This window comes from Pseudomonas sp. FW305-7, from assembly GCF_058786735.1.
Genome location: NZ_JBYSZA010000006.1, coordinates 1 through 57093, shown reverse-complemented (window position 1 = coordinate 57093; position 57093 = coordinate 1). Strand labels below are relative to the sequence as shown.

At 59.1% G+C, this 57093-nt stretch carries 58 protein-coding genes (1 of these 58 only partly in view); 8 read left to right on the top strand and 50 right to left on the bottom strand.

The features are described 5' to 3' along the window. The 10 genes from AC3WMT_RS10175 to AC3WMT_RS10130 form a co-directional block, all read right to left on the bottom strand. A protein-coding gene (locus AC3WMT_RS10175) for an LTA synthase family protein (protein ID WP_103305646.1) crosses the window boundary here: on the bottom strand, positions 1-1552 show its 5' portion. The gene continues 542 nt to the left of window position 1, outside the view; only the first 1552 of its 2094 coding nucleotides appear in the window; it begins with the start codon at positions 1550-1552; its stop codon lies off the left edge, out of view. 316 nt (positions 1553-1868) lie between these two features. Continuing rightward, a complete protein-coding gene (locus AC3WMT_RS10170; RefSeq protein ID WP_103305645.1) occupies positions 1869-2474 on the bottom strand; it encodes an START domain-containing protein in 606 nt (201 codons plus the stop codon). Between the two features lie 41 nt (positions 2475-2515). Further along, complete coding sequence (locus tag AC3WMT_RS10165) at positions 2516-2770, bottom strand: YkgJ family cysteine cluster protein (RefSeq protein ID WP_007908349.1); 255 nt, start codon at positions 2768-2770, stop codon at positions 2516-2518. Positions 2771-2936: 166 nt separating this feature from the next. Beyond that, positions 2937-3407, bottom strand: a complete 471-nt coding sequence (locus AC3WMT_RS10160; protein ID WP_103305644.1) for a translation initiation factor 2 — start codon at positions 3405-3407, stop codon at positions 2937-2939. A gap of 78 nt (positions 3408-3485) precedes the next feature. Then, the gene (locus AC3WMT_RS10155) at positions 3486-4925 is read right to left on the bottom strand and encodes an aminotransferase-like domain-containing protein (protein ID WP_103305643.1); all 1440 of its coding nucleotides are present in this window, start codon (positions 4923-4925) and stop codon (positions 3486-3488) included. A gap of 201 nt (positions 4926-5126) precedes the next feature. After that, positions 5127-5939: an OmpA family protein gene (locus AC3WMT_RS10150; protein WP_103305642.1), complete on the bottom strand. Its 813-nt coding sequence runs from the start codon at positions 5937-5939 to the stop codon at positions 5127-5129. Beyond that, positions 5936-6292: a DUF4398 domain-containing protein gene (locus AC3WMT_RS10145; RefSeq protein ID WP_103305641.1), complete on the bottom strand. Its 357-nt coding sequence runs from the start codon at positions 6290-6292 to the stop codon at positions 5936-5938. Before AC3WMT_RS10145 ends, AC3WMT_RS10150 begins: the two co-directional genes overlap by 4 nt. 9 nt (positions 6293-6301) lie before the next feature. Further along, a complete protein-coding gene (locus tag AC3WMT_RS10140; protein WP_103305640.1) occupies positions 6302-7123 on the bottom strand; it encodes a substrate-binding periplasmic protein in 822 nt (273 codons plus the stop codon). 80 nt (positions 7124-7203) lie between these two features. After that, positions 7204-8133, bottom strand: coding sequence for an electron transfer flavoprotein subunit alpha/FixB family protein (locus AC3WMT_RS10135; RefSeq protein ID WP_492577763.1), 930 nt, complete (start codon positions 8131-8133; stop codon positions 7204-7206). A gap of 2 nt (positions 8134-8135) precedes the next feature. Then, positions 8136-8885, bottom strand: coding sequence for an electron transfer flavoprotein subunit beta/FixA family protein (locus AC3WMT_RS10130; protein WP_007908338.1), 750 nt, complete (start codon positions 8883-8885; stop codon positions 8136-8138). 550 nt (positions 8886-9435) lie between these two features. Here AC3WMT_RS10130 and AC3WMT_RS10125 point away from each other — a divergent pair. Next, complete coding sequence (locus AC3WMT_RS10125) at positions 9436-11100, top strand: electron transfer flavoprotein-ubiquinone oxidoreductase (protein ID WP_103306674.1); 1665 nt, start codon at positions 9436-9438, stop codon at positions 11098-11100. A gap of 183 nt (positions 11101-11283) precedes the next feature. Here the strand turns inward: AC3WMT_RS10125 and AC3WMT_RS10120 are convergent, their stop codons facing one another. Then, a complete protein-coding gene (locus AC3WMT_RS10120; RefSeq protein WP_103306711.1) occupies positions 11284-12174 on the bottom strand; it encodes an AraC family transcriptional regulator in 891 nt (296 codons plus the stop codon). A gap of 190 nt (positions 12175-12364) precedes the next feature. On the opposite strand from AC3WMT_RS10120, the gene AC3WMT_RS10115 reads away from it, so the two are divergent. Beyond that, positions 12365-13417: an NAD(P)-dependent alcohol dehydrogenase gene (locus AC3WMT_RS10115; protein ID WP_103306675.1), complete on the top strand. Its 1053-nt coding sequence runs from the start codon at positions 12365-12367 to the stop codon at positions 13415-13417. On the opposite strand, the gene AC3WMT_RS10110 is transcribed toward AC3WMT_RS10115, so the two are convergent. From AC3WMT_RS10110 to AC3WMT_RS10070, 9 genes are all read right to left on the bottom strand, one after another. After that, positions 13414-14217: an IclR family transcriptional regulator gene (locus AC3WMT_RS10110; protein ID WP_103306676.1), complete on the bottom strand. Its 804-nt coding sequence runs from the start codon at positions 14215-14217 to the stop codon at positions 13414-13416. The two genes, AC3WMT_RS10115 and AC3WMT_RS10110, sit on opposite strands and share 4 nt — an antisense overlap. A 60-nt stretch (positions 14218-14277) precedes the next feature. Next, on the bottom strand, positions 14278-15588 hold the full coding sequence (locus tag AC3WMT_RS10105) for an MFS transporter (protein ID WP_103306677.1): 1311 nt from the start codon (positions 15586-15588) through the stop codon (positions 14278-14280). Positions 15589-15764: 176 nt separating this feature from the next. Then, positions 15765-16913: a galactonate dehydratase gene (dgoD, locus tag AC3WMT_RS10100; protein WP_007908327.1), complete on the bottom strand. Its 1149-nt coding sequence runs from the start codon at positions 16911-16913 to the stop codon at positions 15765-15767. A gap of 49 nt (positions 16914-16962) precedes the next feature. Further along, a complete protein-coding gene (locus tag AC3WMT_RS10095) occupies positions 16963-17583 on the bottom strand; it encodes a 2-dehydro-3-deoxy-6-phosphogalactonate aldolase (RefSeq protein ID WP_103306678.1) in 621 nt (206 codons plus the stop codon). A gap of 19 nt (positions 17584-17602) precedes the next feature. Continuing rightward, on the bottom strand, positions 17603-18592 hold the full coding sequence (locus AC3WMT_RS10090; protein WP_103306679.1) for a 2-dehydro-3-deoxygalactonokinase: 990 nt from the start codon (positions 18590-18592) through the stop codon (positions 17603-17605). Positions 18593-18681: 89 nt separating this feature from the next. After that, positions 18682-19608: a hypothetical protein gene (locus AC3WMT_RS10085; RefSeq protein ID WP_103306680.1), complete on the bottom strand. Its 927-nt coding sequence runs from the start codon at positions 19606-19608 to the stop codon at positions 18682-18684. Further along, entirely contained in the window at positions 19605-20132 is a 528-nt protein-coding gene (locus tag AC3WMT_RS10080) for a hypothetical protein (protein WP_103306681.1), read from the bottom strand. Before AC3WMT_RS10080 ends, AC3WMT_RS10085 begins: the two co-directional genes overlap by 4 nt. Before the next feature lie 75 nt (positions 20133-20207). Continuing rightward, positions 20208-20741: a hypothetical protein gene (locus tag AC3WMT_RS10075; protein ID WP_256583595.1), complete on the bottom strand. Its 534-nt coding sequence runs from the start codon at positions 20739-20741 to the stop codon at positions 20208-20210. A 188-nt stretch (positions 20742-20929) separates the two neighbouring features. Further along, on the bottom strand, positions 20930-21409 hold the full coding sequence (locus tag AC3WMT_RS10070; RefSeq protein WP_103306682.1) for a GNAT family N-acetyltransferase: 480 nt from the start codon (positions 21407-21409) through the stop codon (positions 20930-20932). 214 nt (positions 21410-21623) lie between these two features. Between AC3WMT_RS10070 and AC3WMT_RS10065 the strand changes: the two genes are divergently transcribed. The 4 genes from AC3WMT_RS10065 (at position 21624) to AC3WMT_RS10050 (ending at position 24309) form a co-directional block, all read left to right on the top strand. Next, a complete protein-coding gene (locus tag AC3WMT_RS10065) occupies positions 21624-22277 on the top strand; it encodes an HD domain-containing protein (protein WP_103306684.1) in 654 nt (217 codons plus the stop codon). A gap of 110 nt (positions 22278-22387) precedes the next feature. Further along, positions 22388-23602, top strand: coding sequence for an MFS transporter (locus AC3WMT_RS10060; protein WP_103306685.1), 1215 nt, complete (start codon positions 22388-22390; stop codon positions 23600-23602). Positions 23603-23666: 64 nt separating this feature from the next. Next, on the top strand, positions 23667-24008 hold the full coding sequence (locus AC3WMT_RS10055; RefSeq protein ID WP_103306686.1) for a hypothetical protein: 342 nt from the start codon (positions 23667-23669) through the stop codon (positions 24006-24008). A 43-nt stretch (positions 24009-24051) separates the two neighbouring features. Further along, positions 24052-24309, top strand: coding sequence for a hypothetical protein (locus AC3WMT_RS10050; protein ID WP_016986009.1), 258 nt, complete (start codon positions 24052-24054; stop codon positions 24307-24309). Between the two features lie 191 nt (positions 24310-24500). Here AC3WMT_RS10050 and AC3WMT_RS10045 read toward each other — a convergent pair whose 3' ends face one another. The 27 genes from AC3WMT_RS10045 to AC3WMT_RS09915 all read right to left on the bottom strand — a co-directional run bounded on the left by AC3WMT_RS10045 (position 24501) and on the right by AC3WMT_RS09915 (position 49588). After that, positions 24501-25430 (bottom strand): PfkB family carbohydrate kinase, encoded by a 930-nt coding sequence (locus tag AC3WMT_RS10045; protein ID WP_103306687.1) that lies wholly within the window; start codon positions 25428-25430, stop codon positions 24501-24503. After that, positions 25423-26889, bottom strand: a complete 1467-nt coding sequence (locus tag AC3WMT_RS10040) for a purine-cytosine permease family protein (RefSeq protein ID WP_103306688.1) — start codon at positions 26887-26889, stop codon at positions 25423-25425. The genes AC3WMT_RS10045 and AC3WMT_RS10040 overlap by 8 nt, the downstream gene beginning before the upstream one ends. A gap of 222 nt (positions 26890-27111) precedes the next feature. Beyond that, complete coding sequence (locus AC3WMT_RS10035; protein ID WP_103306689.1) at positions 27112-28110, bottom strand: ADP-ribosylglycohydrolase family protein; 999 nt, start codon at positions 28108-28110, stop codon at positions 27112-27114. Further along, positions 28107-28820 (bottom strand): GntR family transcriptional regulator, encoded by a 714-nt coding sequence (locus AC3WMT_RS10030; RefSeq protein WP_103306690.1) that lies wholly within the window; start codon positions 28818-28820, stop codon positions 28107-28109. Before AC3WMT_RS10030 ends, AC3WMT_RS10035 begins: the two co-directional genes overlap by 4 nt. A 344-nt stretch (positions 28821-29164) precedes the next feature. Beyond that, positions 29165-30133 carry an L-arabinose ABC transporter permease AraH gene (gene araH, locus AC3WMT_RS10025; RefSeq protein ID WP_103306713.1) on the bottom strand — a complete coding sequence of 323 codons (969 nt, stop codon included), beginning with the start codon at positions 30131-30133 and terminating at the stop codon, positions 29165-29167. Positions 30134-30145: 12 nt separating this feature from the next. Further along, a complete protein-coding gene (araG, locus tag AC3WMT_RS10020) occupies positions 30146-31687 on the bottom strand; it encodes an L-arabinose ABC transporter ATP-binding protein AraG (RefSeq protein WP_103306691.1) in 1542 nt (513 codons plus the stop codon). A gap of 54 nt (positions 31688-31741) precedes the next feature. After that, on the bottom strand, positions 31742-32746 hold the full coding sequence (locus AC3WMT_RS10015; protein ID WP_103306692.1) for a substrate-binding domain-containing protein: 1005 nt from the start codon (positions 32744-32746) through the stop codon (positions 31742-31744). Positions 32747-32882: 136 nt separating this feature from the next. Next, entirely contained in the window at positions 32883-33701 is an 819-nt protein-coding gene (locus tag AC3WMT_RS10010) for an SDR family oxidoreductase (RefSeq protein ID WP_103306693.1), read from the bottom strand. Positions 33702-33971: 270 nt separating this feature from the next. Then, a complete protein-coding gene (locus tag AC3WMT_RS10005) occupies positions 33972-34847 on the bottom strand; it encodes an SMP-30/gluconolactonase/LRE family protein (protein ID WP_103306694.1) in 876 nt (291 codons plus the stop codon). A 130-nt stretch (positions 34848-34977) separates the two neighbouring features. Continuing rightward, a complete protein-coding gene (locus AC3WMT_RS10000) occupies positions 34978-35694 on the bottom strand; it encodes a FadR/GntR family transcriptional regulator (RefSeq protein WP_103306695.1) in 717 nt (238 codons plus the stop codon). Between the two features lie 198 nt (positions 35695-35892). After that, complete coding sequence (locus tag AC3WMT_RS09995; RefSeq protein WP_103306696.1) at positions 35893-36453, bottom strand: DUF1285 domain-containing protein; 561 nt, start codon at positions 36451-36453, stop codon at positions 35893-35895. A 15-nt stretch (positions 36454-36468) separates the two neighbouring features. Then, entirely contained in the window at positions 36469-37074 is a 606-nt protein-coding gene (locus AC3WMT_RS09990; protein ID WP_093435410.1) for a DUF4823 domain-containing protein, read from the bottom strand. A 262-nt stretch (positions 37075-37336) separates the two neighbouring features. Beyond that, positions 37337-38305 (bottom strand): GTP 3',8-cyclase MoaA, encoded by a 969-nt coding sequence (locus tag AC3WMT_RS09985; RefSeq protein ID WP_103306697.1) that lies wholly within the window; start codon positions 38303-38305, stop codon positions 37337-37339. A gap of 137 nt (positions 38306-38442) precedes the next feature. Then, positions 38443-39081 (bottom strand): TetR/AcrR family transcriptional regulator, encoded by a 639-nt coding sequence (locus tag AC3WMT_RS09980; protein WP_007908276.1) that lies wholly within the window; start codon positions 39079-39081, stop codon positions 38443-38445. A 340-nt stretch (positions 39082-39421) separates the two neighbouring features. Beyond that, positions 39422-40207, bottom strand: a complete 786-nt coding sequence (locus tag AC3WMT_RS09975) for a TatD family hydrolase (protein WP_103306698.1) — start codon at positions 40205-40207, stop codon at positions 39422-39424. Positions 40208-40222: 15 nt separating this feature from the next. Beyond that, a complete protein-coding gene (locus AC3WMT_RS09970; RefSeq protein ID WP_103306699.1) occupies positions 40223-40579 on the bottom strand; it encodes a PilZ domain-containing protein in 357 nt (118 codons plus the stop codon). Between the two features lie 42 nt (positions 40580-40621). Next, positions 40622-41605, bottom strand: a complete 984-nt coding sequence (locus AC3WMT_RS09965; protein ID WP_103306700.1) for a DNA polymerase III subunit delta' — start codon at positions 41603-41605, stop codon at positions 40622-40624. Continuing rightward, positions 41598-42230, bottom strand: coding sequence for a dTMP kinase (tmk, locus tag AC3WMT_RS09960; RefSeq protein ID WP_103306701.1), 633 nt, complete (start codon positions 42228-42230; stop codon positions 41598-41600). Before tmk ends, AC3WMT_RS09965 begins: the two co-directional genes overlap by 8 nt. Positions 42231-42250: 20 nt before the next feature. Continuing rightward, positions 42251-43426 carry an endolytic transglycosylase MltG gene (mltG, locus tag AC3WMT_RS09955; protein ID WP_103306702.1) on the bottom strand — a complete coding sequence of 392 codons (1176 nt, stop codon included), beginning with the start codon at positions 43424-43426 and terminating at the stop codon, positions 42251-42253. 3 nt (positions 43427-43429) lie between these two features. Beyond that, a complete protein-coding gene (pabC, locus tag AC3WMT_RS09950) occupies positions 43430-44245 on the bottom strand; it encodes an aminodeoxychorismate lyase (protein ID WP_103306703.1) in 816 nt (271 codons plus the stop codon). Further along, the gene (gene fabF / locus AC3WMT_RS09945) at positions 44245-45489 is read right to left on the bottom strand and encodes a beta-ketoacyl-ACP synthase II (protein WP_064120373.1); all 1245 of its coding nucleotides are present in this window, start codon (positions 45487-45489) and stop codon (positions 44245-44247) included. Before fabF ends, pabC begins: the two co-directional genes overlap by 1 nt. Before the next feature lie 108 nt (positions 45490-45597). Beyond that, the gene (gene acpP / locus AC3WMT_RS09940; protein WP_003175607.1) at positions 45598-45834 is read right to left on the bottom strand and encodes an acyl carrier protein; all 237 of its coding nucleotides are present in this window, start codon (positions 45832-45834) and stop codon (positions 45598-45600) included. A 196-nt stretch (positions 45835-46030) separates the two neighbouring features. Continuing rightward, the gene (gene fabG, locus AC3WMT_RS09935; RefSeq protein ID WP_025113014.1) at positions 46031-46771 is read right to left on the bottom strand and encodes a 3-oxoacyl-ACP reductase FabG; all 741 of its coding nucleotides are present in this window, start codon (positions 46769-46771) and stop codon (positions 46031-46033) included. Between the two features lie 16 nt (positions 46772-46787). Then, complete coding sequence (gene fabD / locus AC3WMT_RS09930; RefSeq protein WP_103306704.1) at positions 46788-47726, bottom strand: ACP S-malonyltransferase; 939 nt, start codon at positions 47724-47726, stop codon at positions 46788-46790. Positions 47727-47849: 123 nt separating this feature from the next. Continuing rightward, on the bottom strand, positions 47850-48860 hold the full coding sequence (gene plsX, locus AC3WMT_RS09925; RefSeq protein ID WP_103306705.1) for a phosphate acyltransferase PlsX: 1011 nt from the start codon (positions 48858-48860) through the stop codon (positions 47850-47852). Between the two features lie 4 nt (positions 48861-48864). Further along, on the bottom strand, positions 48865-49047 hold the full coding sequence (rpmF, locus tag AC3WMT_RS09920; RefSeq protein WP_003179396.1) for a 50S ribosomal protein L32: 183 nt from the start codon (positions 49045-49047) through the stop codon (positions 48865-48867). A 13-nt stretch (positions 49048-49060) separates the two neighbouring features. Continuing rightward, the gene (locus tag AC3WMT_RS09915) at positions 49061-49588 is read right to left on the bottom strand and encodes a YceD family protein (protein ID WP_038364482.1); all 528 of its coding nucleotides are present in this window, start codon (positions 49586-49588) and stop codon (positions 49061-49063) included. A 105-nt stretch (positions 49589-49693) separates the two neighbouring features. Between AC3WMT_RS09915 and AC3WMT_RS09910 the strand changes: the two genes are divergently transcribed. After that, positions 49694-50272: a Maf family protein gene (locus tag AC3WMT_RS09910; RefSeq protein ID WP_103306706.1), complete on the top strand. Its 579-nt coding sequence runs from the start codon at positions 49694-49696 to the stop codon at positions 50270-50272. Positions 50273-50320: 48 nt separating this feature from the next. Here AC3WMT_RS09910 and sppA read toward each other — a convergent pair whose 3' ends face one another. Genes sppA through rluC form a run of 3 tightly spaced genes read right to left on the bottom strand, consistent with a single transcriptional unit; the run spans position 50321 to position 52943 of the window. Further along, positions 50321-51310, bottom strand: coding sequence for a signal peptide peptidase SppA (sppA, locus tag AC3WMT_RS09905; protein ID WP_103306707.1), 990 nt, complete (start codon positions 51308-51310; stop codon positions 50321-50323). 24 nt (positions 51311-51334) lie between these two features. After that, on the bottom strand, positions 51335-51997 hold the full coding sequence (locus AC3WMT_RS09900) for an HAD-IA family hydrolase (protein WP_103306708.1): 663 nt from the start codon (positions 51995-51997) through the stop codon (positions 51335-51337). Next, positions 51984-52943: a 23S rRNA pseudouridine(955/2504/2580) synthase RluC gene (gene rluC, locus AC3WMT_RS09895; protein WP_103306709.1), complete on the bottom strand. Its 960-nt coding sequence runs from the start codon at positions 52941-52943 to the stop codon at positions 51984-51986. Before rluC ends, AC3WMT_RS09900 begins: the two co-directional genes overlap by 14 nt. Positions 52944-53641: 698 nt before the next feature. On the opposite strand from rluC, the gene rne reads away from it, so the two are divergent. Beyond that, complete coding sequence (rne, locus tag AC3WMT_RS09890) at positions 53642-56905, top strand: ribonuclease E (RefSeq protein ID WP_103306710.1); 3264 nt, start codon at positions 53642-53644, stop codon at positions 56903-56905. Positions 56906-57093: the final 188 nt, after the last annotated feature.

Here is a 57093-nt window from a genome sequence, read left to right as displayed (position 1 = left end):
AGAACTGACCCAGTGCCCAGTCGGCGTAACGCATGGCGGTCAAGTGTTCGTTGAGCGAACCGCGATCAGTTACGCGCTCGACCGGCAATGGCGTCGGCAGCGCATATGGCGTGTGGTTGGACAGGGTTTGCAGCAATGCGTAGAACGGCTTGCCGTTTTCCCGCGCCTTCAGTTCGACCAGACCACGGTCGAACATGTCCTGGTCGGACACGCCCCACGTCGGGTCGGAGAACACCGGGTTGACGAAGTCGTTACGGCCAACGAAGTTGGTCATGCCCTGGTTGCTGAAGAAACCCGACTGGTTGTCCCAGGCGAAGTCACCGTTGTAGACGTACACGTCGTCGTAGTCACGGGCACTGAGCAACTGCGGCAGACCGGACAGTTTGTGGCTGCCTTCCGGGGTCTGCATCAGGTATTCGAAACCTGGCAGGTTGGGGAAGCAGGCCATGGTCGCGAACATACCCTGGTGGGTGTGCGTACCGTTGGAGAAGAAGCGGTCGAACAGCAGGCCTTCCTTCGACAACTTGTCCAGATACGGCGTGATGTTGCCCGGTGCCCCCAATGCGCCGACCGAATGACCGGCCATGCTTTCCATCAGGATCACCACGACGTTCTTGATCGGCAGGGTCTTGTCGGCCGGCGGCGTGTACTCGCGGCGCACGGCGGCGATGTCGGCATCGACCAGTTTGTCGTCCGGCATCAGTAGCATGTCGCGCACGACTTTCTGCGCTTGTTCTTGCGGCAGCGTGGCTTTCCAGATGTTGTCGCGATCTTCGCCCATGCGGTCCTTGGCGGCGGCGATCAGCGACAGCGTACCGTTGAGGCCGAGCTGGTTGGCGAAGTTCGAGTCGGTGGTGTAGACGTCGCCCCAGCGCATTGGCGGGCCTTGGCGCAGAGTGCCACGGGCCGCGACCACGCAGATCAGCAGGCAGACCACGAATACCGCAAGGCGTGTGTACCACGGCGCCACCTGACGGGTGCTAACGCTGCCACCGCTGAACGGCCCGCGCGGGCGCGTGGCACGGTCGGCACCTTTGAATGCCAGAGTCAGAATAACGGTGCCAATCACCCAGGCCAGCAGATAGCGAACCACCGGAAAACCGTACCAGAGCATGCTCATCACGGTTTTCGGGTCTTCTTTCACGTACTGGAACACCAAGCCGTTGAGGCGCTGGTGGAACTCGCGATAGAAGTCCATCTCCATCAGGCCGAGGAACAGCGCGATGCTCGAGGCGATCGTCAGCCACAGACGGAAGAAACCACGTGCGGCCATCGCCCGGGCGCTGAACAGGGCCAACACCAGCGGAATGCAGACGTAGACCACCAGGCGCAGGTCGAAACGCAGGCCATTGGCGAAAGCTTCGAGGAAGGTCGAGGCCGGGGTGTCGAGGATCATCTCGCGGTTGTAGACCAGCAGCGCGAGGCGCAGCACGGAAAACATCACCATCATGACCAATGCACACAGCAGCGTGTAGGCCAGATGCGATTTGACGGTCGGTTGCAGCAGGCGAGCAGAAGATCGCTGCTGATTCAGGGCGTCCGGGTTTGCCATGTCGTTTTAGGACCCATTGGAAGTTGAAGTTGCAAAAATACAGCGGCGCCATGCCCTCTGTTGGTCATTCCAGACCCCGGGGCGTGCGCGGTGCGCAAATGTTGCACGATCACTCGCACCATTGCCATTGATTACTGCCCCGCCATCCGACACTTTCATTTAAAGCGGCGGCAGACCGGAACAGCGTGCAAACAGCGCGGGCGAATTGTCTTGAACAGGTTGTGAAAATTTCGTGCAACGCATATCTGGAAACACAATATAGATACAAAGCAAAACGCCCCGACTTGATCGGGGCGTTTTGCTGTCTGCGCGACGATTACTTTTCCGCGCGTTCTTTCAGGGCTTTCAGTGTGTTGAACGGCGCATCAACCACAAACTTGTTGGCGACCATCGCCGGGACGCTGCCGCCTGGCTCGGTGTGCACTTGATAGGTCACTTCGACCTGATCGCCTTTCGGTACGAACTTCCAGAAGCCTTTGACCTGAGTGACACGGACGAAACCTTTCTCTTCCGGAATGTACTTCGGCAGACCTTCGAGGTTACGAGTGAGACTGCCATCAGCACCTTCAACCGTGGTGATGTGCAGCACCGAATCACGCGAGGTCACTGGCCACGGCGTGTTGAACTGAGTGTAGGTCCAGCTTTGATCGCCTTCGTGCTTGAGCAGCTTCTGCGACTTGCATTCGTAGATCCAGGCGCAGGCGCCGGAGACGTCTTCCTGCAAGGCGCGCAGTTTGGCAATGGTGGTCTTCATCAGGGTTACACCCTGGTAGGACTTGTAATCAGAACCCGGCACTTCGGCCAGCGAGACCTTGATGCCATCCTGCTCCTTGGCGACCTTCCAGTCCTCAGCCTGAGCGACGGACGTCGCCAGCACAGCAGTCAAACCACACAACACAGCGATACGATGCAGCGAACCCATAGTCTTATTCCTTATTGTTGAAGTTCCGTTCGTTTGACACATCACGCCGCCGTCATTTGCTCCCACCAGCCGATCAATCTGATCGCTTCTTCCGAACTGCTGCCACAGACTTCGACATCAGCAGCGAAGCCGGAACAGACTGCCGGGCGCTCCGGGCGGCCGAAAATGCTGCACAGGTTTTCGACCGAGAGTTGCACGCAACGTTCGCCGGCAGGTTTGCCATCAGGCATGCCGGGAATCGGCGAGCTGATGGAAGGGGCAATGCAGCAAGCGCCACAGCCTTCACGGCATTTCATGACGAACAATTCCTCGCGACGGGCGATGTGTAAAAGGCACGCGGAACAGAGTAACCGCTAAAACGGTTGTTTAAAATTCCCTGAACCGGGGTTTTTACGGATAAGTGAATGTGACTGACCAGTCTCCGACAAAGCGTCTGGTTCGCGGGTCACAGATGCATGGCATTTACTGCTTGAATTCAAAATCCAACGCCGCACCTTCCACTTCCCGGCGCTCTTCGTTGCGCAGTTGCAACTGCATTTCGTTGCTGAGCAAACGGCCGTTGAGCTGGAACCCACTGTTTTTCTCGCCAAAAAACTGCGGCAGGATCGGCTCGCGTTTGGGCAGGACGACGGTACCAGGCGGTTTCAGCTCCTGGACCATGTCCTTGGGCAGGCTCAAGTCCAGTTTGGCTGGCGGCAATTTGGTTTTCACCACTTCGCTGGCAGGTTTCGACTTGGAGGCAATCGGGGTGCGTTTTTTAACGGCTTTTTGCTGCGACTTCTTCGCAGGCGCAGCCTTTTCAACTGCCGCCGATTTTTTTGCTGTGGTCGTCGCTGCCGGTTTTTCCTGAGCCGCAGCCGCCATGACACCAGGCGCATGACTGATCATCAGCAAACAGAACAAAACCCCAGCGGCAGAAAAAATCGCTTTCATGGACCCAACGACACTAACGGCAGAGGGCCATATGCTCGCTTGTTGGACGCCACAAGACAAGCATGTCCGACCGCTCGTTCAGAATCCGCCGGCCGTTTCCTGACACAGTTGGGTCGCCAGCAGGCCCAGCGTCATCAACGCCCGCTCCGCCTCACGGTTCCACGGAATGCCGCAGTTCAGGCGGATACAGTGGTTGAATTGCTCGGTGTTACTGAAAATCAGTCCCGGTGCGATGCTGATACCCTGCTGCAACGCGCGGACATGCAATTCTTGCGTATTGACTCGCCCCGGCAGACTCACCCAAAGGATGAAACCGCCCGTGGGCCGGGTCATTTGCGTACCTTCGGGGAAGTACTGCTGCACCGCCAACTGGAAGGCACTGAGGTTTTTCCGGTATTCCTGGCGGATGTACCGTAAATGCCGGTCATAACCACCGTTTTCCAGATAGGCGGCAATCGCCATCTGCGTAACGCTACACGCCGAATGCGTGCTGAAGGTCTGCAAACGCTGAATTTCCTGCTGATACTTGCCGGCAATCATCCAGCCGATGCGCACACCGGGCGACAGGGTTTTCGAGAAACTCGAGCAGTAGATCACCCGGTCCAGCCGATCGTAGGCCTTGAGCGCTTTGGTGCGCCCCTGTTCGAACATCAACTCACCATAGATGTCGTCCTCGACGATCTGGATATCGAAATCCGAGGCCAGGCGCAGCAGTTGTTTCTGACGCTCTTCGGGCATGGTGCCGCCCAGCGGATTGCTCAGGCGCGTGGTGAGCACCAGCGCTTTGATCGACCATTGATTGGCCGCCAGTTGCAGGGCTTCGAGGCTCATACCGGTGGCAGGATCGCTGGGGATTTCGATGACTTTCAGGCCCAACAGGTCGGCCAGTTGCAGCAGACCGTAATAGGTCGGTGATTCGGCGGCGATCAGATCGCCCGGACGGGTCAGCACTCGCAACGACATCTGCAAGGCATCGACGCAGCCGTGGGTGATCACCACTTCCGAGGGATCAACCACCACTCCGGCGTCGCGCATGCGGATCGCCACTTGTCGACGTAGCGGTTCGAAACCCGGGCTGAACATGTAGCTGAACGCACGCGGACTGTGGAAGCGCGTGACTTTGGCCAATTGCTGATGCAATGCCCGCACCGGCAAGTAATCAACACTCGGTACGGCGGCGCCCAACGGGAAGACACCTTCGCGGCGCGACTCGACCAGCACCTGTTGAATGATGCTGCTGCGCGTAACCAGCCCGGGGCGCTCGACCCGGGCGATATCCGGCGTCGGTGCCGTCAGCGCAGGCGTCTGGTGCACGTAATAACCTGATTGCGGCCGCGCACGAATCAGCCCCTGATCCTCGAGGTTGGCGTATGCCTGCAAAACCGTCGCATGGCTGACGTTGAGCTGCGAACTCATCTTGCGCACCGAAGGCACGCGCTCCCCTGGCTGATAGACACCACGGCGAATGTCTTCGGCCAGTTGCTGAGCAATACGTTGGTAGAGCAAGAGATTGGTCATGACGCAGCACTCGATTTCACGGGCATTTTATTCTTGTGTGAAACAATACCGGAACAGTTTAGAAGTGTACTGGGACAGTTGTCACTCTAGTCGACCATACAGTGCAGTGTCTGCCACAACTGTATCGATTTGCGAGCTATTCGACAGACGTAAAAAAGCCCGGTACTGCATGACAGCCCGGGCTTTCCAGAGACGCAACCCTCAGCGGGCGGCGCCGAGCTGGCCTTTTTCGTCGGAGAAAACAATTTCAACGCGACGGTTCTGTGCGCGTCCACGCTCGGAAGCGTTGGCGTCCACCGGGTATTCGTCGCCGTAACCTTCGACTTGAATGCGTTTGTCGTCGATGCCCAGATCCATCAGCACATCGGCCACCGATTGCGCGCGGTCGCGGGACAGTTTGAGGTTTTCCTGTTTGCCGCCGGTGCTGTCGGTATAGCCCTCGATGCGTACCACACGCTTCGGGTTCAACTGCAGGAACTGCACGATCTTCAGGACGACACGATTGGCCGAGTTTTTCAGCTCCGCCTCACCCGTGTCGAACAACACATCACCGAGGGTCATCACCAGACCACGATCGGTCTGCGTGGTGGCCAGCGCGACGATTTGTTCTTCGAGCCATTTGCCCTGTTGCTGCACGCTTAGCAGTTTCGATTCACGCAGGGCCAGTTGCAGACGCTGACGCTCCAGTTCGAGCTTGGCAGCGCGCTCCTCGTTAAGCACCTGATTAGTATGCTCGCGGGCGATTTCGCTGTAGCGCTGGCTCAGGTAGGCGTAATGCACCACGTCCGAACCACTGCCCCAGTAAGTGGACAGGCGATCGGCACGGGCCAGGGACTCACCAGCGCGAATCACGTCTTTCGGCGCAATACGCAGCACGTTGGAGTCTTCCTTGACCTTCTGGAAATCGGCGCCGGCTTCTTGCAAAGCGGATTCGCTGTGTTGCCCGGCGCAGCCGTAAAGGCTGGCGCAACCGGCGAGGATCAGACCACCGAGAATTCTGGGCTTGAGGCTCATTGGGCGTCTCCCAACTGCTTGCGCAAACGGGCGATGCGGGTGTTGAGCACATTCACCTGCTCTTCGCTCTTTTGCGTCAGCACTTTGGCTTCGGCCAGACGCGCATCCAGTTCGGCCTGTTCCGCGCGCATGCGCGCATTGCGGTAGGACTCGTCGGCCATGTTGCCTTTGGCGCGGTTGTATTTGGTTTCGGCCAGTTTCATTTCCGGCACGTCATCAGCGGTGGCGCCTACGGCCTTGGCCTGGGCAATGGTCTGTTCGGTCAGGCGCATTTGTTCAACGGGTGCCGGATCGGTCGCGCAACCGGCCAAGGCCAGAACGGCCACAGCCGCGAAAAGAGGTCGAATACTCACTAAGAATCCCTACTGTTTTGGGGCACTGACAGGTTGTTGCGGCTGTTGCTGCTGCGCCTTCCAGCGCTCGATATTGCGTTGCAGCGCGGCTTCCGTCAGTCCGGACGCGGGCAATTCTGTCATCTTTTTGGCCAACTGTCCGCGCAACCACGGATCGTTGCACGCCGAGTTATGGGAAACCGCGAGGAACAGCCCCGGCCGATCGATGGGTTGCTCAAACGCCAGCAGGTCATTGGCCATACCCAGCGCCTGCGCGGCGGCCATGCCGGAGTAGCGGCCAGCGAGTACATATTCCACTTCACCCAACAGCAATTTCTGAAAGGCCTGAGTGAGGTTTGCTGTCCGGGTCAGGGTCAGATTCTGCTCGGCGAAAGTGCCGAATGCCTGGGTCATACGAGACTTTTCCGACAAGCCACCCGTATGACCGTGCAGGTCGCGGGCTTCACTGTAAGCCAGCGTCGAGCCCTTGCGGGTCCACACCAGATAGTCGTTTTCCAGCAGTGGCGGATGGATGTAGTCGAGATTTTCCAGCTCGGTGAAGGCCAGCGGCGCATCAGCCAGCATGTCCATGCGCCCGCTGCGCACTTCGTCGAGGGCTTGCGAGCGTTTGCCGGCGTAAAGCAACTCGACCTTTATGCCGAGGTCTTTGGCGACTTGTTGCAACAGGTCGGCGCTCGCACCGATCAGTTGTTTGGGGTTCTGCGGATCCTGCCACAGGTACGGCGGCGCGTCCGGGCTGCCGGTGACGACGAGGCGCTCGCACTTGCCGGCAGCCGCAGCCATCCCCGGCAAGAGGATCAATCCTAATAACAACCTGCGGCGCAGATCCATGGCAAAACGCTCCCGCTCAAATCCGAGTCAAAAAAAAGCCCGACCAAAAGGTCGGGCTCTTTATAAGTGAAGCCGCTGGATTAGACCAGCTTCTCCAGCTCAGGTACCGCTTCGAACAGATCAGCCACGAGACCGTAATCGGCCACCTGGAAGATCGGCGCTTCTTCGTCCTTGTTGATCGCAACGATCACTTTGGAGTCTTTCATGCCGGCCAGGTGCTGGATCGCGCCGGAGATACCGACGGCGATGTACAGCTGTGGCGCAACGATCTTGCCGGTCTGACCGACCTGCATGTCGTTCGGTACGAAACCTGCGTCGACCGCGGCGCGCGAAGCACCCACGGCAGCGCCCAGCTTGTCGGCCAGAGCGTACAGGTGTTTGAAGTTGTCGCCGTTCTGCATGCCGCGGCCGCCGGAAACGACGATCTTGGCAGCGGTCAGTTCCGGACGATCGGACTTGGCCAGTTCTTCGCCGACGAAGCTGGAGATACCAGCGTCGTGCGCAGCAGCGACTGCTTCAACGGCAGCCGAACCACCTTCAGCAGCCACCGGGTCGAAACCGGTGGCACGCACGGTGATCACTTTGATCGCAGCGGTCGATTGCACGGTAGCAATGGCGTTACCGGCGTAGATCGGGCGCTTGAAGGTGTCAGCGCTTTCGACCGAGATGATCTCGGAGATCTGGTCAACGTCCAACGCAGCGGCAACGCGCGGCAGGATGTTTTTGCCGTTAGAGGTCGCGGCAGCCAGGATGTGGCTGTAGCCCTTGCCCAACTCAGCAACCAGAGGAGCAACGTTTTCCGGCAACTGATGCGCGTAAGCGGCATTGTCAGCGTTCAGGACTTTGCTCACACCAGCGATTTTCGCAGCAGCTTCAGCCACGGCGCCAGCGCCAAGACCTGCAACCAGAACGTGGATGTCGCCGCCGATTTTGGCAGCAGCAGCCACGGTGTTCAGTGTGGCCGGAGCCAGCACCTTGTTGTCGTGTTCAGCGATTACCAAGATAGTCATGATCAGATTACCTTCGCTTCGTTTTTCAGTTTCTCGACCAGTTCAGCCACCGACTTGACCTTGATACCTGCGCTGCGTGCAGCCGGCGCTTCGACTTTCAGGGTCTTGTTGGTGGAGGCGGTGGAAACGCCCAAAGCGTCTGGAGTCAGCACTTCGAGAGGCTTCTTCTTGGCTTTCATGATGTTTGGCAGAGACGCGTAGCGCGGCTCGTTCAAACGCAGGTCGGTGGTGACGATCGCTGGCAGTTTCAGCGAAACAGTCTGCGCGCCGCCGTCGATTTCGCGGGTCACGGCAACGCTGTCGCCCGAGACTTCGACTTTCGAAGCGAACGTGCCCTGACCGTAGCCGCTCAGTGCAGCGAGCATCTGGCCGGTCTGGTTGTTGTCGCTGTCGATGGCCTGTTTACCAAGGATCACCAGCTGAGGCTGTTCCTTGTCGACCACAGCCTTGAGCAGCTTGGCCACGGCGAGCGAGGTCAGATCTTCAGCGGATTCGACGAGGATGGCACGGTCGGCACCCAGAGCCAGTGCGGTACGCAGCTGCTCCTGAGCGGTGGTCGGGCCGATGGAGACGACGACGATTTCAGTCGCAACACCTTTCTCTTTCAGGCGTACGGCTTCTTCCACTGCGATTTCGCAGAACGGGTTCATCGACATCTTGACGTTGGCGAGATCGACGCCGGAATTGTCCGCCTTGACGCGAACCTTGACGTTGTAATCCACAACGCGTTTGACAGCTACAAGAACCTTCATGGATTCCTCGTTACTCTCCGGTGAAAAGAAAGTCGCCTAGGCGAACCTGGCGGTTGATGCTCATCAGGCTAAAAGGGCACCTCTAAAAACGCCGACATGGGTGCGGGGTGATTCACGGTGAGAGGAGCTGTGACCGTTCGTCAGTGGTGACTGACAAGTCATGGATCTTCACGCTGTGTAAACTGCGCGCCGGACCTGCGCTGCGCATCACCTTCTACTGCCTGTGCCCTGTCTTTAGAGGTGCTCTTGAAACCGCCAGTCTGCCTACGACGAGCGCAAAACCGCCCGTATCTTGACCGGAACGCCTATTCCGGTCAATACGGCAAAATGGTCGTTCATAAGCCGCGCTTCTTTGATTTCTCTGGGCTGGAGCCAATTCAAACAAACGTTTGTATTGGACGCTCGGAGTGGTGTAGATATAATGCGCCCCCTAGAGAGAAAGGTGGCTTCTCCTTTATCCCCCTTGACGTTAACGTAAAGGCATAACGGATGCGACATCAAACCTCCAAATTAGAAAAAAAACTGTTGAGCCTTGAGTAGGAGATAGCCTGTGGAACGCGAATACATGGAATTCGACGTGGTCATCGTCGGTGCCGGCCCCGCTGGCCTGTCCGCCGCCTGCCGTCTGAAGCAGAAGGCCGCCGAAGCCGGTAAGGAAATCAGCGTCTGCGTGGTCGAAAAAGGCTCCGAAGTCGGCGCACACATCCTGTCCGGTGCTGTATTCGAACCTCGTGCCCTGAACGAGTTGTTCCCGGACTGGAAAGAACTCGGCGCCCCGCTGAACACCCCGGTCACCCGCGACGACATTTTCGTGCTGAAAAACGCCGACAGTGCGCAAAAGATTCCTGACTTCTTTGTGCCCAAGACCATGCACAACGAAGGCAACTACATTATTTCCCTCGGCAACCTGTGCCGCTGGCTGGCCCAGCAGGCCGAGAACCTCGGCGTGGAAATCTACCCGGGCTTCGCCGCTCAGGAAGCATTGATCGACGAAAGCGGCATCGTGCGCGGGATCATCACCGGTGATCTGGGCGTCGACCGTGAAGGTAATCCGAAAGAAGGCCTGTACACCCCGGGCATGGAACTGCGTGGCAAATACACGCTGTTCGCCGAAGGCTGCCGTGGCCACATCGGCAAACAACTGATCAAGCGCTTCAACCTCGACAGCGATGCCGACGCTCAGCACTACGGCATCGGCCTGAAAGAAATCTGGGAAATCGACCCGGCCAAACATCAGCCAGGTCTGGTAGTACACACCGCCGGCTGGCCGCTGGACATCATGGGCACTGAAAATACCGGCGGCTCGTTCCTCTATCACCTGGAAAACAATCAGGTGGTGGTTGGTCTGATCGTTGACCTGTCCTACAGCAACACCTACCTGTCGCCATTCGACGAATTCCAGCGTCTCAAGCATCACCCGGTGCTGGCTCAGTACCTGGAAGGCGGCAAGCGCGTCAGCTACGGCGCCCGCGCGATCTGCAAGGGTGGCCTGAACTCGCTGCCGAAAATGGTCTTCAAGGGCGGTGCGCTGATCGGTTGCGACCTCGGCACTCTGAACTTCGCCAAGATCAAAGGCAGCCACACCGCAATGAAGTCGGGCATGCTCGCCGCAGAATCTGTGGCCGACGCGCTGTTCGCCGAGAAGGATGGCACCGAAGAGCTGACCACTTACGTCGACGCCTTCAAAAAGAGCTGGCTCTACGACGAACTGTTCGCCAGCCGCAACTTCGGCCCGGCGATCCACAAGTTCGGCGCCATCGTCGGCGGTGGTTTCAACTGGCTGGACCAGAACATCTTCGGCGGTAAACTGCCGTTCACCCTGCATGACACCAAGCCGGACTACGCTTGCCTGAAGCTGGCAGCCGACTGCAAAAAGATCGACTACCCGAAACCCGACGGCAAACTCAGCTTCGACAAACTCAGCTCGGTGTTCATCTCCGGTACCAACCACGAAGAAGAACAGCCCTGCCACCTGAAGCTGACCGATCCGAGCATCCCGATCAGCAAGAACCTGCCGCTGTACGACGAACCGGCGCAGCGCTACTGCCCGGCCGGCGTCTACGAAGTGATCACCAAGGAAGATGGCGAGAAACGCTTCCAGATCAACGCCCAGAACTGCGTGCACTGCAAGACCTGTGACATCAAGGACCCTTCGCAGAACATCACCTGGGTCACGCCGGAAGGCGCCGGCGGCCCGACTTATCCAAACATGTAAGTCGAAGCGCTGAACATCAAGGCTCCCGAAATGGGGGCCTTTTTGTTGCCTGCGGTTCAGTGCATCACATCAACACCTGTGGGAGCTGGCTTGCCAGCGATGGCGGTGGATCAAGCGACATCTATGTTGAATGTGCCGACCTCATCGCTGGCAAGCCAGCTCCCACACGGACTGTGTAAATCCTCAAGCAGCGCGCTCATCACCCGGACTGCGCTCGAAATAGCGCTTGTACTCGCGACTGAACTGCGACGTACTCTGATACCCCACACGGTGCGCCACCTGCGCCACACCGAGTCCTTCCGCTACCAACAACGTCTGCGCTTTCAACAACCGCAAACGCTTCAGATACTGCACCGGCGACAACAACGTGCTGCGTTTGAAATGCTCATGAAACGTCGAAATACTCATGTTCGCGCAACCGGCCAGGGTCTCGACGTTCAACGGCTCGGTGTAATGCGCATGCAGATGACTGATCGACGCTGCGACCCGCGCAAACTGCCCCTGCTGCTCGACCAGCGCACGCAACACATCGGCCTGCGGCCCACGCAATGCCGTAAACAGCAACTCACGGACTCGCGCCGGCCCAAGAATCTGGCATTCCAGCGGATCGTGCAGACAACTCAGCAAGCGCTCGACACAGCCGCGCATGTCATCGTCGAGCACCACCGAAGTCATCGACTCCGGCGTTTGCGCCGGGATGTGTCGCCCCGGCGCCAGCCCCATCGCCAGCACCAGTTCGCCCAGCAAGACGCGATCAATCGCCACAGAGACGCCGAGTAATGGCGCATCCGGCAAGGCAAAGGTTTCGCACTCGAACGGCACCGGCAGCGCCTGAATCAGATAATGCCCGGCACCGTACTCCATCGTCCGAGGCCCGAGAAACGCCAGTTTGCTGCCCTGGGCGATGATCATCAGGCTCGGCTCGTAAATGTGCGGGCCACGGGCAACGTCGCAACTGGCACGCAGCACCTGCACTCCCGGCAACCCGGTCTGGCTGTAACCATCGCGCAGCGCCAGCGGTTCGATCAGCGAAACCAGCGTGGCATTGGCATCAAGGTGACGGGTCAATTGCATCGACATGTTCTTCACAAAAATCACGAAAAAAGGGATGAAAGCATCATCGCAGATCCTTTTGCCAATGCGACCGAGCAAACCCGCATGCCGGAGGATTAGGCATGAGACCCGGAGGAATCGTCATGGCCGGACCGTCAGTCGGCGCCCAGAATGCGCCGCCTCACTTGTCACTGCTTTTGCGAGGTTCCACATGTACACCGCCATCGGCTATGCCGCCCAATCGGCCACCACGCCCCTCGCCCCGATGAAGTTCGAACGCCGCAGCCCACGGGCCGACGACGTCGCCATCGAAATCCTCTACTGCGGCGTCTGCCATTCCGACATCCACCAGGCGCGCAACGAATGGGGCATCGCCGTTTACCCGTTGATGCCAGGCCATGAGATCGTCGGAAAAGTCACCGCGATCGGTGCGAATGTCACACAACACAAGGTAGGCGATCTGGTCGGCGTTGGCTGCATGGTCGACTCCTGCCGCACCTGCGAAGCCTGCCAATCGAACCTTGAGCAATACTGCCTCGAAGGTCCGACCATGACTTACGCCACCCCGGATCGGGTCGATGGCAGCAACACCATGGGCGGCTACTCCGACAGCATCGTGGTCAGCGAGCACTTCGTCGTGCGCATTCCGGAAAAACTGGCTTTGGCCAGCGCCGCACCGATTCTCTGCGCCGGCATCACTACCTACTCGCCGCTCAAGCACTACGGCGTCAAGGCCGGCGACAAGGTCGGGATTCTCGGCATGGGCGGCCTCGGCCACATGGGCATCAAGTTCGCCAAAGCCATGGGCGCCGAAGTCACGCTGTTCACCCGTTCAGCGAGCAAGGCTGAAGAAGGTCGCCGTCAGGGTGCCGATCATGTGATCGTCTCCACCGATGCCGAGCAAATGAAAGCCGCTGCCGGTTACTTCGACTTCCTGCTCGATACCATCCCGGTACAGCACGATCTCAACCCGTACCTCGACACCCTGCGTTTCGACGGCGTGCACATTCTGGTCGGCCTGATCGAGCCGGTTGATCCGCCGGTACACGCTGGCAAACTGGTGATGAGCCGCCGCGTGCTGGCAGGTTCCTTGATCGGCGGCATCGCAGAAACCCAGGAAGTGCTGGATTTCTGCGCTGAACACAACATCACCTGCGACATCGAAATGCTCGACATCCGCCAGATCAACGAGGCTTACGCCCGAATGATCGCCGGTGACGTGAAGTACCGTTTCGTGATCGACATGGCGACGCTCAAGGTTTAAATCTTCAGACCGAGTTCCGCCGAGAGCCGGGCTGTGACCCCTTTGATCAGGGGGATCAGCTCGGCCATTTTTTCCAGCGGCATGTACGGCACGGTGCTGGCGATACTGATCGCCGCCACGATGCCCTTGCTCGCATCCCGAATCGGCGCCGCCACGCAGCGGATCGACGGTTCGTTGTCCTCCAGATCGAACGCGTAGCCACCCGCGACGTACTCGATCATGCGCTGCTCAAGCTGTTCCCACGACTGCTGGGGATGCTGCGGCCAGAACTGACTTTTCCCACCCGCCGGCAGGCTGATGTCGTACAGACGCTGCCAATCTTTCGGCGAGTCATCGAGCATCAACGCCTTACCGATACCGGTCCGTGCCAGCGGCATGCGATGGCCGACCCGCGAACGCATTTCCGGGCCGTTGCGTCCCGGGTTCTTCAGCAGATACAGCACTTCGTCGCCTTCACGAATGCCCAAGTGCACCGTGTCGCCGGTCAACGCCGACAACTCGTCCAGATACGGCCCGGCCAGACTCACCAGCGGCAACTCTTCGCGCGCCTGGAAACCCAGCTCGATCAGCTTCGGCCCGAGCAGATAACCGACTTGCGGCACCACGCGCAGGTAGCGCTCGTCGACCAGGCAACTGGCCAGACGATGGGTGGTGCTGCGCGTGGTGCCGATCAGTCGGGCAATCTCTTTGAGATCACGGGCGCCACTCGCCACTGCCTGCACCACACCCAAGCCGCGCAATAGCGTCTGGGTGCCGGTGGGCGCGGCGTCCTTGGTTTTTTCCGGGGCGTCTTCCTGCATATCCAGCCTTTACCGTTGAGCGAGGGAACGGGCGGCATTATGGTCGCCCGATGCTGACCACTACAACTCGATACGTTCGACCTTGCCCACCAGCAGCACGTAGGACAAAGCGCCAATCAGTGCGAGAACCGCGATGTAGGTGATCGCCGGAGCAAAGGAATCACCACTGGCGAGGAAACCGATCACGATCGGCGTGGCAATCGCCGACAGGTTGCCGATGAAGTTAAACACCCCACCGGTCAAGCCGAGCAGACGCGCCGGCGCGAGGGTCGAAACCAGCGACCAGGTGATCGACGCCAGACCGTTGCCGAAAAACGCCAGGGCCAGAAACGCAATCACCAGCGGCGTTGACTCAACGAAGTTGGCGCCAATGATCGAAGTGGAAATCAGCAGCCCGCCAATGATCGGCAACTTGCGTGCGAAACCGACGGTATAACCACGACGGATCAAAAAGTCGGAAAAGAACCCCGAACACAACACGCCGATAAACGCGGCAAGAAATGGCAGCGACGCCAACAGGCCAGACTTAATGAAGTCCATGCCGCGATATTTCACCAGGTAGGTCGGGAACCACGTCAGAAAAAACCACAGCGTCGAGTTGAGGCAGAACTGGCCGAGATAGATGCCCCACAACTTGCGTTTAGTGAGGACGATGCCGAGGTCGGTCCAGCTGAATTTGGCTTTTACCTTGGCGGTCTCAGCCTGGATATCCACCAGGCCGCCTCCCTCGCGGATCAGATCGATTTCTGCATCGTTGGCGCCCTTGAAATCCCGCGGCTCGCGATACACCGCGTACCAGATCACCGCCCAGATAATGCCCACCGCGCCAGTGGCGACGAAGACCATGTGCCAGCCAAATTCATGTTGCAGCCAAGCCAGCACCGGGGTGAGAAACGCCAGACCGACAAATTGCCCCGACGTGTAAAAACCAATCGCCGTGGCGCGTTCACGCTCAGGAAACCACGTCGTCACCACGCGGCTGTTGATCGGATACGCCGGTGCTTCCAGCGCCCCGACCGCCATGCGCAGCACAAACAGCGCGATGAAACTGGCAGCAAAACCGAGCATCACGGTGGCCAGCGACCACAGCAACAACGCGACACTGTAAAGAATGCGCGGCGGCACCCGGTCGACCAGCCAGCCGCCGGGGATCTGCATGGCCGCGTAAGTCCAGCCGAACGCGGAAAAGATCAGGCCGACATGGATCGGATCGATACCCAGCTCACTGGTCAGGGCCGGCGCGGCAATCGACAGGTTGCTGCGGTCGAGGTAGTTGATGACCACGGTGATAAACAGCAACACCATGATGAAAAACCGCTTGCGGCTGGGCGTGACTAAAGACGCCTGCCCGGTGAGGGTTTGCGGTTGCATGAGAGATGCCTCTTCTTATGTTTATTTGAGGTCATGACGCAAATCACCCATCCATGGAGATCAAACTGTGGGAGCTGGCTTGCCAGCGATGGCGATGTAACTGTCACATCAATGCTGGATGCCGTCATCGCTGGCAAGCCAGCTCCCACAAAGACTTTCGGTGTATCAGGGCAGACTCACCACTCGGCAAAGCTGCCATCGGCATGGCGCCAGATCGGGTTGCGCCAGCGGTGGCCGACCGCCGCGCGCTCGATCACGTATTCCTCGTTGATCTCGATGCCCAGGCCCGGGCCGTTCGGGATCTTCACGAAGCCTTTGTCGTAATCGAACACGCGCGGATCCTTCACGTAGTCGAGCAAGTCGTTGCTCTCGTTGTAATGGATGCCCAGGCTTTGCTCCTGGATAAACGCGTTGTAACAAGCCGCGTCCAGCTGCAAACACGCTGCCAGCGCAATCGGCCCCAGCGGGCAATGCAACGCCAGCGCGACGTCGTAGGCTTCGGCCATGTTGGCGATCTTGCGGGTTTCGGTAATGCCGCCCGCGTGGGAAGCGTCCGGCTGGATGATGTCAACGTAGCCTTCGCTCAACACGCGTTTAAAGTCCCAACGCGAGAACAGCCGCTCGCCGAGGGCAATCGGTGTGCTGGTCAACGGTGCCAGCTCTTTCAGCGCTTCGTAGTTTTCGCTGAGCACAGGCTCTTCGATGAACATCAGTTTGTACGGGTCGAGTTCCTTCATCAGCACTTTGGCCATCGGCTTGTGCACTCGACCATGGAAATCGACACCGATGCCGACGTTCGGCCCCACCGCGTCGCGCACGGCGGCGACGTTGGCCAAGGCGAGGTCGACTTTTTCGAAGGTGTCGAGGAACTGCAGTTCTTCAGTGCCGTTCATTTTCACCGCAGTGAAACCACGGCTCACCGCCTCTTTCGCCGCACGTGCGGTGTCGGCCGGGCGGTCACCACCGATCCATGAATACACGCGGATCTTGTCGCGCACCTGACCACCGAGCAGATCACTGACCGAGACACCGAGGGCCTTGCCCTTGATATCCCACAGCGCCTGGTCGATACCGGCCAGCGCGCTCATGTGGATGGCGCCGCCACGGTAGAAGCCGCCGCGATACAACACCGTCCAGATGTCTTCGATGTTGCGTGGGTCTTTGCCGATCAGGTAGTCGGACAATTCCTCGACGGCGGCAGCAACGGTGTGTGCGCGACCTTCAACCACGGGCTCGCCCCAACCGGTCACGCCCTCGTCGGTTTCGACCTTGAGGAAGCACCAGCGCGGCGGCACGATGAAAGTGGTGAGTTTGGTGATTTTCATCTGCTTGTCTCTCTTATTTGGATGCAGCGCACGCAGCGCCAAAAAAGTCTTAGCGAAGAGCCTTCCACGCAGCCACGTACGCCTTGGCATTGACCGCAACCTGCTCCGGCGTCATGCCCGGTTTGAACAGCCCGGAACCCAGTCCGAAGCCTTTCACCCCGGCGTCGATAAACGCCTGCATGTTGTCCGGTGTGATCCCGCCGACCGGCGCCAGCACCGTTCCGGACGGCAACACCGCGAGCCAGGCTTTGACGACCGCCGGGCCCATCTGCTCGGCCGGGAACAACTTGAGAATGTCCGCGCCCTCCTCCAGCGCCGCGAACGCCTCCGTCGGCGTGGCAACACCCGGCGACAGGTACAAGCCCGCCGCTTTCGCCGCGCGCAAGACCTTGGCATCGCTGTGCGGCATGACGATTACCTGGCCGCCGGCCTCTTTCACTTGCTCGACCTGTTGCGCGGTCAACACCGTGCCGGCACCGATCAGGCAATCGGCGGGCAAGGTCTTGCGCAGGATGCGGATACTTTCGTACGGCGAAGGGGAATTGAGCGGTACTTCGATGACGCGAAATCCGGCTGCGTAAAGGACTTCTCCGACAGCGGCGGCTTCCTGCGGGTGCAGGCCACGCAAGATCGCGATCAGACCGTTTTGTGCCAGTGCTTGCTTGAGCATGTCAGGCCTCCAGTCAGGGTTAACGGGATGAGGAATCGATCAGTCCGGCGGCCAGCGCCAGTTGCCACAGTCCACGCTCGGTGGCCTGCTCGGCCAGCGTCACCTTGGCGAAACCGCAAGCATCAAGGGCACGGCTATAGCGCGCGCAGAGTTGCGCGTTACCGATGAGGATGATCGAAGGAAGATGCACGCTGTTGCGTCGATGCCGCTGAACCGTGGCGAGTGCCGCCAGTTCATGACCAATCATGAGGCCGGACAGGTAATCCGCTTGCGCCGTCGGGCTGAGTTCACCGGTCAGGCCCAGCGTTCGCGCACTGAATAAATTCGAGAGCACGCCGAGTTCACCGTCCGCCGACAGCGCAACCTGCACGCCCCGGTCAAACGCCTGACCATCGAACGTCGCGCCTTGCTGTTGGGTACGGCCGAGAATGCTGTGTTCGCTGAGCACGGCGAACACTTCGCCGGTCATGAAGGTGTCGAAATGCGTGATGCGGCCATCGACCACTTCCACCCATTTCGAATGGCTGCCCGGCAGGCCGATCAACAGATCACTACCCGCCGAGACCGGCAGATTTTGCAGGACACCGAGGACCTGGGTTTCTTCACCGCGCATCACATTGGGCAAACGCGAACGCTGAATCACACCCGGCACGATGTGCACGCGGGTGCCGCGCAGACTGACCACGGTTTGTAGGGAGTTTCCGAGATTGGCGACGTTTGCCGGCGTCTCGCAGTAGGCCGCTTCACGCCAGCCCTGCGCGCTGCCGACCATGCCGCAAGCGATCACCGGCAGATCCGGCTGCGCATCGAGCCAGTCGCCACACACCTCATCAAAGGCCAGTTCAAAACCGTCGGTGCACTCGCGACCGTTGATGACTCGCGGGGTCTTCGGCAACTGCATGATCCCGGACGAGAGCGCGCGCTGTTCCAGCACCAAGCCGTCCGCCGCGAGTTTGTAAGCACGTAATGAGGTCGTCCCCCAATCGAGCGCGATCAATTGCGCCAGCATCGCTTCACCTGTTTTGTTTTTGGCAGTGAGTGCGACGGACTATAGACCTCTTAAGCGTGAAATCTCAATATGTAATTTTGCATCCCACATTATGGGACCGAATCAGTCCAGGGAGTCCATCGCTCAACAACGTCGAGATTCTTGTTGATGATGACCCTCAACGTTTCGTTCTCAATGGATCCAACCTCATGCGTACGGCCTTTCTCGTCAGTTATTCCGGGCTCCAGACGTCCGTCACCGCGGATGATGGTGTATGCCGCAAAGGGTGCCGGGGTTTCCTCTGAACCTGAAACAATCCGCAACTTCGTCTTGCTCGGCGCAAACGAGGCCAGCATGCCGGCGTAGGGCACATCACTGCAGAGCCCGAGACTGTCGATCTGGTCATATCCCAGCGCCAGTTCATAGCGCCAGCGCACGATGCACACGGAAGCAGAAGGCAGCAACGACCTCGGTTGATCAGACTGTTTGAGGGAAATACGCGGTGGTGCCACACGGGGATTTTCTATTGCAGCAATGAACCGCGACGCAGGCATGTACATGACTTTCGAGTAATAGGCCACGAACGGAAAAGCCGTGATCGCCACCTTGCACGGAATGTATTCCTGCGGCTTGAGGATCTGCACCAACTCGACCGGTCTGATGTAGTTGCGGCCGTCATTGATGGCGTGATTCTCGACGCTGATATTGGCGAACATCTCGTACCGACGATCGCCCTCGATCAGGCGCATGCCACTGACGATTCCCGACGCTTCCAAAACGATTTCATGTTCGACGGAAAAGTCTGGATCACCATTCAAGGAGCATTTAATCCAGGTGCCGATCTGCCCTCGTCGGCCATGATCCTCATACAAATCAATCAGGTTTCGGTCTGAGGTGAAACGCAGGTCATAGGAGGAATAATTCTCGTGATTGATCGAGACAAACTCAAGCCTGGCGGGGGGGACATTGAGGTGCAGGCACGATGAACACAATAAAAAACCACCCATCAACAGCCACTTCGCGATACGCAAATTCAATGTTTGACCCTCTGTTCCATAACACGCGCAAACTCGGAACTTGCAATACCGACAGGATGGGATTGGTAAGACTCGGAAAAATACCCCGAGGCACTGAACCGGCAGGCCAAGGCATTGCGCTCTCGTAAAAAAGCCAAGAGCTGTTCCTGTGAAAGAAACGTATTCGAGCCGTCCTCATGATCGCTGTGCACCGATGCCAGACGGGCCGAATATTGATGTTTGCCAAGTGCACCCTGGCGATCCAGTTCATCCACGGCACCGATTAGAAAGTTCGACTGACCGTGTCTCTCATGAAAATCGAGTCTTGCATCCAGATAACACGTCAACGTGTTGTCGTCCTGAATCGTCCTCGAATCACCCTTGAGGATATTCATCAAGTCCGCCTCTGAAGCAAATCGAACTTCAATGGTGCCATTCCCGGGCACATACGCCATGGCAACAAACTCGATGTCGGATCGCGCAATCTCTGGTCTTTCGGCGCAGGCACTGCAAAGCAAAAAACAAATCCCTAAATACCTTTTCAACCCAACATCCTGTCAATTAAATGAACACCTGAAATACCTGACTACGACGATTGCAGATAAGCGCGCAGTAATTACTCACTCGGCTCCATCAGCCTTCAAAACAGACAATATTTCTGCCACCGGCATAAACAACGACCGTGTGTAATACGCTTTGTAACCGGTTGCCATAACGACCACCTTGCAAGGGATACTTTGTTTGCCTTGCAACAACCCTTTCAAGGCACTCTTACTCAGATACTCTGAACTGCGGTATCTGTCGGTATGACTTCTGAAAGAAACACGCGCCAGATAATCAAAGCCGGATCCTGGCGTTGATTGCCGGTTTTCTTCGATCAATCCCATCGCCGCTTGAGCCATCGTGTGTCCAACGGAAAAATCCGTATCATCGGCCAGTGCACAAACAAATACCTGGTCGAAACTGCGGGCATTCTTTTCGCGGGCGAACAGTTCAAGCAGTTCCGTATCCGAATGAAAGCGCACAAGGTAGTAACCACTGATGGTGTGGCCGCTACTGATCGAGTCGAACGCTAACACCGCCGGCCGAATATCATGGGATCGGGCGCAGGACACGCAGAACAGGCACACAACGCTCACCAGTAACCACTTCATGGCATCACTCCCTGTATGTCCGCACATCGCCGGTCACTCATTGACCCAGCGAAGGCTCCACGGGCGTGTAGAAAGGGTTCCAGAAGCATTGCAGGTGTCGTCCGTGAGCGCGCAAAAATGCGCGCGTAGAATGCCGGACCAGAGCACTGGCGACAATCGAATCAATAGCGGATTGCCATTGAGGCACTTTAGCCCTCGGCAAACTCGCGCAGCACTTTGCCATCCATGCGATAGCGCACCCACTCTTCCTGCGGCTGCGCGCCAAGGGATTTGTAGAAATCGATGGCAGGGGTGTTCCACTCCAGCACGCTCCACTCGAAGCGCCCGCAGTCGTTGTCGCAGGCGATTTTCGCCAGGTGCCGCAGCAGGGTTTTACCGGCGCCGCCACCGCGTTGCTCGGGGGTGATGTAGAGGTCTTCCAGGTACAGGCAATTGCTGCCCAACCAAGTCGAATAGCTGAAGAAAAATACGGCGAAGCCGATCGGCAGACCGTCGCGCAGGCAGATCAGGCCGTGGGCGGTGGCGCCTTCGCCGAACAGGCTGCGTTCGATGTCGGCGACGCTGGCGATGACTTCGTGACGGGCCTTTTCGAAATCCGCAAGTTCAGTGATGAAGGCGAGGATTTGCGGTGCATCGCTGGGGGTCGCCGGGCGGATTTCGATCGTCATGGACGGGCCTTGTCGGAAAAGGAAAACGCCATACTAAGGCCGCATTGCTTTTGTGGCGAGGGAGCTTGCTCGCGCTTGGCTGCGAAGCAGGCATAATCCAGGAAATGCGATCTGCCTGATCCTCCACATCGATGGGATTCGGGGCCGCTACGCAACCCAGCGGGAGCAAGCTCCCTCGCCACCGGGTTTTACTCAGACGATAAACAGGATGTCTATGTCAGCTACAGCTTTTGCGCCTTTGATGGATCTCGCCGCCGAATTGCTGCCCCACGCTCTGGAACCCTCAGACGACGGCGCTCACGACCTCGCACATCTCCAGCGTGTTTGGCACAACGTGCGTACTTTGCACGCTGAGGAAGGCGGCGACCTGGAGGTGTTGCTGGCGGCCGTGCTGCTCCACGATTGCGTCGCCGTAGAAAAGAACTCGCCGCTGCGTTCACAAGCCTCACGTCTGGCGGCAGAAAAAGCTGCGGCGGTATTGGCAGAAATGAACTGGCCGGAAGAAAAAATCGCCACCGTCGCCCACGCCATCGAAGCCCACAGTTTCTCCGCCAACATCACCCCGTTGACCCTCGAAGCAAAAATCGTCCAGGACGCCGACCGTCTCGACTCGCTGGGCATGCTCGGCGTTGCCCGCACGTTCTACGTCGCCGGGCGCATGGGTTCTGCGCTTTACGACCCCGTGGATCCTGAAGCGAATCTACGCGACTACGATGACAAGCGTTTTTGCCTCGATCATTTCCAGACCAAACTGCTGCACCTCGCCGATGGTTTCCAGACGGTCGCCGGCCAGCGCCTGGCGCAAGAACGGCATCAACGCCTGAAAGGTTTCATGGAGCAGTTCAAGGAAGAGATCGGCATCGTCTAACGCGTTACTCCGGCGCACGACGATCCTGACTTCAGCAACCTCGGACCTAAGCCCTGCGCCTGACGTGTTATCTAGATGACGCTGAATTTTGCCGCTCAAGGAACCGCGTCATGTCGCCAGCCACACCTCAGGTCTCAGGCAAGCTGTTCGGCCTGTTCTGTCTCGCCAGTTATCTGTTGTCGCTGTCCTACGGCTCGACGTTTTTGCTGTCGTTGTTGATCAGCTCTCGCGGCGGTAACGAGCACGACGCCGGCAGTGTGATTTCGGCGGCGATGCTCAGCACGTTTGTGGCGGTGCTGGTGTCCGGACATTTGTCGGATCTGCTCGGTGCGGCGCGTTCGATTGCGTTGTTTGGCGTGCTGTTGGTGGCGGCCAGTCTGGGCTTTGCGCTGACGCCGGGGTTTGGCCAGCTGTTGTTGTTTTTCGGCTTGCTGCTGGGCCTGGGCTGGGGCGTGTTTTACACCTTGGGACCGATCATTGTCGCGAGTCTGGTGAGTCCGGCGCAGCGGGCCAGATATTTCGCTTTGCTGTCGGGCAGCATGATGACCGGCATCGGTAGCGGCCCGTTGCTCGGACGTGCGGCCAGTGCCATGGGGCTGCCGGTGACATCAGCGTTTTATCTGGCCGCGTTGGCGAGTCTGATTGGCGTGCTGCTGTTCTGGCTGCTCGGGTCGAGATTGCATAGTACCCAAGCCAGCAGCGCGGCAAAAATCACCTGGCGCGCAACCACGCAAGTGCTCGGGTCACGCGCGCTGTTCCCGATCATCATGGTGGGCCTGGGTGGCTGCGTGTTCGGTGGTCTGTCGAGTTTCCAGACCAGTTACGCCGCCGCCCGCTCGCTCGATTATTCGCTGTTCTTCCTCGGGTTCATGAGCGCGGCGATCAGCAGCCGGATGCTGATCGCAGGCTTCGTGGTCAAGCGTGATCCGCTACGTGCATCGTGCCTGTTGTCGGGGTTGATGCTGGCATCGATTGTGCTGTTCGCTTTTGGCGTACACAGCGGTTTCAGTTATCTGCTGGCAGCGCTGATGCTCGGCGTCGGTTACGGCCTCACCTATTCAGTGATCAATGGCCTCGCCGCCAACGAAGCGCCAACCGGCACCACGTCGCAGGCCTTGCTGCTGTTCAGTCTGTCGTACTTCATCGGCGTGTTCGGCTTTCCCTTGCTGGCGGGGAAAATCATTGTTGAACATGGCATGCCGACGTTGCTGTTGACCGTGCTGCTGGTTGCGCTGGCGAACTGGCTGATCACCGTCGGGCGTTTGTTCTGGCGGCGGATCAACGTCAAAACCGTGGCAGCGAGTCAGACCGTTCGTCGTTCATGAGGCACCAATCCATAACGAGAGCAGACCAACGGAGGGTAAGGATTCCAATCACTGGAGAAGCCCTATGATCCCGTCAAGGTTGACCGCTTTCGTATTCAGCGCCCTGCTCTGCCCCGCAGTTTTCGCCGCCACCACGACGGCAGCGGGCACCGGCCCTACCGACCCGACCCCGCCACGAGCCCCCGCCATCAACAGTGCCCCCGGCATGAACACCGATGGCTCGGGCGTGCCATTGATCAACCAGCCCCCCGCCACCGGTACCGATCCGCGCACGCAAGGCAGCGACCCGGGTCGCCAGGGCGGCATGAACACCCCTGATTCCCCTGCAGCACCGGATAACGCCGGTCCCGGCATCGGCTCGAAAACCACCACGGGTGGCTCGGGTTCCGAAGGGTCCGGTCAGTAGTTCGCCGACGCGAGCGTCCTATTCAATCCATGAAGAGGTAACCATGAACGTCGATAAAAACCTGGAAAAAGAAGTCCTCACTCGTCTGCTGCACGCCCACCCGAGCGGCTTGGGCAAGGAGGTGCTGGACAATTATCGGGGCGAGAAAGTCGTGGCCAGTGCCCTCGCCGCCTTACAGGATCGCGGACTGATTCATCACGGACACGTGACCTGCAACGAAGCCGGCGAACATTCGTTGAACCTGCCGATCAAGCTCAGCGCCGCCGGCGTTGAAGCGGCGCGCAAACTCGATCTGCAGTAGTACCCGGGCCGTTCGCCGCGCGTGCGGCGGACGGCCAGATCTTTAGGCAGGGCTGGCCAGATCAGAATTTTGCAGTGCCGCTGTCGGCCCCATCGCTGGCAAGCCAGCTCCCACTGGGAGTACGGCTGTACACAAATACTGAGTTCACCACAAAAACCTGTGGGAGCTGGCTTGCCAGCGATAGCGGCTGTTCAGTCGCCGAAAGTCTTGCTGATTAACGCATCAACCTCAGCGCTCCCCGGCGAAGTCGCCGGCCCCCAACGCGTTACCGCCAAAGCCGCCGCCGCATTCGCCCGACGCGCCGCTTCAAGGGCGGACAAACCCTGCGCCAGCCCAGCGACAAACACCCCGGCATGCGCATCCCCGGCACCATTGCTGTCTACTGCTTTTACGGCAAATCCCGGTACATGCTGGCGCTCGCCGGCCTGGTGAATCCAGCAGCCCTGCGGGCCGTCGCGCACCACCATCAGCACATCGGCGGGCAGATGTTCGGCGAGACGATCCAGCGCCGCACCGATATCCTCAGTCCCGGTAAAGCGCAACGCCTCGACACTGTTGCTGGTCCACACATCAATGCGCGGCAGCAATTCCTGCATCATTGGCGAATCCGGCGATTCCACCAGCGGGCCCGGATCGAACACCACGTTGATCGAGTCCGGCAGCGCCAGCGTCCAGTCAAGCAGCGCCTGCGCCTTGCCCTCATGCAACAGGCTGTAGCCGCTGAGATAAACGTAATCGCCAGCTTCGGCCGCGACGCTGTTCAGATCCGCCTCAGTCACCTCACCTTCGGCGCCGATGTAAGAAATGAAACTGCGCTCGGCCGATGCATCGGTCAGCGCCACGCACAAACCGGTGTCGCGCTGCGCAGGCTCAGCGATGCCGATGTGAATGCCCTCAGCGTTCATCGCCTGCCGCGCCAGATCACCGAAACGGCCGCTGCCGTGACGGCCCAGGTAGACGACAGGCAAACCATTACGCACAGCCGCCGCCATCACGTTGAAGCCGCCGCCGGCCTCGAAACCGGCGGATTGCGCCAGCACATCACCGCCGATCTGCGGCAGTTTTTCCACGGCCATGACCAGGTCGATGATGACCTGGCCGGTGTGCAACATCTTAGGCATGGGCATTCTCGACTTGCGCGGCACGGCGATCTTTCGCCCCGCCGAGGACTAGATAAATGCCACCGGCGACCACGAACGTCACGATCCAGCCGAGGCCGTTGTGGCCCAGCCACGAGTCGGACAGAAAGCCCTTGAACCAGACGTTTTCAGCGGTGGTGCCAATGGTGGTGAAGCTGAAACCGAGCACGATGGCAATCGCCCACGCGCCGAACGCGCGCCATTCGATACCGCCGCGATACCAGTAAGCGCTGCTCGGGCTGACATCTAGAAGGTCTTTGGGGCTGTAGTAGTGACGATGAATCAGGTCGACGACGAAGATCCCGACCCACGCAGTGATAGGCACCGCCAGCAGGGAAATGAAGGTGATGAACGGGCCGTAGAAGCTGTCGGCGATCAGCATGAAGTAGATCGAACCGGCGAAGATCGCGACGATGTCGACCACCACGGCGTAGACGCGTTTGACCTTCAGACCGAGGGTCAGCGTGGTCAAACCGGCGGAGTAAACCGACAGGTTATTCGACAGCAGCAAACCACCGAACGCGGTGATCAGGTACGGCACGGCCATCCACGTTGGCAGCATGTCGCGGATCGCCACGATCGGGTCAGTCGCCGATGCCAGATCATTGTTGCCGACCGACAGCAAGCCACCGAGGGTGATCAGCAGCACCAGCGGGATGCCCGCACCGAACGCGGCGGAAGCGACCAGACGCACGGCTTTGACGCTGCGGTGTTGATAGCGCGACATGTCGGCACCGGCGTTGGCCCAGCCGATCCCGGTGCCAGCGGCCATGGTGCCGATGCCGATGATCATCGCGCTCATCGGTGCGGGCGTGGCGTTGAACACCGCGCTCCAGTCGATGGTCGCGCAGAGGAAACCGCCGACCAGAATATTCAGCGCGCCGAACACGTAGGTCGCCCACTTCTGGATCACCAGCAACGTGGCGTGGCCAAGGCCGGAAACCGCCAAGGTCAGCAGAACAAAAATCGCGATGAAGATCAGCGTCAGCAGCGGCGCACTTTTCGCCTCGACCGGCGAGCCGAACAGGATTGAGCACAGCGATAGCAGCACGAACGCGGCGGTGGTGGTGTTGACGGTTTCCCAGCCCAGTCGCGACATCAGCGAGACCAGCGTCGGGCCGATATTGCCGCGCACGCCGAAGATCGCGCGCGACAGCGTCAGACTCGGCGCCCGACCGCGACGACCGGCAATCGAGATGATCCCGACCACGGCGAACGAACCGGCGGCGCCGATGATCGCAACGATGATCGCCTGCCAGATCGCCAGCCCGCGAAACGCGACCAGCGTGGCGCCCAGCGGCAAACCGAGAATGGAAATGTTGGCAGCGAACCAGACCCAGAACAGTTGCAGCGGATGCCCGTTGCACTCGGCTTCCGGCACCGGTTCGATGCCGCGGGTTTCCAGTTGCCCGGCGCTTTGCCCGGCGTTTGATGAACTCATGAAAAATGCTCCTGTTTGCCTTTTTTGTGGTTGTGGCAATGACGCATGACGACAAGACATCCCGGCCGTCCTGGGCCTGTCTGCGCGATCCATTGCGGGTTGGAAAAATCAAATTTGCGGTGCACCTATCGCTGGCAAGCCAGCTCCCACAGGTCCAGAGTGAACCTTAAGGTATGCACTATCCCTGTGGGAGCTGGCTTGCCAGCGATGGCGTCAGTTCAATCAGCGCAAAGCGAGCAGCCCCTGCACCAACGGTTCAAGCTCCAGATGATTGACCGCTTTCACCGTTTCAATCATCGGCGCAGGCCAACTCTCAAGGCCCAGGCAGGCCCCGAGCATTGCCCCGAGAATCGCCGCGATGGTGTCGGTGTCGCCACCCAGACTCGCCGCCATGCACAACGCTTCGAACGCGGTCATCTCACCGACCGCCACTTGCTGCGCCAGCGCAAACGAGACCACCACCGACTCCTGCGACGCGACCGAAGTGCCGATCACGTCGTAGAGCAGATCCGCCAGCAGCGCTTTGTCGCTGTCGACGCTGATGGTGCGCGCCCAACTGATGCGCGAAGCAATACGTCCACCCGCCACCCAGTGCCCGTACGCTTCCGCTTGCTGGGCGATTTGCTGACCGAGGTTCAACGCCTCGCCCAGATCCACGCCATTGATCCCGGCAGAGACCACCGCCGCCACTGCCGCCGCACTGGAAATCCCCAGCGTGGTGTTGTGGGTTACCTGACAGGCCTGCACCACCGCCGCAATAAAGCGCTCGGGATCAGCCACATCTGCCGCGATTCCCACCGGAGTAATGCGCATCGCCGCGCCGTTGGTGGTGCCGTAACGCCCGGCCTCTTCCGGCGAATGACCGGCGAGGATCATTTCGATGGCACGTTTGGTCGACGGCCCGAGCAAGTCCTGCGAGCCCTTGGCCTGCATCGCCGCTTCCCATTCGATCAAGCGTTGCGCAAGGATTGCCGGTTCGATACGGCCCTTGCCTTCGACCAGCAACTCGCCGACCAGGATTGCCTGCTCGGTGTCGTCGGTAATCGAGCCTTTGGGCATGTTCGCGGCAATCGGTTGCAGCGGGCCGGCGTCCTGCAGATCAGTAATCTGGCCGAAGCGGGTCTTGATCGTTTCGCGGTTCAGCGATTGCGTCGGCATGCCCAGCGCATCACCGAGGGCCAGGCCATAAAACGCACCGAGGGCACGGTTGAGCGCGGTCATTTCGATTCTCCAAATTGCAGGTGCAGACGGAAGTGCACCGGGTCGAGCAGGCTTTCCACCTGTTCCATGAAGCGGTTCTGTCGGTCGTAAGTGGTGCGCAGAGCCTTGAGGAACACGGTGCCGAGCGGGCGGCCAAGCAGTTCAGCGTCTTCGGCATTGAGCGGTTCAGCGCCGATCCACTGATCGCCGCGCTCGCCGATGTAGCCGTAGGCGGCCAGGGTGATGGTCAGGGAGTTGTCGATCAGACCGACGCGCGGCAGGCTTTCCAGGCCGCCGGTGGCCGGCATCAATGAGCGTTCGAGGGACACCAGCGTGCCGTCATTGGCACGGCGGCGACGGTCGAGGGTAATGAATTTCTCAGTGCCGAAAACGGCCAGCAGATCGGGCCGGGTCACGGCTTCCAGACGCAGCACTTCGGTGTTGATCAGCGCCCCACTGTCGGCCAGCGCCTGCGCCCAGCCGCTACGCTGGTCGAGTACCACACCGTCGAACGTGACGATGGAACCGACACCGCTTTGCGTGGCGATGTAATTGCGCCGCTTCAATTCGGCCAGCGCTTCGCGCAGCGTGCCGCGGCTGACCTTGAATTCCTGAGCCAACTGATGCTCGCCGGGCAATAGAAAGCCGTCCTCCATGAGGCCGCTTTCGATGCGCCGGACGAGTTCGTCGACCACCCGTTGTTTCTTGTCAAATCGTACCTGTCTAATCATGTACAAAGTGATAACCGAAACGGGCCAGGGCGGGCAAGGAATATTTGGGGAAGGTGACAAAAGGCGGGACTTGATGCGATTCCCTGTGGGAGCGAGCCTGCTCGTGATGACGTCGGCACTTTCAGCATCGATGTGACTGAAAGAACGCTATCGCGAGCAGGCTCACTCCTACAAAGGTTATGCGTCGAACCGTAAATTCTGCTTTAACCGCAAATCCCTGTGGGAGCTGGCTTGCCAGCGATAGCGGCGGCACATTCAGAACTGATGTTGAATGACCCGCCCCAATCGCTGGCAAGCCAGCTCCCACAGGTTTAAGTGCTGAAGCCAACTCGGAGAGAATGAATCTAGCGTTGTTTGAGACGATCGATAACGACGGCCAACAGCAAAATCGAACCCCGAATCACATACTGATAAAACGTGTCGATGTTCTTCAGGTTCATCGCATTCTCGATAATCGCCAGAATCAACACCCCGGCAATCACATGCCGAATCATCCCGATCCCGCCGCTCAGCGACACCCCGCCCAACACGCAAGCCGAAATCACCGTCAGCTCGAAACCCTGGCCGATCATCGGCTGCCCCGACGTCATCCGCGACGCCAGAATCACCCCGGCCAGCGCACCAATCACACCGTGCACGGCAAAGATGATGATCTTGGTGCGATCGACGTTAACGCCCGCCAGCAGCGCCGCTTCCTGGTTGCCACCAATGGCCATGGTGTTGCGCCCGTAGGTGGTGTAATTCAGCAGCCAGCCGAAAAACAGGAAGCAGACGATAGTAATCAGAATCGGCACCGGCACACCAAACAACTGACCATTACCGAAGACGAAGAACGATTCCTGCGACACGCCCACCGCTTTGCCGTTGGCAAAAATGTACGCCAGGCCACGAACAATCTGCATGGTCGCCAACGTAGTGATCAACGCATTGACCCGCAATTTGGCAATCACAATCCCGTTGATCAGCCCGACAATCAGACCCATCACCAACGCTGCGCTGACGCCGAGAAACACGCTGTTGGTGTCACGCATCACCACCGCCGCGACCACGCCGGCGCAAGCAATCACCGAGCCCACCGAAAGGTCAAAATGCCCCGACGCCAGGCAGTACAACATCGTGCACGCGGCAATCCCGGTGGTGGAAATCGCCAGGCCCAAACCACGCATGTTCAACGGCGAAAGGAAGTTGTCGATCAGCAGCGTGCAGGCCACGAAGATACCGACGGCTGCCAACAGCATGACCCAGTCATCGAGGAAGCGCCGCATATCCAAAGGTTTGCGCTCGGTCGGCAGGGTTTCTTTCTGGGTTGTCATCATAGTCACCTCTCAGTTCGCCACGCCGTCAGCGCGGTGGCGCGGCAAAGCCAGTTGCAGCAAGTTGGATTCATTGGCCTGGTCACGGCTGACTTCGCCGCGCAGGGCGCCTTCGCAGAGCACCAGAATGCGGTCGGAAATGCCCATCACTTCCATCAGGTCGCTGGACACCACGATCACCGAAATACCCTCGGCGGCGAGGTTATGGATGATCTGGTAGATCTCCGCTTTGGCGCCGATGTCGATGCCACGGGTCGGTTCGTCGAGCAGCAGGACTTTCATCGGCATGGATAACCAGCGGCCAAGAATGGCCTTCTGCTGATTGCCGCCGGAGAGGAATTTGATCTGCTGGCCGGCATGCGGGGTTTTCACTTTCAACGCCTTGATTTGCTTGTCGGCGTTGCCCTTTTCCCACAGCCCGCGAATCAGGCAGCCGAGGCCAGAGTTGGCACCACGCGCACTGATGTTGATGTTCTCGGCGACACTGGCGAGCGGAATGATCCCTTCCTTTTTACGGTCCTCGGGGCACAGCAGAATCCCGGCGGCAATCGCATCGCGCGGTGAGCGCAGCTTCAGTTCATGACCGCGCAATTCAAGGCGTCCGGCAGTGTTGCGCTCCAGACCACTGAGCAGACGAAACAACTCGGTGCGCCCTGCCCCGACCAATCCGAACAGGCCGAGAATCTCGCCTTTGTGCGCTTCGAAACTGATCGGTTCGCGCAGGCCCGGGCCGAGCAATCCGTCGACCTTCAACGCGACGGCGCCGCGTGGGCGATGGCGGTAATCGTAGATGTCCTGAATGTCACGGCCGACCATGCAGGTCACCAGTTGATCGTGGGTCAACTGGCTCATGTCGTCGAAGGTGCGTACGAATCGGCCGTCCTTGAACACCGTCACCGCATCACAGATACGGAACACTTCTTCCATGCGATGGGAAACGTAAAGCACCACTTTGCCTTCGTCACGCAAGCGCCCGATGATCGCCATCAACCGATCGATTTCGCGGGCCGAGAGGCTGCTGGTCGGTTCGTCGAAGGCAATCACATGCGCGCCACGCGACAACGCCTTGGCGATTTCCACCAGTTGTCGCTGGCCGAGCGACAAGCGTCCTACCTTGGTCTGCGGATCGATTTCATCGGCCAGGCCTTTGAGGCAGTTCAACGCTTGCTGGCGCAACGTACCGCGATTGATAAGGCCGAAGCTGGCCGGCAAGTGACCGAGAAACAGATTCTCGGCCACGGTCATTTCCGGCACCAGATGCAGCTCTTGGTGAATCACCGCGACGCCGCTGCCGATGCTGTCGGCGGTGGACTTGAAGGCCATCGTTCGCTCGCCGATCTGCAACTCGCCGCTGCTCGGAATGTAGGCGCCGCCGAGGATTTTCAGCAGGGTCGATTTGCCGGCGCCGTTTTCGCCCATCAGCGCATGGACTTGTCCTGGATGGGCGACGAAGCTGATGCCGTCCAGCGCCTTCACACCTGGGAAGGTTTTGCCGATCCCGTTGAAGCGCAGGCTGCCGCCGCTGTTGTCATTTGTCTGTACTTGCGCGTGCATTTGAACCACCTCTTCACACGATCAGACGGCCCGGCTGTCCGGGCCGCTGCGACGTCAGTTCCACAAGCCGATTTTTTCCAGCTCTTGCTTGAAGTTCTCGCGGGTGATCAGGGTGACGTCGTCCATGGCCGTGTACTTCGGCGGTTCTTTGCCGGTGGTGACCCACTCGTACATCATCTCGGCGGTCTTGTAGCCTTCGATGTGCGGGCTCGGCAGCATCGAGCCAAAGAAACCGCTGTTAGGCTTCTTCAGTTCACCGATGGCGTCAGTGCCATTGATGCCGATGCCGATCACGTTGGTCGCGGCAAACCCGGCGGCTTCGGTGGCACGGACGCCGCCGAGCACGGTGTTGTCGTTCATGCCGCCGATGATCAGGTTCTTCGCCGCACTCGGCAGTTTCACCAGCGCCGAGTTGGTCGCGTCCATACTGCCCGGCACGTCGAGGGTTTTCAGTGCGGCGAACAGAATGTGGTCTTTCGGCATGCCGGCGTCTTCGAGGGATTTCACCGAGCCGTCGGTGCGCTTCTTGCCGGTGTCGAGTTCGTTGTAGGTATTGACCACCGCATAGGTGTCTTTCCAGTCCCAGTTACGCTTCTTGGCTTCGGCGACCATCGCGTTGCCCTGCTTCTGGCCGACTTCGAACGCGGCCATGCCGAGGTACGGCACGTCTTCCATGAACTTGCCGTTGGCGTCGACGAAACGGTCATCGACGGCGATGACTTTGAGGTCATTGAGCTTGGCTTTGGCCATGATGGCCGGGCCGAGCGACACGTCCGGCGGGCAGATCACGAAGCCCTTGGCACCGTTGGCCGCGAGGCTGTCGATGGCCGAGAGGGTTTTCTCGCCGTCCGGTACAGCGATCTTGATCAGTTCAAAGCCCTTGTCCTTGGCGGCTTTCTCGGCGAAAGCCCATTCGGTCTGGAACCACGGCTCTTCCGCCTGCTTGACCAGAAAACCGATTTTCACGGTATCGGCAGCGAGCAGCGCACTGCTCAGGCTGAACGCGGTGACCGCCAGGGCGGCACTGCACAGGGTACGAATCCCGAAACGACGTTTCATAAGCTGACTCCTTGTTATTTTTTTTGAGCAATGTTTGAAAAGCGTTAAAGCAAGGTTCTGCAAAGCCTGTTGAAAATAGTCATATCGTATGATGATTGGATTTCAAGCGGATTTATCCGCATGGAAGCCGCAGTGTTCAGTCGTGGTACATCACCGAACGACCACCATCGATGGTGATACATGAAGCATTGATAAACGGCGCTTCGTCGCTAGCCAGAAACACTGCCGTCATCGCCACTTCCAGCGGCTGACCGATGCGTTTTGGCGGATGCAGATCAAAGGCGCGTTGGCGTTCGGCGAGCGGGTCGGCAAAGCCGTTCCAGTAATCGACGTTCAGTTGCGTTTCGATGTAGCCCGGGGCGATGGCGTTGACGCGAATGCCCTTGGCCGCATATTCGATGCCGAGTGCGCGGGTCAGTCCAAGCAAGCCGTGCTTGGCCACCGGATACGGGAAGCAACCGGGGATGATGTGGCTGGAATGGGTCGAGGCAATGTTGATGATGCTGCCGACGCCCTGCTCGATCATCTGCGGCAGCACCGCTTTGCAGCCGTACCAGGCGCCGTCGAGGTCAATGGCGAAGCAGCGATGCCAGTCGTCTTCGGTCATTTGCAGTGGATCACGGAACACATTGACCCCGGCGCAGTTGACCAGCACGTCGATGCGGCCATGCAGTTCGACTGCACGTCTGGCCATGGCGTGAAGATCCTGCTGACGTGACACATCAGTCTTGAGTGCCTGCACGTCAAAGCCCTGTTCGCGCCATTGGGCGGCGACTTTCTCGACCTTTTCCGCCTGAATATCGCTGATCACCAGTTTGGCTTGTTGCGAGGCGAAGGCTGCAACGATGGCTTCACCGATGCCTTGGGCAGCACCGGTCAACAGCACGACCTTGTTTTGCAGACGCTCACCCTTCGGCGGTGCGGGCACCCGCGGCAGGGAAAGAGGTTCAGCCATGGATCAGGACTCCTGTTCGCAAGCGCAAAAAAACCGGGCATCTGCCGATGTCCGGTCTGGAAGGCGTTTGAAACAAAACAGGCAGGCGTCGCTGACGGCATCGAACCGTTGCGAGACGCGGACTCCATTGGGGAGTGCGATAGACATTCGCTGCATCACTTCACCTGTTTTGTTCTTTTTAAGTGTGAGTGCGTGTTACTGCTGGAGCCGACTATAAACCCGACCGCCAAATAATCTCAATATATAATTTTGCATCCCATATTTTGGGATTTATCCAGCGAATCGCGTACAGAGTTTTCCAGCAATATCCACGCGCATCGACAACACCGCGCCATCCAGTGGATGGTTGTGCGGACTCTTGGCACTGGTGATGTACAGGGTTTTCAGGTCTTCACCGCCGAACACGCAACTGGTCGGGCGGCTGACTGGCAGATCGATCCTGCGGTCGACCTTGCCTTCAGGCGTCAGGCGCAGCAGGCAACTGCCGTCCCAACGGGCATTCCACACATAGCCCTCCGCATCCAGCGCCGAACCGTCCGGGCCGCCCTGCTGATCCGGGCCGTACCAGACTTGTGCGGCATCGAGATTGCCGTCGGCGTGAATGAAGTAGCGATGGAGCGTGCCGTCGAGGCTGTCACCGAAAAGCAGCGTGGTGCCGTCGTCGCTCCACAGCAGCGTGTTGGGAATGCCCAGACCGCGCAGCAACGGCGTGACACGTTTATCGGGGTCGACACGGAACAATCCACCGGAACGGCGTGTGATCGGCAGATCTTCGCCCTGCTCGCCGATGTTGTTTTGCATGGTGCCCAGCCATAACCGGCCTTGCGCGTCGCAGCGAGCTTCGTTGGGACGATTGCCCGGTTGCGGATCGGCGACGCAGAACAGGGTCAGGCGCGGTTCGAGTCCAGGGGAGTCGAGATCGAGGCGGTAAACGCCACTGCTCAGGGTCACCAGCGCATCGCCACCGTTGCATGGAATGAACGCGGAAACGTGCTCGGGCATTTGCCAGATCTGCACGTTCTGGCCGATCAGGCGCAGGGCCTGTTTACCGGCGATATCGACCCAGTACAGCGCTTGGGTTGGTGCGTCCCAGAATGGGCCTTCGCCAAGTTGGGCGCGGTGCTGGGTGACGGCGGTCCACGGCATATAACTGTCTCCATTTTTCTTGTTTTTACTGTAGGAGTGAGCCTGCTCGCGATCGCGGCGGATCAGTCGAAGCAGCTTTGCCTGATACGACGCTATCGCGAGCAGGCTCACTCCCACAGGCGAATTTGCATTAACTGGCTTTTTTATCGGCCATGACTTTCGGGTAAAAACGTTTGATCGCCAGGTCGGCATTGTCGATCAAGGTCATGCAGGCCCACACGCCTCGCGCGGCATCCCGGGCGGCGATTGCATCGGCCATGTCTTTGTGGATCGGCAGGGTGCGGCGCAGTTCATCGGGATCGGCGGCAGAAACTTCGAACGATACTGCGAGCAACGCCCCCAGGGCCGGAACCATTTGTTCGATGAACTGGTTATGGCTGGCGGCAAGAATGCATTCGTGGAAGGCCTGATCGGCGCGGTTGTAATCGATGCCGCTGTCGACGGCGCGCTCAAGGGCGTTGTAAGCCAGTTGCACCGCTTCAATCTGTTCCAGCGTCGCGCGCTCACAAGCCCAGCGCACGGCCATCGGTTCAATGGTGCGACGCAGGTCGAGCAAGTCATCGACAAAATTTTCCGGTAAGCCATTACGTGACAGCCAACCGACGACTTGCGGATCGAACAGGTTCCAGCGCCGCACCGGCAACACGCGGGTGCCGACCTTCGGCCCGACTTCGAGCATGCCTTTGGCAACGAGAGTTTTGATCGCTTCGCGAATGACCGTGCGGCTGACGCCAAGCTGCTCGCCCAGATCGGCCTCGACCTTGATGGTCTGGCCCGCTTTGACCTGCCCGGCGGCAATCCAGCTGCCGAGCCAGTCGACCGTTGAGGCATGAAAGCTGCTGGACATGGATACCTCAAAGCTGTTTGCGATGGGTCATCAAGCTAATCATCATACGAATAACAGTCAATCGGGATTTTCAGCTGAAACACAAACCCCCTGTAGGAGTGAGCCTGCTCGCGATAGCGGTAGATCAGTCGGTATTTATGGTGACTGATACACCGCTATCGCGAGCAGGCTCACTCCTACAGGGGGGTTGTGCGTTTGTCAGGGCTCAAGGCCGATGCGGAAGAACTCGCCGCCACTCCACACCCCGAGCCAGCGCAGGCCATCGATTTCACGGCTCACCGCCAGTTCCACCAGTTGATAGAACACATTGCGGTGAATCAGCGCTTCGAGGTTAGTGCGTACATGCACGTAAGGCGCCGGCTCTTGCGTCGTCGGATCAATCTCTACCCGGATCGGGTGCTCGGGCCCGGCCTCGGCAGTTTCATCAACGTTGGTGGTGAAGCGCAAAAGCTGCGCCTCACCCTCGCCTTCAACCTCGACGGCAATGGCCACAAACGGCGCATCGTCGACTTTGATCCCGACCTTCTCGACCGGGGTGATCAGGAAGTAATCATCGCCATCGCGGCGAATGATCGTCGAGAACAGCTTGACCATCGGCTTGCGCCCGATCGGCGTGCCCAGGTAATACCAGGTGCCGTCGCGGGCGATGCGCATGTCGATGTCGCCGCAGAATTCCGGGTTCCACAAGTGCACCGGCGGCAGGCCTTTGGTTTTGGGGATCTGTCCCAACAGGTCATTGGCTTTTTGCGGGCCACTCATGGCGTACTCCTTGAATTATTGGTCACCGACTCCCAGAAGGCTGCGCGCGTATTGAGCCAGCGGCGGGCCGATCAGGTCTTCGGGCTTGTTGTCGTGGAACGTCAGTAAACCGCCACGACTCTTGATCCGTGCAGTATCAATCAAATACTGGGTGCTGGTCTCGATCAACATGATCTGAATCACGCCGCCATCGATTCCGAGGCGATCCACAGCTTCCTCGTCGAGCCACTCATCGGAGTTGCCGATGCGGTCGTCAGCCTTGGCGAAACGCGTGTACAGCAGGTAGTGCGCACCGGCATCGCGAGCTTCGCCCATGGCCTGATCAAGGCCTTCCGGCGCACGAGCGCGGCGGACCATCGGGAAGTATTCGACGAAGCCCTTGAAGGCCTCTTCAGCCACCACGTTCGGTCGCGGATACGAACCACCCGGCGGTGCGAACGCGCCTTGGGCGATGTAGATAAACGAATCCGGTTGAATGCGGAAGTTGTTCACGCGGCGACTGTCGCTATGATCGAGCAGCCCCGCATCGCTCATCTGATAGCGAGTGCCTTCGGCCATATCGCTGACAGTCATACAGCCGCCAAGCGCCAAAACGGCCAGCAGCAAAACCAGGCTACGCATCCTATTCCTCCAGTGGCCGGTGACGGAAAACCGGCGAATGGCCGTTGGATGCAGCTTTTGCGCCAGTCCTTGAAAATGTGCAGGTATCGAATTTGAAATGACGCCCCAAAGGCCTGAAATGAAGCCATTGTGGCGAGGGAGCTTGCTCCCGCTCGGCGGCGCAGCCGTCGTGATTTCGGTATCTATGGTGAGCCAGACAGAATCAGGAGGATGGTTTTGGGGTCGCTCCGCAACCCATCGGGGATAAATCCCCTCACCACAATCAGCCGCCGATGATCTTCATGACAGTCGCGCCGCCAGAGAACGCCACTTCCTGCTTGTCGCCCAAGGCTTTGACCAGCAGACGCTGGAGCGCCGGCAAAGCCTGATGACGCGGCTTGTCCAGCAGATCCCCGACATAGTGACGGTTGCTCGACGACAGGCAGCCATGCAGCCAACCGGTCGACGAAAGACGCAGTCGCGAGCAGGTCCGGCAGAACGGCACACTTTCGTTGGCGATCACACCGAAGTTGCCCAACCCGGGAATGGCGTAACGCACGGCGGTGGCGTCCACCGGTGCGTCGGTTTGCGCGTACTCATAGCGCTCGCCGATCAGCTCCAGCAATTGTTGCAGGCTGACGAACTGTTGCAGGAAAGCATTGGAGTCCTTAGCCAGATGGCCCATGCGCATCAGCTCGATGAAACGCAGCTCATAGCCACGCGCCAGACAGTAATCAAGCAGCGGCATCACCTGATCGAGGTTCTGCCCGCGCAACGGCACCATGTTGACCTTGATCTTCATCCCCGCCGCTGCCGCCTGGTCCATGCCATCGAGCACGGTGGCCAGATCGCCGCCACGAGCGATGCTGCGAAACGCATTGGCGTCGAGGGTATCGAGGGACACGTTGATCCGGCGCAAACCGGCATCCACCAGCAGCGGCAGTTTTTTCGCGAGGAGTTGACCGTTGGTGGTCAGGCTGATGTCGTCCAGACCCATCTTGCCGACGGCGGTCATGAACGATTCGAGTTTGGGGCTGACCAGTGGCTCGCCACCGGTAATGCGCAAACGCTCGATGCCAGCGGCTTCGATCAGATACGCCACGCCGCGCGCCATGGCCTCGGCCGACAGTTCATCCTGCGCAGCGACCAGCCGCTTGCCATTGGGCACGCAGTAGGTACACGCGTAATTGCAGGCTGAGGTCAGGCTGATGCGCAAATTGCGAAAACGCCTGCCTTGACGGTCAACGATCATGATCACTCCGGCAATGGAAAATCGAGCGGCTAAAACTTGACTCAGAATTCAAGTTTTAGCAAGCCCTATGCCTGAGTATATTCCTGCGGTACTGCGCCATGTAGCGAAATCATGGCGCAATAAGGCCGCTGAATGATTCAGCTGCTCGGCGTTTCCGGATCACGCTTGCGCTTGTTGCCCATGCGCACGCCGATGTCCATCAAGAACTGGAAGAAACCTTCCTGATCTTCCAGCACGTTGCTCCAGAACGGCGAGTGATACAGCGCCACGGCGCCGTGCACCAGCGCCCAGGACGCGCAGTAGTGGAAGTACGGTGGAACATCTTCGAGCTTGCCTTCGCTGATGCGGCCCTTGATCAACAGGGTCAGGCGTTCAAAGTTCGAGGCACGGATCTTGTGCAGCTCCTCGACCATTTCCGGCACCTGATTGCCCTTGACCACCTTCTCTTCGAGGCGATCGAACAGGCGATAGCGTTGCGGGTCGCGCATGCGGAATTCGAAGTAGGCACGGGACAGCGCTTCCTTGTCCTTATCGACATCGGCCGAATGCAGCAGCTCGTTCAAATCGCGCTCGTAATCGAGCATCAGGCGCAGATAGATCTCGGCCTTGGATTTGAAGTGCTTGTAGATCGTGCCTTTGCCGATACCCACGGCATCAGCAATCATCTCGACGGTGACACTGTCTTCACCTTGGTCGAGGAACAGCTTGAGCGCGGTATCGAGAATTTCTTGCTCGCGGCGACGAAACTCACGGACCTTACGAGGTTCTTTGTGCATAAGAAAAGGTCTGAAGGGTCAAAATTCGAAGCCGCGTATTATGCCTAACTTGCACAAAAATGCACGGATCATCCGACCATATCTGTGTTTCTTGTTCGTTTTGAGAACGTTTTGGGCGCAATGAGAACTCAACTGAAGCGAACGTATTCCAAATTTGTTTAAAAACCCCGACCGGCTAACTGGACTGCACGCCAGACTGATCAATACTTCAACTGTCGGGCGGCATCTCCCCCAAGTGCCGCGCCGATAAAGGTACCAAGGGACCGCGTGCCTTTGTTTTACTCCTAATGGTCTTAACCCGGATTCACCCCCCAGAACCCGGGTTTTTTTTGCCTGCGATTCAGGCTTTTACATGAGCCAACGGGAACAACCGCTTGAAGTTCTCGGTGGTCTGCTGGGCAAAACGCTCGTAGTTTTCCCCACGCAACATCGCCAGAAACTCCGCTACTTCACGTACGTACTGCGGCAGGTTGGGTTTGCCGCGATAAGGGATCGGCGCCAGATACGGCGAATCGGTTTCCACCAGCAGGCGATCCGCCGGGACCTTGCTCGCCACATCACGCAGCGCATCGGCATTGCGGAAAGTGACAATGCCCGACAGGGAAATGTAATAACCCATATCCAGCGCCGCCTTGGCCATGTCCCAGTCTTCCGTGAAGCAGTGCAGCACACCGGCCTGAGGCAAAGCCGCTTCACGCAGCAGTTCGAGGGTATCGGCACGGGCGCCACGGGTGTGGATGATCACCGGTTTGCCGGTCTGTTGCGCCGCTTGCAGGTGCAGACGAAAGGACTCCTGCTGCAGTTCGGCGGCTTCCGGTTCGTAGTGATAGTCCAGACCGGTTTCACCGATCGCCACCACTTTCGGGTGATTGAGTTCGTGCAGCAACCAGTCCAGTGCAGGGGCTGCGCCCGGCTGCACGTCCAGTGGATGCACGCCGACCGAGCAATCAACATCGGCATAACGCTCAGCCAGGGCTTTGACATCGGCGGCGTTGTCGGCGCTGACGCCGATGCACAGAAAGTGCCCTACTCCGCGCTGCCGGGCTGCATCGAGTGCGGCATCCAGCGAGCCGTCGTGGGCGGCGAGGTCGAGGCGATCAAGGTGACAATGGGAATCTACGAGCATAAAAAAGACTGCAACTTACATCGTATGAGTAGGACGGTCGGACTTGAGGGCTCCGGCCAGGTGGGTTTCGATGCGACTGCGGGCGGTGTTGTCGCCATCGTTGAACTGCACGCCGACACCCGCAGCGCGGTTACCTTGCGCACCTTTCGGGGTGATCCAGGCGACTTTGCCGGCCACCGGAATCTTCTCCGCCTCCTCCATGAGGTTCAGCAGCATGAAGACCTCGTCGCCCAACTTGTAGCTCTTGTTGGTCGGGATGAACAGGCCACCGTTCTTGATGAACGGCATGTAAGCGGCGTAAAGCACCGACTTGTCCTTGATGGTCAGGGACAGAATGCCGTTGCGCGGCCCGGGGCTTATCGGTTCATTCATGTTGACCTCCACTGCTGATGTTCAGAGTCTAGGTACACATTCCTATCTTTGACCAGGCAATCCCGCCCATTGCACCAGCAATGCTTCCAGCAGCAGCGCCGGATTGAGGTTGGCCTTGCTCAGGACTTTCTGCCGCTGGGCGAGAATCCAGTCCTGAATCTCGAGGACTTTACCCTGCGCACTCTTCTGCGCCAGGTATTGCACGACTTTACGCATGTCAGTCAGACCGAGGCCAGCTTCGTCCTGAGTCAGTTGATAACGCAGGATCAGACTCGACCAGTCACAGAACCAGTCGAACAGCCGCAGCATCGGAATGCTCTTCCACTCCTCGGCCAGTTGCGTCGGCGACTGCTGCTGCTTGAGCAACTTCTTCACCCCTTCTACCACTTGCGCGCGCTGCTCGCGTACGCCCTGGGATTGAAGACTGACCGCCATCAACGGCGAACCGGCGGCCAGCGTCAGCAGTTCGACACGCTCCTCTTCGGAACAATCCGGCAGCGCCTGCGCCAGCCACTGCAGGCTCATCGCCTCACCCGGCAACGGACAGGCCTGCTGCACACAACGGCTCTTGATGGTCGGCAACAAACGGCTTGGCTGGTGGCTGACCAACAGCAGAACGGTATCGCCCGAAGGTTCTTCCAGGCTCTTGAGCAAGGCATTAGCGGCGTTGATGTTCATCGACTCGACCGGCTCGATCAAGACCACTTTGCGCCCACCCAGTTGCGCGGTCTGCACCACGAAACTGACCAGATCGCGCACCTGATCGACCTTGATGGCCTTGTCGGCCTCTTCCGGTTCGAGGATGTAATTGTCCGGGTGACTGCCGGCCTTGAGCAGCAGACAGGATTTGCACTCGCCGCACGCCTCGGGTGTCGGGCGCTGGCACAACAGGCTGGCCATCAGTCGCTCGGCCAGCGCGCGTTTACCAATTCCCGCCGGGCCGTGCATCAGATACGCGTGCGCGTGCTGGCTACGCCCGGCCAGTTGCTGCCAGAGACTGTCCTGCCATGGATAGGCCTCAGCCACGGGCCAGCTCCAGCAAGTTCGGGAGCAAGGTATCCAGCGATTGCTGAACCTTGACCAACGGCTGACCGGCATCGATGCGCACATAGCGCGCAGGATCGGCTTCAGCACGCCTGAGGAACGCACTGCGCACCGCTTCGAAAAATGCCCGGCCTTCCAGTTCGAAGCGGTCGAGGCGACCACGAGCACTGGCACGGGCCAGGCCGATTTCCACCGGCAGATCAAAAATCAGTGTGAGGTCCGGTCGCAGATCGCCCTGTACGAAGGCTTCCAGTGCGGCGATACGCTCCAGCGACAAACCACGGCCGCCGCCTTGATAGGCATAGGTCGAATCAGTGAAACGGTCGCAGAGTACGACAGCGCCACGGGCCAGTGCCGGACGAATCACTTCGGCCAGATGCTGGGCGCGTGCGGCAAATACCAGCAACAGCTCGGTGTCCGGGTTCATGACTTCGTCGGCCGGCGCCAGCAGCACGTCGCGAATGCGTTCGGCCAGCGGCGTGCCGCCGGGCTCGCGGGTCAGCACCACTTCGATACCAGCGGCGCGCAGGCGCTCGGCGAGATATTCGCGGTTGGTACTTTTGCCGGCGCCTTCCGGGCCTTCCAGGGTAATAAACAAGCCAGTCACAGGCAGTCCTTAATTCAAAGTCATTGCGCGTTTTGTGGAGCAGCGGCTTCCGGAGTCGGTGCAGACTCCTGCGGCGCAACCTGTGGCAGCGCTTCCGGCGCGGTGTCCGGGGATGCCGCGGGAATTGCTTCATCAGTCGCCGGAGCCGCTTCGGGCGTCGTGACCGGCGCCGGGCTGGAGCGGTAATCCGCACGTCGTTTGAGCTGGAATTCACGCACCGCACTGTTGTGCGCATCCAGATCATCCGAGAACACATGGCTACCGTCGCCGCGTGCGACAAAATACAGGCTGGTGCCTTCCACCGGGTTCAGCGCCGCGTGAATCGCTTCACGCCCGACCATCGCAATCGGCGTCGGCGGCAAACCGGGAATCACATAAGTGTTGTACGGCGTAGGCTCCTTGAGATGAGCGCGGGTCAGTTTGCCGGTGTAGCGATCGCCCAAACCGTAGATCACCGTCGGGTCAGTCTGCAACTGCATCCCCAGCGCCATGCGGCGCACGAAGACCCCGGCAATCTCGCCGCGCTCCTGTGGCACACCGGTTTCTTTCTCGACCAGCGAGGCCATGATCAGCGCTTGATAAGGTTCCTTGTAAGGCGCGTCGACGGAGCGTTTTTCCCACTCCTTGGCCAGCACCTCATCGAGACGGTCGAAGGCCTTTTTCAGCAGCTCGGTATCGGAGACCCCGCGCACAAAGCGGTAGGTATCGGGGAAGAAGCGGCCTTCCGGGAACAGGCCCTTGTGGCCAATCTTCGCCATCACTTCGCTGTCGCTCAGACCATTGAGGGTCTGTTCGATTTTCTCGTCTTTCGCCAGCGCGGCGCGCACCTGATGGAAATTCCAGCCCTCGACCAGCGTCAGGCTGTACTGAACCACTTCGCCACGCTTCCACAAGTCGATCAGACCGTTAACGGTCATGCCCGGCTGCATGCGGTATTCGCCGGTATGAATCGGCGTACCGGCGAGATTGAAGCGCCAGTAAATCCGCAGCCAGAACGCGTCCTTGATGACGCCATCGCTTTCAAGTCCGAGAAAGGTTCGAGTCGGTGTAGAGCCTTTCGGCACATCCAGCAGCTCTTCCTGCGTGATGTTCAGAGGCTGTTCCAGTGCACTGTGAATTTTCCAGGCGCTGGCGCCCAACAGCAGCCCTGCCAGAACCAGTCCGGTTTCCAGCAGCAGCAAAAGTTTACGTCTCACAAATCAGGCATCCAGTAGGGCGCGGGCAATGGTTTGCAGTTTACGGGTGAGCGGGCCAACCGGCCAGCTCAGTGCAGCGTAGGCGCGTACCGGCCAGACGCCATACACGCTGTTACAGACGAAGACTTCATCGGCCCATTGCAGCTGTTCAAGGCTGATGTCGGCCATTTGAGTGGGGATGGCCAATGACTCGGCCTGAAACAATATTTCGGCACGCATCACCCCGGCCACGCCGCAGCGTTTCAGATCAGGCGTGATCAACACACCGTCACGCACCAGGAACAGATTGCTGAATACGCCTTCAATGACCCGACCGGCCTGATCGAGCATCAAGCCTTCGGCATGCTCGCTGTCCTGCCATTCGGCGCGGGCGAGAACCTGTTCAAGGCGATTGAGGTGTTTCAGCCCGGCGAGCAATGGCTGTTTGGACAAGCGCGTGCTGCACGGAAACAGGCGAATGCCTTGTTCAGCATGAACAGCGGGATAAACCGCAGGGGGATTGCCTTGCAGAATACGTCGGGCCTGCGCCGCAGGATCGGGCGCATAACCACGCAGGCCGTCGCCACGGGTAAGGATGAGCTTGAGCACGCCCTCACCCATCGCGGCCGCGTAGTTCAGCAGTTCATGGCGAATCAGCTCGATATCAGTCGTGATGGCCAGACGCGTACAGCCTTCAGCCAAACGTGTCAGGTGTCGATCCAACAGCACTGGCTGACCGCAATGCACGGCGATGGTCTCGAACAGACCATCGCCGTAAGCCAGGCCGCGATCTTTCAGCGACAGAGCGTCAGCCGGTTGACCGTCGACCCAGCTGTCCATCAGCCCGCGAACCGGCGGAATGCCAAGGTACCGTTGGTACCGCCAAAACCGAAGGAGTTGGACAGCACGACATCGATGTCCATGTTGCGCGCCGTGTGCGGCACGAAATCGAGATCGCAGCCTTCGTCCGGCTCATCAAGGTTGATGGTCGGCGGTGCCACCTGGCTGTTGATCGCCAGCACACTGAAGATCGCCTCGACCGCGCCCGCCGCACCCAACAGGTGACCGGTCATGGACTTGGTGGAGCTGACCGCCAGTTTGTAGGCGTGCTCGCCGAACACCGACTTGATCGCGTTGGCTTCGGCAAGGTCGCCGGCCGGGGTCGAGGTGCCGTGGGCGTTGATATATTGCACTTGATCAACGTTGATCTTCGCATCGCGCAGCGCATTGGTGATGCAGCGTGCAGCACCGGCACCGTCGGCAGGAGGCGAGGTCATGTGGAACGCATCGCCACTGGTGCCGAAACCGATCAGCTCGGCGTAGATGGTCGCACCGCGCGCTTTGGCGTGTTCAAGCTCTTCGAGCACCAGTGCCCCGGCGCCATCGGACAGCACGAAACCGTCACGCCCCTTGTCCCATGGACGGCTGGCGCGGGTTGGTTCGTCGTTGCGTGTCGAAAGTGCACGGGAAGCACCAAAGCCGCCCATGCCCAGACCGCACGCGGCCATTTCGGCACCGCCGGCAATCATCACGTCGGCTTCGTCGTACATGATGTTGCGCGCCGCCATGCCGATGCAGTGCGTACCAGTGGTACACGCCGTGGCGATGGCGTAGTTAGGTCCCTGTGCCCCCAGGTGGATGGACAGGAAACCGGAAATCATATTGATGATCGAGCCAGGCACGAAGAATGGCGAGATTCGACGCGGGCCCGTCTCATGCAGAGTACGGCTGGTTTCTTCAATGTTGGTCAGACCGCCGATCCCCGAACCCATGGCCACGCCAATGCGTTCACGGTTGGCGTCGGTGACTTCGAGCCCGGCATTGCGTACGGCTTGAAAGCCGGCGGCGAGGCCGTACTGAATGAACAGGTCGAGCTTGCGCGCTTCCTTGACCGACAGGTATTCCTCGACATTGAAGCCCTTTACCGAGCCGCCAAAGCGGGTGGAATAGGCAGAAAGGTCGGTGTGTTCGATCAGACCAATGCCACTGCGGCCAGCCAGAATGCCCTGCCAACTGCTCGGCACATCCGTGCCCAGTGGCGACAACATACCCATACCGGTGACTACGACGCGTCTACGCGACACAGCACTCTCCTTTTTCAAATGACGATTTTGCATCAGGCCTAAAGAAAAAACCGCACGCCATGATGGCAGTGCGGTTTTTCCATGACAGCAAGCAACGATTACAAACTATTACGCCTGGTGGCTAGTAACGTAGTCGATTGCAGCTTGTACAGTAGTGATCTTCTCAGCTTCTTCGTCAGGGATTTCGGTCTCGAATTCCTCTTCCAGAGCCATCACCAGCTCAACGGTGTCAAGGGAGTCGGCACCCAGGTCTTCTACGAAGGAAGCAGTGTTAACCACTTCTTCTTCTTTAACACCCAGTTGCTCGGCAACGATTTTCTTGACGCGCTCTTCGATGGTGCTCATACCTTGTTTTCACTCCTAATGGACAAATTCAGGCAGCTGGCCAGTGGGTAAGTGTATAGAAAGACTTTTCAGCTTTTCAACTGAAAGCTTCACTCCTCAAACCCTACGGCCCTCTGCCTATAAATAGATTGCAGCTTTATAACGGATTTTAGACAGCTCGTATGACATTTTTTTGAAGCAATCCGTCACATTTTACTTACATGTACATCCCACCGTTCACCGGGATTGTAGCCCCAGTGACGTATGCCGCACCGTCGGATGCAAGAAAAGCGACCACAGACGCGATCTCTTGAGCTTGTCCCAGACGACCCAGCGGAATCTGCGTCTGCAAGGCTTCACGCTGTGCTTCAGGCAGCTCGCGCGTCATATCGGTGTCGATAAACCCTGGGGTTACCGAGTTGACCGTAATCGAACGCGAACCGACTTCACGCGCCATTGCACGGCTGAAACCTTCCAGACCGGCCTTGGCGGCTGCATAGTTTACTTGGCCTGCGTTGCCCATGGCACCCACCACCGAGCCAATACTGATAATTCGGCCCCAACGCGCCTTGGTCATACCGCGCAGAACGCCCTTGGACAGGCGATACAGACTGTTCAGGTTGGTATCGATGACGTCATACCATTCGTCATCTTTCATGCGCATCATCAGGTTATCGCGGGTGATGCCGGCATTATTGACCAGAATTGCCGGCGCACCGAACTGTTCCTGAATGCTTGCGATGACTTTGCTGACCGACTCGTCGCTGGTGACGTTGAGTTCCAGACCAGTACCCTGAATGCCATGCTCTTTCAGCGTGGCAGCAATCGCCTCGGCGCCCTTGGCGGAAGTCGCGGTGCCAACCACGATGGCGCCCTGACGGCCCAGCTCCAGTGCGATAGCCTGGCCGATACCGCGGCTTGCACCGGTGACCAGTGCAACTTTACCTTGCAGACTCATGCAAGTTTCTCCTGATTCAGGCTTGCGCTGCGCGAGCGGCAGCGAAAGCGTCTGGGGTATTGAGGTTGGAAGTCGCAACGCCTTCGGCGCAACGCTTGTTCAGGCCGGCCAGGACTTTGCCCGGGCCGCACTCGACCAGATTGGTCGCGCCCTTGGCTGCAAGGGTCTGAACGGATTCGACCCAGCGTACTGGTTTGTAGAGTTGTTCGAGCAGATCACGCTTGAGGGTTTCCAGATCGGCCGGCACTTGCGCGCTGACGTTCTGTACCACCGGGATCTGCGGCGCCTGCCAGTCGATGGCGGCGATGGATTCGGCAAAGCGCTCGGCAGCCGGACGCATCAGTTCGCAGTGCGATGGCACGCTCACTGGCAACGGCATGGCACGTTTGGCGCCACGGGCCTTGCAGCCTTCGATGGCGCGCTCAACGGCAGCCTTGGCACCGGCGATGACCACTTGGCCCGGCGAGTTGAAGTTGACGGCGCTGACCACTTCACCCTGCGCCGCTTCAGCGCAGGCTGCCAGCACATCAGCGTCCTCCAGACCGAGAATGGCAGCCATGCCGCCCTGCCCCGCTGGAACCGCTTCCTGCATCAGTTGACCACGGCGCTCAACGAGCTTGACCGCGTCAGCCAACGTCAGGCTGCCGGCAGCGACCAGTGCGCTGTATTCACCCAGGCTGTGACCGGCAACAAATGCCGGACGCGCGCCACCTTCCGCCAGCCACAGACGCCAGAGGGCAATCGAGGCGGTCAGAATGGCCGGTTGGGTTTTATCGGTTTGATTGAGCAGCTCTTCCGGGCCCTGCTGGGTCAACGCCCACAGGTCATAGCCCAGAGCAGCAGAGGCTTCTTGGAAAGTTTCGAGGATCAGCGGATGTTGCGCGCCCAGCTCGGCCAGCATGCCGAGGGACTGCGAACCCTGTCCTGGAAAGACGAATGCGAGGGAAGCAGACATGTAACAAGCCCCTAATGATCTTGTCGTCGGAAAATGACGCCCCGCTTGGGGACGCAAGAAACTGACAGTTGGATGGCCCTTTGAACCGGGCGGTCACATTTAAGCATTGTCGGACGAAAACGCCTAAGACAACAAATCCTCCAGACGACCGTGGAGGCGCTCGGGAAGATTCTCCTGAATCTCGATCAATGCGCGCTGAATCGCACTCTGAAAGCCCTGAACCCCGGCCGAACCGTGACTTTTCACGACGATACCCTGCAAGCCGAGGAAGCTTGCGCCATTATGTCGCGCCGGCGCCAGATCAGCCTGCAAGCGCTTCATCAGCGGCAACGCCAAGGCGCCGACCGCACGCGAGGCAAAGTTCTTTTTGAACAGCGCTTCGATCCGTGCAGCAATCATCGTTGCCAACCCTTCGCTGGACTTGAGCAGGATATTGCCGACAAAACCGTCACAGACCACCACATCCGCTTCGCCGCGATACAGACCATCGCCCTCGACAAAACCGATGTAGTTGATGCCGCGAGCAGCCTGGAGCAGCGTTGCCGCCAGTTTTACCTGTTGATTACCCTTGATGTCTTCGGTGCCGATATTCAGCAACGCCACGCGCGGACGAGCGATACCCAGCGTTTGCGCTGCCACCGAGCCCATCACCGCGAACTGCAATAAATGCTCAGCACTGCAATCGACGTTGGCGCCAAGGTCGAGCAACTGGCAATAACCCTTTTGCGTCGGGATCGCGGCAACCATGGCGGGACGATCAATACCCGGCAGAGTTTTCAAAACGAACCGCGACAAAGCCATCAACGCACCGGTATTGCCGGCACTGACGCAGGCTTGCGCCTTGCCATCGCGCACCAGCTCAAGGGCGACACGCATCGACGAATCCGGCTTGCCACGCAGCGCCTGGGTCGGTTTTTCGTCCATGGTGATGACTTCGCTCGCCGCAACAATCGTCAGGCGCGCGCGATCGGCAGCCGATTGGCCATTGATCAATTCTTCAAGAAGGGAGGGTTGACCGACAAGGGTCAGGTGCAGCGAGGGCGTAGCAGAAAGGCAAGCAAGGCTGGCCTGAACAATGCTGCGGGGACCGAAGTCCCCGCCCATTGCGTCAATCGCGATGACTTGAGCGGACAAGTGATTACTCGTCAGCGCCCTTGTCGATCACTTTACGGCCACGGTATACGCCTTCTGGCGATACGTGGTGACGCAGGTGAACCTCACCAGTGGTTTTTTCTACAGACAGAGTGCTAGCCTCGAGAGCGTCGTGCGAACGGCGCATGTCACGGGCAGAGCGGGATTTTTTGTTCTGCTGAACAGCCATAATTGATTAACTCCTAAACGTTTGGGTCACGCTTTAACTGCGCCAATACACTGAACGGGTTGGACCGCGTTACCTCGTCCTCGCTCGGTTCGGGCTCATCTGCTCCCGCCGGCTGCTGGCATTCTTCCGGATGATGAGCAGGCACAATAGGCAAGGCAAGCAGAAGCTCTTCCTCGACCAGTGACTGCAGATCCAATGGATCTTCGCCCAGTTCCAGCACGTCATAACCTTTCGGTAACGACTGGGTATTCGCACCCTCCTTCACCACAGCGTAACTGCATTCGCTATGGATCGGCAGGGTGACCAGCTCAAGACAACGCTGGCAAACCATTTTGACTTCGGTGTCGATAAAGCTGTGGATCACCACAGATTTACGTTCATCTCGTTCAAAAACGAATTTCGCCTGCACCGTACCGACATCGTCGGAAAGCGGGTCGCAGAGTCTCTTCAAATCGGCCAGCAGCAGTTCACCTTGAAGGGTGGTGCCACGGTCAGCCAATTTGCGCGGGTCAACGTGAGGTGGAATCGGGTCATTCAACATAGGCGCAGCATTATAGGGATGCACCCACCCATGTCAAAGGAAATTGTGCCCTGTCCGTCACTTGCGTGCCTCCGTTAGAATTCGCACCTGCCTCAGGAGACGCGAATGCTGCCTTTATTACTTGCTTCAAGCTCGACTTATCGCCGGGAACTGCTCGCCCGTCTGCACCTGCCGTTCGTCTGCAGTTCACCGGATATCGATGAAAGTCACCGCCCGGGCGAGTCGGCCATCGAACTGGTCAAACGTCTCGCCGAACAGAAAGCCCGGGCGCTGACTGACAGCCACCCCGCTCATCTGATTATCGGCTCGGACCAGGTGGCAGTGCTCGGCGAGCAGATCATCGGCAAGCCGCACACCTTCGAGAAGGCCCGCGAACAGCTTTTGGCCGCCAGCGGTGCCAGCGTGACCTTCCTGACCGGCCTGGCGCTGCTCAACAGCCAGACTGGCCAATGTCAGATCGACTGCGTGCCCTTCACCGTCCACATGCGCCAGCTCGATCAGTCGCGCATCGAGCGCTATTTACGCATCGAGCAACCTTACGACTGCGCTGGCAGCTTCAAAGCTGAAGGCCTCGGCGTAAGCCTGTTTCAATCCACCGAAGGCCCTGACGCCACCAGCCTGATCGGCCTACCGCTGATTCGCCTGATCGACATGCTGCTGGCTGAAGGCGTGCAGATTCCCTGAGCCACAAAAAACCGGCCATCAAGGCCGGTTTTTCCATGCCGCGATTTCTTAGCGCAGCGAAGGCCCGTGGAAACCCATCCACATCGCCAACTGCTCAGCCACGCTTGCACCGAGCTTCTTCGAGAAGCGATCGAATGGCGACTCCTGAACAGTGAAGTCCACCAGCTCCTTCTCGCCAATCACATCACGCGCAACAGAGCTGGCGTTACCCAGACCATCGATCAAGCCCAGCGGCAGCGCCTGCTCGCCCGACCAGACCAGCCCGGAGAACAGCTCCGGATGCTCTTTGTCTTTCAGACGATCACCACGCCCCTGCTTGACGCTATTGATGAACTGCTTGTGCGTGGTATCCAGCACGCTTTGCCAGAACGCAGTTTCTTCCGGCTTTTGCGGCTGAAACGGATCAAGGAACGACTTGTGCTCACCCGACGTGTACGTACGGCGCTCGACACCCAGCTTCTCCATGGTGCCGACAAAACCATAACCCGCTGCTGTCACGCCGATGGAACCGACCAGGCTCGCCTTGTCGGCGTAAATCTGATCTGCCGCGCTGGCGATGTAATACGCACCGGACGCACCTAGATCGGAAATCACCGCATAGACCTTGGTATCCGGATGCAGACCGCGCAAACGCTTGATCTCGTCGTAGACGTAACCCGACTGCACCGGACTGCCACCCGGGCTGTTAATGCGCAGGATCACACCCTTGACCTTCTTGTCCTCGAACGCCGCACGCAGGCTGCCGACGATGTTGTCGGCACTGGCCGGTTCTTTGTCGGCGATCATGCCGGTAACGTCGATCAGCGCGGTGTAGTTCGGGCCACGGGTGGCGCTCTTTTCCATGTCCATCAACGGCGTGAACAGGATCAGCGCAACAAACAGATAAACAAACGTCAGCAGCTTGAAGAAGATCCCCCAACGCCGCGAACGACGCTGCTCCTGGACGCCGGCCAGCAGGGTCTTTTCCAACAGCTTCCAGCTTTTCTCGTCACCGCCGTCGGCCTCTGCCTTGGCCGGCGCCTTCCATTCATCTGTCATGCCATCCACCCCAGCAAAATCGTATTAAGCCCGCTGACCCAGCCAGGCATGCAATTCGGAAAAACGGTCGATCGACAGGCGCGGCTCGTACTGCTGCAGCGATTCGATCGATTGCGCGCCATAACTGACCGCCACAGATGCCATGCCCGCATTGCGCGCCATCAGCAGATCGAAGGACGAATCCCCTACCATCAGCGCCTGATCGGCACGCACACCACAATGCGCAAGGATCTGCTCCAGCATCAGAGGGTGTGGCTTGCTGGCAGTTTCATCGGCAGCGCGGGTGATATCGAAATAATCTTCCCAGCCATTGGCCTTGAGCACCCGGTCCAGTCCGCGCCGATTCTTGCCGGTCGCGACGGCCAGGTGATAGCCCTGCTCACGAAAGGATGCCATCGACTCAACGACACCCTCGAACAACGGCGAGGGCACAGCTTCTGCAGCGATGTAGTGATCCGCGTAATACTCGCGAAACGCAATCATTTCTGCATCGCTGATCTCGGGATACAACGTGCGAATCGCTTCGGGCAAGCCCAGACCGATGATGCCTTTGACGGCAAAATCGTTGCGCAACTCGAAACCGGAACGCTCGGACGCCGAATGCATCGCCTCGACGATCCGATGAATGGAATCAGCCAGCGTGCCGTCCCAATCGAAAATCAGCAGTTTGTAATCAGATGGGCGCACTCAATCGCTCCACTGTCTTGGCCCACATTTCATCGACCGGCGCCTGCAAGGTCAGCTTGCCGCCATCGGGCAGCGGCACGGTCAGCATGTAGGCATGCAGGAAGAGGCGCTTGCCACCCAAATCACGGATTTCCTTGGTGAAATCGTCGTCGCCGTACTTGCTGTCACCGGCGATGCAATGTCCGGCGTGCAGGGTGTGCACACGAATCTGGTGGGTCCGGCCGGTGACAGGCTTGGCCTCGACCATAGTCGCGAAGTCGCCGAAGCGGCGCAGCACCTTGAACACGGTCAGGGCTTCTTTGCCTTCGTCGTTGACTTCGACCATGCGTTCGCCTGAACGCAGATTGCTCTTGAGCAACGGCGCACTGACCTGCTTGATCGAGGTCGCCCAGTTACCGCGAACCAGCGCCATGTAGCGCTTGTCGACGCCGTCGCCACGCAGCTTTTCGTGCAAGTGACGCAGCATGCTGCGTTTCTTGGCGATCATCAGCAGGCCGGAGGTGTCGCGGTCGAGGCGATGAACGAGTTCCAGTTCCTTGGCATCGGGACGCAACTGACGAAAGGCTTCGATCACACCGAAATTCAGGCCACTGCCACCGTGAACAGCAATGCCTGCGGGCTTGTTGATCACGATCAGGGCTTTGTCTTCGTAGACAATCGAGGCTTCCAGGCGTTGCAACAGACCTTGCGCCAAAGGCACCGGCTCGTCGCGCTCAGGCACGCGAACCGGCGGCACGCGCACGATATCGCCGGCCTGCAGCTTGTATTCGGGCTTGATCCGACCTTTGTTCACACGCACTTCGCCTTTACGCAAAATGCGGTAAATCAAGGTCTTGGGCACGCCTTTGAGCCGGGCGAGGAGGAAATTGTCGATTCGTTGGCCGGCATACTCCGGCGAGACTTCAAGCAATTGAACGCCTGGAGTCGAAGGGGCAGTAGTTGTCATACCGCGGATGATAACAATTTTTATGGAATTGAAGCACTTAATCATTGCTGCTATAGTCGCGAACGCCGCCAAAAGCGGCCTGGACAGCGGCACCACGGTCAAAAACCGGCCCTGACCAACGCAATTCACCAGGACGCGAGGCCGTCCTACGGGGCTTTCGCTACGTAACGGTGGAGTTTGCGGTTGTAACAAGCGCAGGTGACATGAGGCCTGAATCACACCGCCGAGCAGAGTTTTTACTCGCCCGGCAGGCAAATATTCGAGGCCAGTTCACAAAGTGCAGTCAGCTGCAGATGACCCCGAGCGAACGCTTCGGAAACACCGCCTGAATTAGCCATGATGCGTGACCTCCCCTTTCGGAGCTCACGGTAAATGCCAACCCGCTGCGGATTCTGCGCGCGGCAGCACCCGAATTATCAGGGATACGTGTAGGGTGGAGATGCACAACCGCTGGACTGTGTAGCAATAGGCTTTATCAAGACGCTTCATCTCGTCCACAGCCACGGTTGATTCCTCCTCCTGACTGAGTGCTTAAGTAGCCACAGCAAGCAGGACGCGTACGTCGCGGTATCGGCCCAATTGGTCGTACATCGCTGGACACGGGAATGGCCAACCACTCCCGACGCACCTGACACCGACCGTGAGAAGTCGTGTGTGCCGAACGCCGTTTCCGGCAGCCCGGAAACCGACGGTACTACATGAAAAGAATGCTGATTAACGCAACTCAACCCGAAGAGTTGCGTGTTGCACTGGTAGATGGCCAACGCCTCTACGACCTGGACATCGAATCCGGTGCACGCGAGCAGAAAAAGGCCAACATCTATAAAGGCCGTATCACTCGCATCGAACCAAGCCTTGAGGCTGCCTTTGTCGATTTCGGCTCCGAGCGCCACGGCTTCCTGCCCCTCAAAGAAATCTCCCGCGAATACTTCAAGAAAGCCCCTGAAGGCCGCGTCAACATCAAGGACGTCCTGAGCGAAGGCCAGGAAGTTATCGTTCAGGTCGAAAAAGAAGAACGTGGCAACAAGGGCGCCGCCCTGACCACCTTCATCAGCCTGGCCGGTCGTTACCTCGTGCTGATGCCGAACAACCCGCGTGCCGGCGGCATTTCCCGTCGCATCGAAGGCGAAGAGCGCAATGAACTGCGTGAAGCGCTGAACGGCCTGGTTGCACCGGCCGACATGGGTCTGATCGTGCGCACTGCCGGCCTGGGCCGCAGCAGCGAGGAAATGCAGTGGGACCTCGACTACCTGCTGCAACTGTGGACCGCCATCAAAGAAGCCTCGCTGGATCGCTCCGCGCCATTCCTGATCTACCAGGAAAGCAACGTGATCATCCGTGCCATCCGCGATTACCTGCGCCAGGACATCGGCGAAGTGCTGATCGACAGCGTTGAAGCTCAGGACGAAGCCCTGACCTTCATCCGCCAGGTGATGCCGCAGTACGCCAGCAAGATCAAGCTGTACGAAGACAGCGTTCCGCTGTTCAACCGTTTCCAGATCGAAAGCCAGATCGAGACCGCTTTCCAGCGCGTCGTTGAGCTGCCTTCCGGCGGCTCCATCGTCATCGATCCGACCGAAGCCCTGGTGTCCATCGACATCAACTCGGCGCGCGCCACCAAAGGCAGCGACATCGAAGAAACCGCCCTGCAGACCAACCTTGAAGCGGCTGAAGAAATCGCTCGCCAGTTGCGCCTGCGCGACATCGGCGGCCTGATCGTCATCGACTTCATCGACATGACCCCTGCCAAGAACCAGCGCGCCGTGGAAGAGAAAGTCCGCGAATGCCTGGAAGCCGACCGCGCTCGCGTGCAGATCGGCCGCATCTCGCGCTTCGGCCTGCTGGAAATGTCCCGTCAGCGCCTGCGTCCATCGCTGGGCGAAAGCAGTGGCATCGTCTGCCCGCGTTGCAACGGCACCGGCATCATCCGTGACGTTGAATCGCTGTCGCTGGCGATCCTGCGTCTGATCGAAGAAGAAGCCCTGAAAGACCGCACTGCCGAAGTTCGCGCTCAAGTGCCGATCCCGGTGGCGGCGTTCCTGCTCAATGAAAAACGTAACTCGATCACCAAGATCGAACTGCGCACCCGTGCTCGCATCGTCATTCTGCCGAACGATCACCTGGAAACCCCGCACTTCGAAGTTCAGCGTCTGCGTGACGACAGCCCGGAAGCCGCGACCAACCAGTCCAGCTACGAAATCGCTGCCGCCGCTGCCGAAGTCGAGGAAGTCCAGCCAGCCGCTGCGACCCGCACCCTGGTTCGTCAGGAAGCCGCGGTCAAGACCGCTCCGGCCCGTGCCAACGCTCCGGTTCCGACCGAAGCTGCCGCACCTGTTGCCCCAGCGCCTGCTCCGGTTGCTGCGCCAGAACCAAGCCTGTTCAAAGGTCTGGTGAAATCGCTGGTCAGCCTGTTCGCGACCAAAGAAGAACCAGCCGCTCCGGTTGTGGTTGAAAAACCAGCCGCCGAACGTCCGGCCCGTAACGAAGAGCGTCGCAACGGTCGTCAACAGAGCCGCAACCGTAACGGTCGTCGCGATGAAGAACGCAAGCCGCGCGAAGAGCGCGCTCCACGTGAAGAACGCGCCCCACGCGAGCCGCGTGAAGAGCGTGCGCCACGTGAAGCCCGTGAAGTCCGCGAGCCTCGTGAAGCCCGCACCGAAGCGCCAGTAGCCCGCGAAGAACGCGCGCCACGTGCTCCGCGTGAAGAACGTGCACCGCGCGCTCCGCGTGAAGATCGCAAGCCTCGTGGCGAGCGTGAAGAACGTGTACGTGAACTGCGCGAACCTCTGGACGCTGCTCCAGTTGCTGCCGCCGCTGCAGTCGTGACCGCTGAAGAGCGTCCGGCCCGTCAGCCACGTGAAGAACGCGCACCGCGTCCGCCGCGTGAAGAGCGTCAACCGCGTCCTGAGCAAGCCGCTGCTGTCGTTGCTGAAGAAGAAGTCATCAGCAATGAAGAGCAACTGCCGGAAGATGGTTCGGAGAACGCCGAAGGCGATCGTCCACGTCGTCGCTCCCGCGGCCAGCGTCGTCGCAGCAACCGTCGTGAGCGTCAGCGTGATGCCAACGGCAATGTGATCGAAGGTTCGGAAGAATCCGAATCCGAAACCGGCGAAAACGTTGAAGCGCCAAGCACTGCCGATCTGGCTGCTGGCCTCGCTGTTACCGCTGCTGTTGCCAGCACCGTGATCAGCGCTCCGGCAGAAGCCCAAGCTCACGAACAAGCTGAACGCGCTACTGCTGCGACGCTGGAAACCGCTCCAGTTGAAGCACCGGTTGTTGAAGCTCCCGCTGTTGAAGCAACCACTCCAGTAGAAGTGACTGCTGCTCCAGAGGTTGAAGTGGCTCCGGTTCGCGAAGCCCAGTCGCAGTTTGAAGCGTTCGCTCAACCTGCTGCTGAAGTCGAAGAGGCACCAGTCGTTGTTGCAGAGCCGGTTGTCGAAACCGTCGCTGAAACCGTGACCGAAACCGTGCGTGAAGTTCGCGAAGAGCAAACCGCATTCAACTGGGTTGCCGAGCCAGCCGTCGCTGAAACACCAGCGCCTGCATTCGAAGCGCCAGTGGTTGAAGAAGCCAAGGTTGCCGAACCTGCTCCAGCGCCAGTCGTTGAAGCACCGGTGGTCGAAGCGCCAGTGGCTGCCGAAGCTCCAGCCCCGGTGGCTGAGCCAGCTCCAGCCAGCGCCCTGACGCCAAATGGTCGCGCGCCAAACGATCCACGTGAAGTGCGTCGTCGCAAGCGTGAAGAAGAGCGTCTGGCGAAAGAAGCCGAACTGGCGGCCGCTGCTGCTCCGGTTGCTGCCGAGCCAGCCGTTGTTGCTGAAGTGGTCGAGGCAGCGCCTGCCCCGGTTGCTGATGAAGCCGTGGTTGAATCGGTCATCGCTGAAGCTCCACGCTCCGTTCAGGACGCGGTAGAGCAACACGAAGAGGCCCAGGAAAAAGAACACGAGCCTAAACCTCTCGTCTGATTCCAAAAGCCAATAAAAAGCCCCGCCCGGTGAAAGCCTGGCGGGGCTTTTTTATACCTCAGCTTTTGGAGCGTATTGCAGATCTATCCCCCTCACCCCAACCCTCTCCCAGTGTATGTACCGGAGACATGGTGGACACATGTTCGGAGACATGGTGGACGGTTTTAGATCTTCTTACCTGCCGTAAC

Bases quoted from the DNA above. Each gene is read 5' to 3' on its own strand.
- AC3WMT_RS10170 (WP_103305645.1), bottom strand. From the start codon at position 2,474: ATGGGTTCGCTGCATCGTATCGCTGTGTTGTGTGGTTTGACTGCTGTG.
- AC3WMT_RS10165 (WP_007908349.1), bottom strand. From the start codon at position 2,770: ATGAAATGCCGTGAAGGCTGTGGCGCTTGCTGCATTGCCCCTTCCATC.
- AC3WMT_RS10160 (WP_103305644.1), bottom strand. From the start codon at position 3,407: ATGAAAGCGATTTTTTCTGCCGCTGGGGTTTTGTTCTGTTTGCTGATG.
- AC3WMT_RS10155 (WP_103305643.1), bottom strand. From the start codon at position 4,925: ATGACCAATCTCTTGCTCTACCAACGTATTGCTCAGCAACTGGCCGAA.
- AC3WMT_RS10150 (WP_103305642.1), bottom strand. From the start codon at position 5,939: ATGAGCCTCAAGCCCAGAATTCTCGGTGGTCTGATCCTCGCCGGTTGC.
- AC3WMT_RS10140 (WP_103305640.1), bottom strand. From the start codon at position 7,123: ATGGATCTGCGCCGCAGGTTGTTATTAGGATTGATCCTCTTGCCGGGG.
- AC3WMT_RS10135 (WP_492577763.1), bottom strand. From the start codon at position 8,133: ATGACTATCTTGGTAATCGCTGAACACGACAACAAGGTGCTGGCTCCG.
- AC3WMT_RS10130 (WP_007908338.1), bottom strand. From the start codon at position 8,885: ATGAAGGTTCTTGTAGCTGTCAAACGCGTTGTGGATTACAACGTCAAG.
- AC3WMT_RS10120 (WP_103306711.1), bottom strand. From the start codon at position 12,174: ATGCAATTGACCCGTCACCTTGATGCCAATGCCACGCTGGTTTCGCTG.
- AC3WMT_RS10115 (WP_103306675.1), top strand. From the start codon at position 12,365: ATGTACACCGCCATCGGCTATGCCGCCCAATCGGCCACCACGCCCCTC.
- AC3WMT_RS10110 (WP_103306676.1), bottom strand. From the start codon at position 14,217: ATGCAGGAAGACGCCCCGGAAAAAACCAAGGACGCCGCGCCCACCGGC.
- AC3WMT_RS10105 (WP_103306677.1), bottom strand. From the start codon at position 15,588: ATGCAACCGCAAACCCTCACCGGGCAGGCGTCTTTAGTCACGCCCAGC.
- dgoD (WP_007908327.1), bottom strand. From the start codon at position 16,913: ATGAAAATCACCAAACTCACCACTTTCATCGTGCCGCCGCGCTGGTGC.
- AC3WMT_RS10095 (WP_103306678.1), bottom strand. From the start codon at position 17,583: ATGCTCAAGCAAGCACTGGCACAAAACGGTCTGATCGCGATCTTGCGT.
- AC3WMT_RS10090 (WP_103306679.1), bottom strand. From the start codon at position 18,592: ATGCTGGCGCAATTGATCGCGCTCGATTGGGGGACGACCTCATTACGT.
- AC3WMT_RS10075 (WP_256583595.1), bottom strand. From the start codon at position 20,741: ATGAAGTGGTTACTGGTGAGCGTTGTGTGCCTGTTCTGCGTGTCCTGC.
- AC3WMT_RS10070 (WP_103306682.1), bottom strand. From the start codon at position 21,409: ATGACGATCGAAATCCGCCCGGCGACCCCCAGCGATGCACCGCAAATC.
- AC3WMT_RS10065 (WP_103306684.1), top strand. From the start codon at position 21,624: ATGTCAGCTACAGCTTTTGCGCCTTTGATGGATCTCGCCGCCGAATTG.
- AC3WMT_RS10060 (WP_103306685.1), top strand. From the start codon at position 22,388: ATGTCGCCAGCCACACCTCAGGTCTCAGGCAAGCTGTTCGGCCTGTTC.
- AC3WMT_RS10055 (WP_103306686.1), top strand. From the start codon at position 23,667: ATGATCCCGTCAAGGTTGACCGCTTTCGTATTCAGCGCCCTGCTCTGC.
- AC3WMT_RS10050 (WP_016986009.1), top strand. From the start codon at position 24,052: ATGAACGTCGATAAAAACCTGGAAAAAGAAGTCCTCACTCGTCTGCTG.
- AC3WMT_RS10045 (WP_103306687.1), bottom strand. From the start codon at position 25,430: ATGCCTAAGATGTTGCACACCGGCCAGGTCATCATCGACCTGGTCATG.
- AC3WMT_RS10040 (WP_103306688.1), bottom strand. From the start codon at position 26,889: ATGAGTTCATCAAACGCCGGGCAAAGCGCCGGGCAACTGGAAACCCGC.
- AC3WMT_RS10035 (WP_103306689.1), bottom strand. From the start codon at position 28,110: ATGACCGCGCTCAACCGTGCCCTCGGTGCGTTTTATGGCCTGGCCCTC.
- AC3WMT_RS10030 (WP_103306690.1), bottom strand. From the start codon at position 28,820: ATGATTAGACAGGTACGATTTGACAAGAAACAACGGGTGGTCGACGAA.
- araH (WP_103306713.1), bottom strand. From the start codon at position 30,133: ATGACAACCCAGAAAGAAACCCTGCCGACCGAGCGCAAACCTTTGGAT.
- araG (WP_103306691.1), bottom strand. From the start codon at position 31,687: ATGCACGCGCAAGTACAGACAAATGACAACAGCGGCGGCAGCCTGCGC.
- AC3WMT_RS10015 (WP_103306692.1), bottom strand. From the start codon at position 32,746: ATGAAACGTCGTTTCGGGATTCGTACCCTGTGCAGTGCCGCCCTGGCG.
- AC3WMT_RS10010 (WP_103306693.1), bottom strand. From the start codon at position 33,701: ATGGCTGAACCTCTTTCCCTGCCGCGGGTGCCCGCACCGCCGAAGGGT.
- AC3WMT_RS10005 (WP_103306694.1), bottom strand. From the start codon at position 34,847: ATGCCGTGGACCGCCGTCACCCAGCACCGCGCCCAACTTGGCGAAGGC.
- AC3WMT_RS10000 (WP_103306695.1), bottom strand. From the start codon at position 35,694: ATGTCCAGCAGCTTTCATGCCTCAACGGTCGACTGGCTCGGCAGCTGG.
- AC3WMT_RS09995 (WP_103306696.1), bottom strand. From the start codon at position 36,453: ATGAGTGGCCCGCAAAAAGCCAATGACCTGTTGGGACAGATCCCCAAA.
- AC3WMT_RS09990 (WP_093435410.1), bottom strand. From the start codon at position 37,074: ATGCGTAGCCTGGTTTTGCTGCTGGCCGTTTTGGCGCTTGGCGGCTGT.
- AC3WMT_RS09985 (WP_103306697.1), bottom strand. From the start codon at position 38,305: ATGATCGTTGACCGTCAAGGCAGGCGTTTTCGCAATTTGCGCATCAGC.
- AC3WMT_RS09980 (WP_007908276.1), bottom strand. From the start codon at position 39,081: ATGCACAAAGAACCTCGTAAGGTCCGTGAGTTTCGTCGCCGCGAGCAA.
- AC3WMT_RS09975 (WP_103306698.1), bottom strand. From the start codon at position 40,207: ATGCTCGTAGATTCCCATTGTCACCTTGATCGCCTCGACCTCGCCGCC.
- AC3WMT_RS09970 (WP_103306699.1), bottom strand. From the start codon at position 40,579: ATGAATGAACCGATAAGCCCCGGGCCGCGCAACGGCATTCTGTCCCTG.
- pabC (WP_103306703.1), bottom strand. From the start codon at position 44,245: ATGGACAGCTGGGTCGACGGTCAACCGGCTGACGCTCTGTCGCTGAAA.
- acpP (WP_003175607.1), bottom strand. From the start codon at position 45,834: ATGAGCACCATCGAAGAGCGCGTCAAGAAAATCGTTGCCGAGCAACTG.
- fabG (WP_025113014.1), bottom strand. From the start codon at position 46,771: ATGAGTCTGCAAGGTAAAGTTGCACTGGTCACCGGTGCAAGCCGCGGT.
- fabD (WP_103306704.1), bottom strand. From the start codon at position 47,726: ATGTCTGCTTCCCTCGCATTCGTCTTTCCAGGACAGGGTTCGCAGTCC.
- rpmF (WP_003179396.1), bottom strand. From the start codon at position 49,047: ATGGCTGTTCAGCAGAACAAAAAATCCCGCTCTGCCCGTGACATGCGC.
- AC3WMT_RS09915 (WP_038364482.1), bottom strand. From the start codon at position 49,588: ATGTTGAATGACCCGATTCCACCTCACGTTGACCCGCGCAAATTGGCT.
- AC3WMT_RS09910 (WP_103306706.1), top strand. From the start codon at position 49,694: ATGCTGCCTTTATTACTTGCTTCAAGCTCGACTTATCGCCGGGAACTG.
- sppA (WP_103306707.1), bottom strand. From the start codon at position 51,310: ATGACAGATGAATGGAAGGCGCCGGCCAAGGCAGAGGCCGACGGCGGT.
- rluC (WP_103306709.1), bottom strand. From the start codon at position 52,943: ATGACAACTACTGCCCCTTCGACTCCAGGCGTTCAATTGCTTGAAGTC.
- rne (WP_103306710.1), top strand. From the start codon at position 53,642: ATGAAAAGAATGCTGATTAACGCAACTCAACCCGAAGAGTTGCGTGTT.